Source organism: Rhodosalinus halophilus (assembly GCF_003298775.1).
GTDB lineage: Bacteria > Pseudomonadota > Alphaproteobacteria > Rhodobacterales > Rhodobacteraceae > Rhodosalinus > Rhodosalinus halophilus.
In genome coordinates, this window is the sequence record NZ_QNTQ01000021.1 from 1 (window position 1) to 54,639 (window position 54,639).

Annotated in this window: 51 protein-coding genes and 1 pseudogene; 27 read left to right on the forward strand and 25 right to left on the reverse strand. The window is 70.6% G+C overall.

The window, feature by feature from the left end; genetic code table 11:
• Window positions 1-544: pseudogene (locus DRV85_RS19260) on the forward strand (hypothetical protein); the annotation flags it as partial.
• Between the two features lie 24 nt (window positions 545-568).
• Here the strand turns inward: DRV85_RS19260 and DRV85_RS16830 are convergent.
• The gene (locus DRV85_RS16830) at window positions 569-1,579 is read right to left on the reverse strand and encodes a ribose-phosphate diphosphokinase (protein ID WP_113290643.1); all 1,011 of its coding nucleotides are present in this window, start codon (window positions 1,577-1,579) and stop codon (window positions 569-571) included.
• A 101-nt stretch (window positions 1,580-1,680) separates the two neighbouring features.
• On the opposite strand from DRV85_RS16830, the gene DRV85_RS16835 reads away from it, so the two are divergent.
• From DRV85_RS16835 to DRV85_RS16850, 4 genes are all read left to right on the forward strand, one after another.
• Window positions 1,681-2,106: a DUF2267 domain-containing protein gene (locus DRV85_RS16835; RefSeq protein ID WP_113290644.1), complete on the forward strand. Its 426-nt coding sequence runs from the start codon at window positions 1,681-1,683 to the stop codon at window positions 2,104-2,106.
• 4 nt (window positions 2,107-2,110) lie between these two features.
• Window positions 2,111-3,130, forward strand: a complete 1,020-nt coding sequence (locus DRV85_RS16840; RefSeq protein WP_147238877.1) for a hypothetical protein — start codon at window positions 2,111-2,113, stop codon at window positions 3,128-3,130.
• Between the two features lie 101 nt (window positions 3,131-3,231).
• Complete coding sequence (locus DRV85_RS16845; protein ID WP_113290646.1) at window positions 3,232-3,762, forward strand: Hsp20/alpha crystallin family protein; 531 nt, start codon at window positions 3,232-3,234, stop codon at window positions 3,760-3,762.
• A gap of 235 nt (window positions 3,763-3,997) precedes the next feature.
• Window positions 3,998-4,984: an alpha/beta hydrolase family protein gene (locus tag DRV85_RS16850; protein ID WP_158540189.1), complete on the forward strand. Its 987-nt coding sequence runs from the start codon at window positions 3,998-4,000 to the stop codon at window positions 4,982-4,984.
• A 27-nt stretch (window positions 4,985-5,011) separates the two neighbouring features.
• Here the strand turns inward: DRV85_RS16850 and DRV85_RS16855 are convergent, their stop codons facing one another.
• From DRV85_RS16855 to DRV85_RS16870, 4 genes are all read right to left on the reverse strand, one after another.
• Window positions 5,012-5,755 (reverse strand): maleate cis-trans isomerase family protein, encoded by a 744-nt coding sequence (locus DRV85_RS16855; protein ID WP_113290648.1) that lies wholly within the window; start codon window positions 5,753-5,755, stop codon window positions 5,012-5,014.
• Between the two features lie 403 nt (window positions 5,756-6,158).
• Window positions 6,159-6,953: a metal ABC transporter permease gene (locus tag DRV85_RS16860; protein ID WP_199526056.1), complete on the reverse strand. Its 795-nt coding sequence runs from the start codon at window positions 6,951-6,953 to the stop codon at window positions 6,159-6,161.
• Complete coding sequence (locus DRV85_RS16865) at window positions 6,953-7,693, reverse strand: metal ABC transporter ATP-binding protein (RefSeq protein WP_113290650.1); 741 nt, start codon at window positions 7,691-7,693, stop codon at window positions 6,953-6,955. The genes DRV85_RS16860 and DRV85_RS16865 overlap by 1 nt, the downstream gene beginning before the upstream one ends.
• A complete protein-coding gene (locus DRV85_RS16870; protein WP_113290651.1) occupies window positions 7,690-8,172 on the reverse strand; it encodes a transcriptional repressor in 483 nt (160 codons plus the stop codon). The genes DRV85_RS16865 and DRV85_RS16870 overlap by 4 nt, the downstream gene beginning before the upstream one ends.
• A gap of 92 nt (window positions 8,173-8,264) precedes the next feature.
• Between DRV85_RS16870 and DRV85_RS16875 the strand changes: the two genes are divergently transcribed.
• On the forward strand, window positions 8,265-9,317 hold the full coding sequence (locus tag DRV85_RS16875; RefSeq protein ID WP_113290652.1) for a zinc ABC transporter substrate-binding protein: 1,053 nt from the start codon (window positions 8,265-8,267) through the stop codon (window positions 9,315-9,317).
• Window positions 9,318-9,350: 33 nt separating this feature from the next.
• On the opposite strand, the gene pbpC is transcribed toward DRV85_RS16875, so the two are convergent.
• Both pbpC and DRV85_RS16885 read right to left on the reverse strand, forming a co-directional pair.
• Window positions 9,351-11,384 carry a penicillin-binding protein 1C gene (gene pbpC, locus DRV85_RS16880; RefSeq protein WP_113290653.1) on the reverse strand — a complete coding sequence of 678 codons (2,034 nt, stop codon included), beginning with the start codon at window positions 11,382-11,384 and terminating at the stop codon, window positions 9,351-9,353.
• Window positions 11,381-16,795 (reverse strand): alpha-2-macroglobulin family protein, encoded by a 5,415-nt coding sequence (locus DRV85_RS16885; RefSeq protein ID WP_113290654.1) that lies wholly within the window; start codon window positions 16,793-16,795, stop codon window positions 11,381-11,383. Before DRV85_RS16885 ends, pbpC begins: the two co-directional genes overlap by 4 nt.
• A 143-nt stretch (window positions 16,796-16,938) precedes the next feature.
• On the opposite strand from DRV85_RS16885, the gene DRV85_RS16890 reads away from it, so the two are divergent.
• Window positions 16,939-19,464, forward strand: a complete 2,526-nt coding sequence (locus DRV85_RS16890; RefSeq protein ID WP_113290655.1) for a hybrid sensor histidine kinase/response regulator — start codon at window positions 16,939-16,941, stop codon at window positions 19,462-19,464.
• Between the two features lie 6 nt (window positions 19,465-19,470).
• Here the strand turns inward: DRV85_RS16890 and yaaA are convergent, their stop codons facing one another.
• From yaaA to DRV85_RS16905, 3 genes are all read right to left on the reverse strand, one after another.
• Window positions 19,471-20,241 (reverse strand): peroxide stress protein YaaA, encoded by a 771-nt coding sequence (gene yaaA / locus DRV85_RS16895; RefSeq protein ID WP_113290656.1) that lies wholly within the window; start codon window positions 20,239-20,241, stop codon window positions 19,471-19,473.
• Window positions 20,242-20,271: 30 nt separating this feature from the next.
• Window positions 20,272-22,323: a DNA helicase RecQ gene (recQ, locus tag DRV85_RS16900; protein WP_113290657.1), complete on the reverse strand. Its 2,052-nt coding sequence runs from the start codon at window positions 22,321-22,323 to the stop codon at window positions 20,272-20,274.
• 146 nt (window positions 22,324-22,469) lie between these two features.
• On the reverse strand, window positions 22,470-22,757 hold the full coding sequence (locus DRV85_RS16905; RefSeq protein WP_113290658.1) for a YggT family protein: 288 nt from the start codon (window positions 22,755-22,757) through the stop codon (window positions 22,470-22,472).
• A 125-nt stretch (window positions 22,758-22,882) separates the two neighbouring features.
• Here DRV85_RS16905 and DRV85_RS16910 point away from each other — a divergent pair, with 125 nt between their 5' ends.
• The 6 genes from DRV85_RS16910 to arfB all read left to right on the forward strand — a co-directional run bounded on the left by DRV85_RS16910 (window position 22,883) and on the right by arfB (window position 27,962).
• Complete coding sequence (locus tag DRV85_RS16910; RefSeq protein WP_113290659.1) at window positions 22,883-23,464, forward strand: acyl-CoA thioesterase; 582 nt, start codon at window positions 22,883-22,885, stop codon at window positions 23,462-23,464.
• Between the two features lie 48 nt (window positions 23,465-23,512).
• Window positions 23,513-24,877, forward strand: coding sequence for an MFS transporter (locus tag DRV85_RS16915; RefSeq protein WP_113290660.1), 1,365 nt, complete (start codon window positions 23,513-23,515; stop codon window positions 24,875-24,877).
• Complete coding sequence (mepA, locus tag DRV85_RS16920; RefSeq protein WP_199526060.1) at window positions 24,847-25,752, forward strand: penicillin-insensitive murein endopeptidase; 906 nt, start codon at window positions 24,847-24,849, stop codon at window positions 25,750-25,752. The genes DRV85_RS16915 and mepA overlap by 31 nt, the downstream gene beginning before the upstream one ends.
• The gene (locus DRV85_RS16925) at window positions 25,725-26,567 is read left to right on the forward strand and encodes an esterase-like activity of phytase family protein (RefSeq protein WP_113290661.1); all 843 of its coding nucleotides are present in this window, start codon (window positions 25,725-25,727) and stop codon (window positions 26,565-26,567) included. Before mepA ends, DRV85_RS16925 begins: the two co-directional genes overlap by 28 nt.
• Window positions 26,568-26,660: 93 nt before the next feature.
• Window positions 26,661-27,284 carry a queuosine precursor transporter gene (locus DRV85_RS16930; protein WP_113290662.1) on the forward strand — a complete coding sequence of 208 codons (624 nt, stop codon included), beginning with the start codon at window positions 26,661-26,663 and terminating at the stop codon, window positions 27,282-27,284.
• Window positions 27,285-27,542: 258 nt separating this feature from the next.
• Window positions 27,543-27,962 carry an alternative ribosome rescue aminoacyl-tRNA hydrolase ArfB gene (gene arfB / locus DRV85_RS16935; protein ID WP_113290663.1) on the forward strand — a complete coding sequence of 140 codons (420 nt, stop codon included), beginning with the start codon at window positions 27,543-27,545 and terminating at the stop codon, window positions 27,960-27,962.
• Here the strand turns inward: arfB and DRV85_RS16940 are convergent, their stop codons facing one another.
• From DRV85_RS16940 to DRV85_RS16950, 3 genes are all read right to left on the reverse strand, one after another.
• Window positions 27,963-28,415, reverse strand: coding sequence for a phosphate-starvation-inducible PsiE family protein (locus DRV85_RS16940; RefSeq protein ID WP_113290664.1), 453 nt, complete (start codon window positions 28,413-28,415; stop codon window positions 27,963-27,965). It lies immediately after the preceding gene.
• Window positions 28,416-28,523: 108 nt separating this feature from the next.
• The gene (locus DRV85_RS16945) at window positions 28,524-28,919 is read right to left on the reverse strand and encodes a group I truncated hemoglobin (protein WP_113290665.1); all 396 of its coding nucleotides are present in this window, start codon (window positions 28,917-28,919) and stop codon (window positions 28,524-28,526) included.
• Between the two features lie 29 nt (window positions 28,920-28,948).
• Complete coding sequence (locus tag DRV85_RS16950; RefSeq protein WP_113290666.1) at window positions 28,949-29,407, reverse strand: cupin domain-containing protein; 459 nt, start codon at window positions 29,405-29,407, stop codon at window positions 28,949-28,951.
• Window positions 29,408-29,545: 138 nt separating this feature from the next.
• Here DRV85_RS16950 and DRV85_RS16955 point away from each other — a divergent pair, with 138 nt between their 5' ends.
• On the forward strand, window positions 29,546-30,256 hold the full coding sequence (locus DRV85_RS16955; RefSeq protein ID WP_113290667.1) for a winged helix-turn-helix transcriptional regulator: 711 nt from the start codon (window positions 29,546-29,548) through the stop codon (window positions 30,254-30,256).
• Between the two features lie 21 nt (window positions 30,257-30,277).
• Here DRV85_RS16955 and DRV85_RS16960 read toward each other — a convergent pair whose 3' ends face one another.
• From DRV85_RS16960 to kce, 5 genes are all read right to left on the reverse strand, one after another.
• A complete protein-coding gene (locus DRV85_RS16960) occupies window positions 30,278-30,991 on the reverse strand; it encodes an ABC transporter ATP-binding protein (RefSeq protein WP_113290668.1) in 714 nt (237 codons plus the stop codon).
• A complete protein-coding gene (locus tag DRV85_RS16965) occupies window positions 30,988-32,775 on the reverse strand; it encodes a branched-chain amino acid ABC transporter ATP-binding protein/permease (RefSeq protein WP_113290669.1) in 1,788 nt (595 codons plus the stop codon). Before DRV85_RS16965 ends, DRV85_RS16960 begins: the two co-directional genes overlap by 4 nt.
• A gap of 1 nt (window position 32,776) precedes the next feature.
• Window positions 32,777-33,634, reverse strand: a complete 858-nt coding sequence (locus DRV85_RS16970) for a branched-chain amino acid ABC transporter permease (RefSeq protein ID WP_113290670.1) — start codon at window positions 33,632-33,634, stop codon at window positions 32,777-32,779.
• 70 nt (window positions 33,635-33,704) lie between these two features.
• On the reverse strand, window positions 33,705-34,964 hold the full coding sequence (locus DRV85_RS16975) for an ABC transporter substrate-binding protein (RefSeq protein WP_113290671.1): 1,260 nt from the start codon (window positions 34,962-34,964) through the stop codon (window positions 33,705-33,707).
• 123 nt (window positions 34,965-35,087) lie between these two features.
• Window positions 35,088-36,017, reverse strand: a complete 930-nt coding sequence (gene kce, locus DRV85_RS16980) for a 3,5-dioxohexanoate:acetyl-CoA acetone transferase (RefSeq protein ID WP_113290672.1) — start codon at window positions 36,015-36,017, stop codon at window positions 35,088-35,090.
• A gap of 101 nt (window positions 36,018-36,118) precedes the next feature.
• On the opposite strand from kce, the gene DRV85_RS16985 reads away from it, so the two are divergent.
• On the forward strand, window positions 36,119-36,832 hold the full coding sequence (locus tag DRV85_RS16985) for a GntR family transcriptional regulator (protein WP_113290673.1): 714 nt from the start codon (window positions 36,119-36,121) through the stop codon (window positions 36,830-36,832).
• The gene (locus DRV85_RS16990; protein ID WP_158540190.1) at window positions 36,829-37,725 is read left to right on the forward strand and encodes a 3-hydroxyacyl-CoA dehydrogenase NAD-binding domain-containing protein; all 897 of its coding nucleotides are present in this window, start codon (window positions 36,829-36,831) and stop codon (window positions 37,723-37,725) included. The genes DRV85_RS16985 and DRV85_RS16990 overlap by 4 nt, the downstream gene beginning before the upstream one ends.
• Before the next feature lie 130 nt (window positions 37,726-37,855).
• Here DRV85_RS16990 and DRV85_RS16995 read toward each other — a convergent pair whose 3' ends face one another.
• Window positions 37,856-38,431: an NnrU family protein gene (locus DRV85_RS16995; protein WP_233495567.1), complete on the reverse strand. Its 576-nt coding sequence runs from the start codon at window positions 38,429-38,431 to the stop codon at window positions 37,856-37,858.
• A gap of 168 nt (window positions 38,432-38,599) precedes the next feature.
• Here DRV85_RS16995 and DRV85_RS17000 point away from each other — a divergent pair, with 168 nt between their 5' ends.
• Window positions 38,600-38,818 carry a DUF1858 domain-containing protein gene (locus tag DRV85_RS17000; protein ID WP_113290675.1) on the forward strand — a complete coding sequence of 73 codons (219 nt, stop codon included), beginning with the start codon at window positions 38,600-38,602 and terminating at the stop codon, window positions 38,816-38,818.
• Between the two features lie 16 nt (window positions 38,819-38,834).
• Here DRV85_RS17000 and DRV85_RS17005 read toward each other — a convergent pair whose 3' ends face one another.
• Entirely contained in the window at window positions 38,835-39,524 is a 690-nt protein-coding gene (locus DRV85_RS17005) for a Crp/Fnr family transcriptional regulator (protein WP_113290676.1), read from the reverse strand.
• A 143-nt stretch (window positions 39,525-39,667) separates the two neighbouring features.
• Between DRV85_RS17005 and DRV85_RS17010 the strand changes: the two genes are divergently transcribed.
• The 8 genes from DRV85_RS17010 to DRV85_RS17045 all read left to right on the forward strand — a co-directional run bounded on the left by DRV85_RS17010 (window position 39,668) and on the right by DRV85_RS17045 (window position 47,883).
• Window positions 39,668-40,834, forward strand: a complete 1,167-nt coding sequence (locus DRV85_RS17010; protein ID WP_113290677.1) for an NnrS family protein — start codon at window positions 39,668-39,670, stop codon at window positions 40,832-40,834.
• A gap of 99 nt (window positions 40,835-40,933) precedes the next feature.
• Window positions 40,934-41,947, forward strand: a complete 1,014-nt coding sequence (locus DRV85_RS17015) for a TRAP transporter substrate-binding protein (RefSeq protein ID WP_113290678.1) — start codon at window positions 40,934-40,936, stop codon at window positions 41,945-41,947.
• 59 nt (window positions 41,948-42,006) lie between these two features.
• Entirely contained in the window at window positions 42,007-42,543 is a 537-nt protein-coding gene (locus tag DRV85_RS17020) for a TRAP transporter small permease (protein ID WP_113290679.1), read from the forward strand.
• Complete coding sequence (locus DRV85_RS17025; protein WP_113290680.1) at window positions 42,540-43,832, forward strand: TRAP transporter large permease; 1,293 nt, start codon at window positions 42,540-42,542, stop codon at window positions 43,830-43,832. The genes DRV85_RS17020 and DRV85_RS17025 overlap by 4 nt, the downstream gene beginning before the upstream one ends.
• Before the next feature lie 4 nt (window positions 43,833-43,836).
• Window positions 43,837-44,328, forward strand: coding sequence for a MarR family winged helix-turn-helix transcriptional regulator (locus tag DRV85_RS17030; protein ID WP_113290681.1), 492 nt, complete (start codon window positions 43,837-43,839; stop codon window positions 44,326-44,328).
• Window positions 44,325-46,157 carry an AMP-binding protein gene (locus tag DRV85_RS17035; protein WP_113290682.1) on the forward strand — a complete coding sequence of 611 codons (1,833 nt, stop codon included), beginning with the start codon at window positions 44,325-44,327 and terminating at the stop codon, window positions 46,155-46,157. The genes DRV85_RS17030 and DRV85_RS17035 overlap by 4 nt, the downstream gene beginning before the upstream one ends.
• A complete protein-coding gene (locus tag DRV85_RS17040; RefSeq protein ID WP_113290683.1) occupies window positions 46,154-46,963 on the forward strand; it encodes an enoyl-CoA hydratase/isomerase family protein in 810 nt (269 codons plus the stop codon). Before DRV85_RS17035 ends, DRV85_RS17040 begins: the two co-directional genes overlap by 4 nt.
• Complete coding sequence (locus DRV85_RS17045) at window positions 46,963-47,883, forward strand: SDR family NAD(P)-dependent oxidoreductase (protein ID WP_199526058.1); 921 nt, start codon at window positions 46,963-46,965, stop codon at window positions 47,881-47,883. Before DRV85_RS17040 ends, DRV85_RS17045 begins: the two co-directional genes overlap by 1 nt.
• 67 nt (window positions 47,884-47,950) lie before the next feature.
• Here the strand turns inward: DRV85_RS17045 and DRV85_RS17050 are convergent, their stop codons facing one another.
• From DRV85_RS17050 to DRV85_RS17070, 5 genes are all read right to left on the reverse strand, one after another.
• A complete protein-coding gene (locus DRV85_RS17050) occupies window positions 47,951-48,133 on the reverse strand; it encodes a hypothetical protein (RefSeq protein ID WP_113290685.1) in 183 nt (60 codons plus the stop codon).
• Between the two features lie 122 nt (window positions 48,134-48,255).
• Complete coding sequence (locus DRV85_RS17055) at window positions 48,256-49,500, reverse strand: Tm-1-like ATP-binding domain-containing protein (protein ID WP_113290686.1); 1,245 nt, start codon at window positions 49,498-49,500, stop codon at window positions 48,256-48,258.
• Between the two features lie 14 nt (window positions 49,501-49,514).
• The gene (locus DRV85_RS17060) at window positions 49,515-51,002 is read right to left on the reverse strand and encodes an aldehyde dehydrogenase (protein WP_113290687.1); all 1,488 of its coding nucleotides are present in this window, start codon (window positions 51,000-51,002) and stop codon (window positions 49,515-49,517) included.
• Between the two features lie 5 nt (window positions 51,003-51,007).
• Complete coding sequence (locus DRV85_RS17065; protein ID WP_113290688.1) at window positions 51,008-52,525, reverse strand: tripartite tricarboxylate transporter permease; 1,518 nt, start codon at window positions 52,523-52,525, stop codon at window positions 51,008-51,010.
• Window positions 52,526-52,535: 10 nt separating this feature from the next.
• A complete protein-coding gene (locus tag DRV85_RS17070) occupies window positions 52,536-53,072 on the reverse strand; it encodes a tripartite tricarboxylate transporter TctB family protein (RefSeq protein WP_113290689.1) in 537 nt (178 codons plus the stop codon).
• A 247-nt stretch (window positions 53,073-53,319) separates the two neighbouring features.
• Here DRV85_RS17070 and DRV85_RS17075 point away from each other — a divergent pair, with 247 nt between their 5' ends.
• A complete protein-coding gene (locus DRV85_RS17075) occupies window positions 53,320-54,108 on the forward strand; it encodes an IclR family transcriptional regulator (protein WP_113290690.1) in 789 nt (262 codons plus the stop codon).
• A 22-nt stretch (window positions 54,109-54,130) separates the two neighbouring features.
• Window positions 54,131-54,639: aminotransferase class III-fold pyridoxal phosphate-dependent enzyme (locus tag DRV85_RS17080; RefSeq protein ID WP_113290691.1), on the forward strand; the 509-nt coding region annotated here is incomplete at its 3' end.

The following is a 54,639-nucleotide window of genomic DNA, read 5'->3' on the forward strand; positions in this document are numbered from 1 at the left end:
GGAGGTCACGCTGCAGGTGCCGAAGGACGTGCGCGCCGGCGATCCGCTGAAGCTGGCCTGGACCGGCGCGGTGAGCGGCAACGATTACGTGACCATCGTGCCGATGGGGACGGAAGAGGGCGTGCGCGAGACGCATGTGCGGGTCCGCGACCGCAGCGCGGACGAGCTGCGCGCGCCCGAGGCGCCCGGGCTCTACGAGGTCCGCTACGTCCTCGACGAGGGCGACCGCACGCTCGCGCGCGCCCCGGTCGAGGTGCTGGCGGAGGACGCGCCGCTCGAGCGCGGCGCCCGGCTCACCGCCCCCGATACCGCAGAGGCCGGCAGCCGGATCGAGGTCGGCTGGCAGGCCGAGGGCGAGAGCGCCGACCGCAGGGTGACGCTCGCGCGGGAGGGCCAGGCGCTTTTCACGTGGATCGTCGCGGTCCCGGCCGAAGAGCCGACCGTCGCCATCGATCTGCCGGACGAGCCCGGCGCCTACGAGTTGCGTTTCATCGACGTGGAGGCGGGCGAGGTGCTGGCCCGGCGGTCACTCGTTCTGCGCTGAAGCGGCGGGCACACCCTGCGCCGGTCAGGGTGCGTCGCCCGAGAACGGGACGAGCCGCGGCGCGCCCTTCGGCAGGTCGCTCAAGGCCGTTCCGTAATGCATGGCCCGGATCGCCCCGGCGATGAGCGGCGCGCATTCGAGCACGCGGAGGCGGTCGACGAGCGGCCCCGGATCAGCCGTGAACGGCACCGCGCTGTCGGTGACGGTAACGCTGTCGAGCAGCCCCTCGGCCCCCAGCGTCGCGGCCGTCTTGTCCGAGAAGAGCCCATGCGTCGCCACGGCATGCACCTCGGCCGCGCCGTGGGCGCGCGCCGCCTCGGCGGCGCGGCGGATCGTGCCGCCGCCGACGATCATGTCGTCCACGATATGCACCACGCGCCCGTCCACGTCGCCGGCGAAGAGCGATCCCGAGACCACGCCGGAGCTGCGGCGCTTTTCCATGAAGCCGAACCCGACCTCGTCGCCGACGGTCTCGGCCAGGGTCTCGCGCAGCAGTTCGGCACGCTTGACGCCGCCTGCGTCCGGCGAAACCACGGCGAGCGGCCGGCCTTCGGCCCGGGCGGCGATGTCCGCGGCGAACAAGCCGCGCGCTTCCAGGTGCAGCGTGCGGCAGCGAAAGGCGTTCTGGAAGGCCGGGAGGTTGTGCACGTCGAGCGTGATCACCGCGTCGGCGCCCGCCGCCTCGAAAAGCTGGGCGACATAGCGCGTCGTCACCGGGTCGCGCGCCTTCGTCTGCCGGTCCTTGCGCGAATAGGCGAGATAGGGAGCGATCGCGGTGACACGGGCGGCCCCGTTTTCGCGGCAGGCGGCGAGGAAGAACAGCAGCCGGATCAGCCTGTCGTTGGCCGAAGCGCCCGGCGTCCCCTGCAGGCCGTGCAGGACGAAGACGTCCTTGCCGCGCACGCTGACGAGCGGCCGCGCCTTGTGCTCGCCGCCGGCGAACTCGCGTTCCTCGTGCAGCGCCAGTCCGAAACCCCCGGCTGCCGCGACTCGGCGTCCGAGGAGGTCCGATCCCTGGAGGGCGAAGAAAAGCATGATGCGATGGTGGCAGAATTCGCGCGGCCGGCATTGACGCACGTCAATGCGCCGCCGCCCCGGGCGGTCCAGTCTTCGGGCGCGACAAAGCGAGCGAGGCCATGGCACACACGGGCATTTCAAGCGTGGACCACTCGCCACAGGTGGTGGCCGAATGGCTCAACCGGCTCTGCGAGGATCTGGAGTGGGACGAGAAGGGCCGCGCCTACCTTCTTCTGACCGAGACGCTGCACGCGATCCGTGATTTCCTGTCGGTGGACGAAGCGGCCGATCTCGCGGCCCAGCTGCCCCTCATCATCCGCGGTATCTTCTACACCGGGTGGGATCCCTCGGCGACGCCGGTCAAGCCGCGCAGCAAGGCGGCCTTCCTCGCGCGGGTCTCCGAGCGGTTCCAGAAGGTGCCGCTCGAGGATACCGAGCGCGCGGTGGCCGCGGTCTTCGACCTGCTGCGGCGGCAGGTGTCGGAGGGCGAATTCGATCAGGTCCGCCACGCGATGCGCAAACCCCTGCAGGAGCTCTGGTCCTGATCCGGTGGCTGTGGACGCATCGCCGAAGGATCAGGCCGGCATCCTAGACTTCCTCTCCTCGGGGCGCGCCTTCGGCGATAGCGCGCCGCCCGAGCGGATAGAGACCAACGGCGCCTTCGTCTTCCTGACCGCGGACCGGGCTTGGAAACTGAAGAAGGCCAAGCAGCTGCCCTGGCTCGATCTGCGCAGGCGCGAGGCGCGCGAACGCTGGTGCCGCGAGGAATTGCGCCTCAACCGTGAACTGGCCGGCACCGAGGTCTATCTGGGCGTGACCCCCGTCACGCAGGACCGTGACGGGGAATTCGCGGTGGGCGGCGAAGGGCGCATCGTGGACTGGCTGATCGAGATGCGGCGGCTGCCGGCGGCGCAGATGCTCGAGAACCGGCTCGACGATGGCCCGCACGTTCGGCCCGAAGAGATCGACGCGCTGTGCGACCGCATGATCGCCTTCTACCGCGCGCATCCCGCGCCCGAGGGCACGGGCGACGTCTATGCGGCCCGGCTGCGCCATGAAAGCCGGCTGAACGCCAGTAATCTGCGCGAGATGCGCGAGTGGCTGGGTGCGCCGCTGCCCGAGCCGCTGCTCGACGAAGCGCTCGCGGAGATCGAGGCGCGGCGGCCCGAGATACTCGAGCGCGCGGCGCGCGGCCTTCTGGTGGACGGTCACGGCGATCTCAGGCCCGAGCATGTCTGTCTGCTCGCTTCGCCGGTGGTCTTCGACCGGGTCGAGTTCGATCCCGATCTGCGCCGCCTCGATCCCTATGACGAGATGGGCGCGCTCGGCCTGGAATGCGCGCGCGGGGGCGCCGGCTGGATCCGCGAACAGCTTCTCGACCGGCTGGAAGCGGCGGGCATCGCGCCGCCCGGGTCCGCGCTCCAGCGCGCGTATGCGCTCTATCGGTGCCTGACGCGCGCGCGGCTGGCGCTGGATCACCTGCGCGTGCCGAAGCCGCGCACGCCGGCGAAGTGGCCAGCCGTCGCACGGGCCTGCCTCGCGCAGGCAGAGCGTCTCGGGCGAGGCTGAACGCGCGGGGCGCGATGTGCGCCGTCAATGCGCCGCGGCCCGGAGCGTTGCACAGGAACGGATGGTGAGCCGCGCACGACGCGGGAATCGTGGAGGATGTCATGGCAAGGAAGGACAAGTCCGTCGAAGTCCAGCAGAGCCCGGCGCCCCAGCCCGCCCCTACGGCGGGGGAGGAGGCGTGGTCGCCGCTGTCGGGCCTGCGCCAAGAGATCGAACGCCTGTTCGACGATTTCGACGTCACGCCCTGGAGCCGCGCGGGCCGCCGCTCGCCCCTGCGCGCGTTGCGCGGGAACTGGCCGCTCGCGCCGGCCGCCGAGATGGCGGAGGACGAAACGGGCTACACGCTCACGCTGGAGGTTCCCGGGTGCACCGCCAAGGACGTCGAGGTGAAGGTCTCGGACGGGATGATCGCCATTCGCGGCGAGAAAAACGTGGAACGGGAGGAGGACAAGAAGGACATCCACGTCAGCGAGCGGCGCTACGGCGCCTTCCACCGCAGCTTCTCGCTGCCGCGCGGGGTCGATCCGGAAAAGATCGCCGCGCGCTTGACCGACGGCGTGCTGGAAGTGACGCTGCCAAAATCCGCGGAGGCGAAGCGGAACGAGCGCAAGATCGAAGTGAAGCCGGGCTGACTGCCGGCAGCGGCCGCGAACGATTCAGCCTTCTCCGATCCGTCGGCGGCGCCGCGGTCTCGCGCTAGCCGGGTTCATGCGTAGTGGATCCGGAGAAAGAGAGTTCATGGCGACCCAGCGGCACAGCTGCGGAGGATCCGCAGGGAGGGCGGCCCACCGCCACGCCGGCGCGGACCAACCGGCCCGGCGCGGCATTGACATAGACGCCGTCCAGACCCCGCTCGGGCACCGACGGGTGATCACCGAGGACAAACCCGGCTCGCCTTTCCACGGGCTGGTGTCCTTCCGCCTCGCGGGGACCGGCCCGAGGCGAAGGGTTCTGCTCGTTCCGCCGCTTTCGGGCCATTTCCCCCTGCTCATGCGGGACGTCGTGCTGGGGCTCCTGCCCGATTTCGACGTCAGCCTCATGGACTGGACCAACGTGCGGCATGTCCCGCTCCGGTACGGCGGCTTCGGCTTCGACGACAATATCCGCGCGATCGAAGGCGCGATCCGCGACCTGGGGCCCGACCTCTCGGTGCTTGCGCTCTGCCAGGGGGGCGTGCCGGCGCTCGCCGCGACCGCGCGCCTCGCCGAGACGGACGCCCCCCGCGCGCCCGCCGCGCTGGCCCTCATGGCGGCCCCGATCGATCCCCTCGCCAATCCCACGGCCGTGGTCCGGCTGATCCGGCGCTTTCCGATGGCCTGGTTTCGCACCGTTCCGTTGCAGCGGGTGCCGCGCGGTTTCGCCGGTCAGGGGCGAAGCGTCTATCCGGCCCACGCCCAGCTCGCGGCGCTGCAGACCTACCTCGCGCGTCAGCGCGAGACAGGCGGCGAACTGGCGCGCAAGATGGCCCGCGACGACGGCGCAGAGCCTGCATGCGCCCCTTTCGACGATCTCTACACCTCCGTCATGGACATCGAGGGCCGGCATTACGTCGAGAACATCGAACGTGTGTTTCACGCGCGGGATCTCGCGCGCGGCCGGCTGGTCTGCGGCGGCGCGACCGTGCGGCCCGAGGCGATCGCCGCGACATCGCTGATGACGATAGAGGGCGCCCGCGACGACATCGCCGCCCCCGGGCAGACCGCCGCGGCGCTGGATCTCTGCCCCGCCATACCCGAGACGCGCCTTGCACGGCTCGTGGTTCCCGACTGCGGCCATTTCGGGTTGTTCCACGGGGAACCCTGGCGGTCGCGCGTGCTGCCGGAGGTGCGGGCCTTTCTGACGCGCCGGGAGTGAGCGCCACCGGCCATTGCCCGGCGAGGCTCAGTGCTCCGCCAGCAGCGAGCCCCAGCCTTGGATGCGGTCCTCGATCCCGTTGGTGCGCAGCGCGTGCCACCAGGTCGCGGTGTTGATCGCGATAACCGGCTTGTCGAGCCAGAACTCGGCGATGCCGGCCAGCCGCGCCATGGCGAGGTTGGTGCCCACCTGCACCAGCGCCTCGACCGAAGGATCATCGAGTTCGATCAGTGCGTCGCGCAGGGTGCGTTCGCTTTCATGCGCGATCAGGTGGGGGCTTGCGCATTTCAGCCCCTTCACCGCGACCACCTTGAAGCCGCAGTCGGTGAAGAACCGCTCCACCTGTGCGTCACCCACCGGCATGTAGGGCGTCACCACCGCGATGCGCGTCACCCCGTATTTCCGAAGCGCGGCCTGGCAGGCGTCCGACCCCATCGCCACCGAGACGCCTGCGCGCTCCTCGACCCGCTTCTGCAACCGGGCGGAGCCATCGCGCCCGTCCCAGAAGGTCTCGGCCGACATGCCCATGATCAGCGACTTCGGATGACAGGTCATCACCGCGTCCACCGCCTCCATCATCGTGCGGCGGATGTTGTCCATGAGCCGGTTGAAGTCCGCGTCGCTCTGCACCGGGTCGTCGGGGATCACGATGCGCGAGAAGTGGGCCGTCACGCCGGGCGGGCGCATCGCGTCGTATTCGGGCTGCACGGAGGTGTTGGTCGAGGGCGCGATAACGCCGAAGGTGTGGCGGTAGCCGAGGCTGTCGGGCATGGGACGGCTCCCTGTCGGATGAGCGACGGCGGCGATCACCGGTCGGTGCAGGATGAGGCTGCGGAGGAGGAAGGGCAACCCGCCCGGATCACCTGCTCGAAGCCGGCGTTGGGATGCGGCCCCCCAGCACAGTGGGGACCAGCCAGTACCGCGGGATGAGCCCGTACGCGGACCAGCGGAACGAAGATCGGCACCGCGATCAGCATGACCGAGGCCTTGTCCAGGAAAGGTGCCGCAAAAAGCCGGATCACTCATATGCGCACGAGCGGCACCCGGGGTCCAGGCTGGGATGACACGATCATCGCGGCGTCGCGGCCCGGCAACAAGGCCCCGGCCGGCAGCGCAGATGCAGGCGCATCTGATGTCGGTCCGCATGAGCTGAGCCTGCGCCGCCACGGCGCCGTCAACTCGCCCGCAGCAGGCGACCTCCCAGCGTGGCGAGGGCGAAGAGCGAGGCGACGACCGCGACGATCGTCGGGCCGGTCGGCGTGTCGAGCCGATAGGAGACCAGAAGCCCGCCCCAGGCCGCGGCCATGCCGATACCGGCCGCGATCACCGCCATGGCTTCTGGCGTGCGGGCGAAAGGCCGCGCCGTCGCGGCCGGAATGATCAGCATCGCCGTGATCAGCAGCACGCCCACCACCTTGATCGCCACGGCCACCACCACCGCCAGCGCCAGCGTGAGAACGAGCTCTTCGCGCCGCGGGTCGATGCCGGCGGCGCGCGCGAGATCGGGGTTCAGCGTCGCGGTCAGCAGCGCCGACCAGCGCCAGGCCACCAACCCGACGACCAGCGCCGCGCCGGACCAGATCACGCCCAGATCGCCCCGCGACACCGACAGGATATCGCCGAACAGATAGGCCATCAGGTCGAGTTGAATGCCCTCGAGAAAGGACACCGCCACGAGGCCGAAGGCGAGCGCCGAATGCGCCATGACGCCCAGCAGGGTGTCCATCGCATAGCCCCGCCCGGACAGGAGCGTGACCGACGTCGCCATCACCAGGGCGATCACCAGCGCCCCCGCGAAGATCGGCATCGCGAGCGCCAGCGACAGCGCGACGCCGAGAATCGCGGCATGCGCCGTCGCGTCGCCGAAATACGCCATCCGGCGCCAGACGACGAAGCAGCCGAGAGGGGCGGCGGCGAGCGCCGTGCCGATGCCGCCCAGCGCGGCGCGGGTCATGAAATCGTCGAGCATCACGACGCCTCGTGCGCCGGCGCATGATCGTGGTCGTGATCGTGATGATGCCGGTAGAGCGCAAGCGCGCCCCGCGTGCCCTCCCCGAAGAGCGCGCGATAGTCGGGCGCCGCGGCGACCGCCTGCGGCGCACCCTCGCAGCAGACATGCCCGTTCAGACAGACGACCCGATCCGAGGCCGCCATCACCACGTGCAGGTCGTGGCTCACCATCAGCACCGCGCAGCCCGTGTCGCGGCGGACCTGCTCGATCCGGCGATAGAAGGCCGCCGCGCCGGGCTGATCCAGCCCCGCGGTCGCCTCGTCGAGGATCAGCAGGTCGGGTTCTTCGAGCAGCGCCCGCGCGAGCAGCACACGCTGGAACTGCCCGCCGGAAAGCGCGGCCATCTGCCGCCTCTCCAGGCCCGGCACGCCGGCCTGGTCGAGCGCGTCGCGCGCCGCGCGGGATGCGACGCGCCGTGGCAGCGAAAGAAACCGCGCGACCGTCATCGGCAAGGTCGGATCGAGGACCAGTTTCTGCGGCACGTAGCCGATGGTCAGGCCCTCGGCGCGTTCGATCCGGCCGGAGGCCGGCGCCAGTCCCCCGATCAGGGCGCGCAGAAGCGTGGATTTCCCCGACCCGTTCGGCCCGACGATCGTGACGATCTCGCCCCGGTCGATGTGGAAATCGACGTCGGACAGAACCGTGCTGTCGCCGTAGCGGACGGTGAGGCCCCGGGTGCTGACGAGCCTTCGGCTCATGCAGCCTCCGTCGCGAGGCAGGCCGGGCACAGTCCGATCGCCTCGCGCACCGTCTGCTCGATCCGGAAGCCTGCCGCCTTCGCGGCGCGGCCAAGCGCGCCAGAGGTGAGTTCGGCTTCGGCCTCGGTCACCCGGTTGCAGGCGCGGCAGATCAGGAAGACGGGCGCGTGCCCGTCCTTGCCGTGCGTGCAGGCGACGAAGGCGTTGAGGCCCTCGACCCGATGCGCGAAGCCGTGCGAGGTCAGGAAATCGAGCGCACGATAGGCGACGGGCGGCTGCGCGCGCCATCCTTCGGTCCGCAGCCGGTCGAGAATGTCGTATGCCCCGAGGGCGCGGTGCTCTTCCAGCAGGATCTCGAGCACCCGTCGGCGCGCCGGGGTCAGCCGCAGGCCCTGTTCGGCGCAGGTGCGCTCGGCTTCGACCAGGCTCTCGGCGATGCAGTGGCGGTGGTCATGGGTCTCGAACGCGGTTCGGGCCATCGTCGGCGGACCTTGTTCCTGAAGTGTATTGCAATGTTATACTGTTTCGGATACCCGATCCGTGCTGTGTTATATAATTACGTGAGCTCGAGATGTCCATGCGTGTCAAGAATCCCGCCCTGCTCGGCGTCGTCTCCGTCTTCGCCCTCACCTCTGCCGCCGCGGCCGAGACGCCGCGAGTCGCGGCAGACATCACCCCCGTGCATTCGCTGGTCGCCCGCGTGATGGAAGGCGTGGGCACCCCGGATCTGATCGTGCGCCCCGGCGCCTCGCCGCACGGATACGCGCTCCGCCCCTCTGAAGCCGGTGCGCTGCAGGACTCCGAGATCGTGTTCTGGATCGGCGCAGAGCTCACGCCCTCGCTCGGGCGGTCGCTCGCCGCGCTGGCCGAAGACGCCACGCACGTCGAGCTGCTCGATCTCGAGGAGACCCGGACGCTCTCCTTCCGGACGGGCGCGACCTTCGAGGCGCATGACCACGGCCATGACGACGATCATGATCATGAAGGTCACGACCATGCACATGACGATCATGGGCACGAAGACCATGCGCACGACGATCATGCGCATGAAGACCACGCGGAGCATGATGATCACGCGCATGACGATGGCCACGACGCGCATCATGCCCACGACGGCATCGATCCTCACGCCTGGCTGGACCCGGCCAATGCAAAGGCATGGATCGGCGTCATCGCCGCGGAACTTTCGCAGGCCGATCCGGCGAACGCCGAGACCTACGCCGCCAACGCAGAGGCCGCCCGGCGGGAGATCGACGCGGTCGTCGAGGAAATCGAGAACATGCTCGCGCCGTTCCGTGATCTGGACTTCATCGTCTTTCACGATGCCTACCAGTATTTCGAGCGCCGCTTCTCGCTGTCGGCGGCCGGCGCGATCTCGCTCAGCGACGCTACCGATCCGAGCCCGGCAAGGATCGAGGCCCTTCGCACGCAGGTCGAGGAGCGCGGGATCGACTGCGCCTTCGCCGAGCCGCAGTTCGACGCCGGGATCCTCGACGCCGTCTTTTCGGGCACCGATGTCAGCATTGCCGTCATCGATCCGATGGGCACGGAGATTCCGCCCGGCGCCGACTTCTATCCGGCGCTGCTGCGCGATCTCGCCCAGTCCTTCGCAAGCTGCGGCTGACCGGCCGGATCCGACCTCGGAGTCGCCGGGCCTTCAGTCCTGTCGCAGTTCGACCCGCGCACGGGCCGTGCGCCCCTCGGCGTCGATCACCGCGAGGTCCAAGAAGCCCGCGCCCGGGTCGGGCAGGGCGATCTCGCGCCGCCGCGCGCCGGTGGCGACCGGCCGGCCGTCCGCCAGCACCGCGAAGGGCGGCGTGCCCTCGCGCAGCTTCACCACGAGGGGACCGCCGGCCAGATCCAGCACCGCGCCCTCGGGCGGAAAGGCCAGTTGGGGCGCGTCCGGGGCGGGGCCGAAGACGGCCTCGCGCCCGCGAAAGCGCCGCAAGGGCTGCGGCAGCGCCGCCGTCGGGGCGACCAGCGCCTCGGGCGGCGGCGGCGCAAGCGGCTCGGTCCCGCCCAGCCGCTCGAAGACGCGGAAAAGCACCGGCGCGGCGAGCTCCGCGCCGAAGGCGCCGGGAACCGGCGTTCCGTCCGGCCGCCCGATCCAGACCCCGGCGACATGCCGCCCGTCCCATCCCAGGGCCCAGGCGTCGCGATGCCCGTAGGAGGTGCCCGTCTTCCACGCCAGTCGCATGCGCGGGGCGCCAGCGGGTGGCGCGAGTCCGGCGAGCACATGGCCCACCTGCCAGGCGGCGGCGCGGCTGACGAGCGCCCGGCCTTCCTCCGTCGCGCCGGGGCGGTGCGCCAGCCTAACGGCCCGCCCGCCGCGCGCGAGCCCGGCATAGAGCTGAACGAGTTCCTCGAGCGTCACGCCGACGCCGCCGAGCGCGACCGCAAGCCCCGCCCGCCCGCCGGGCAATCGCGGCGCGGCGCCCGCCCGCTCCAGCGCGGCGATCAGATGCGCCGGCCCCATCTCCTCGGTCAGCAGAACGACAGGAATGTTGAGCGAGGCGCGCAGGGCCTCTTCCACCGTCACCTCGCCACGGAAGCGGCCGTCGAAGTTCGTTGGCGCGTAGGCGCCGAAGGCCACCGGCCGGTCGTCGATCAGCGTTTGCGGATGCGCGAGACCCCGGTCTAACGCCAGCGCATAGACGAGGGGCTTCAGCGTCGAGCCGGGCGAGCGCGGTGCGATGGTCATGTCCACCCAGCCGTCGCGGGCCTCCGCCCCCCAGCGTGCCGCGCCGACAGTGGCCAGCACGCGCCCCGTGCGGTGGTCCGCCACCATCAGAGCAAGCGAAAGGCGCGGGTCCAGCCCCGCCAACGCCTGGCGCGCCAGCGCCTCGAGCGAGGCCTGCAGCGCGGGATCGAGCGTCACGGTATGCAGCCGCGCGGCGGGCCGCGCGCGCCGCAGCCGGTTGGCCAGATGCGGCGCTTGCGCGGGAAAGGCCCGCATTTCCTGCGGAACCGGGTCGCGGGCCGCGGCCGCGGCGTCTTCCGCCGTCAGCACGCCGGCCCCTGCCATCCGCATGAGAACCCGGTCTCGGGCCGTGCGCGCCGCGATCGGGTCACGGTCCGGCCTTCGGGCCTCGGGCGACTGCGGCAGGGCGACCAGCAGCGCGGCCTCGGCAGGCGTCAGGCGACGCGGCTCCTTGCCGAACCAGGCGCGCGTCGCGGCGCGGACCCCTTCGAGGTTACCGCCGTAAGGCGCGAGCGTCAGGTAGAGGCGCAGGATCTCGTCCTTGGTCAGCCGCCGTTCCAGCGCCAGCGCCACCCGCATCTGCCGGAGCTTTCCCGCCCAGCGGCCGGTGCCCGAGTCCTCCAGCAGCCGCGCGACCTGCATGGTCAGCGTGGAGCCGCCCGACACGATCCGCCCGTTCGCCGCCGCCTGCCCCGCCGCCCGGATCAGCGCCAGCGGGTCGACGCCCGCGTGGCTGCGAAACCGCTTGTCCTCGTAGGCCAGCAGCATGTCGATAAACCGCGCGTCCACCTCCCCCGGCGCCAGGCGCCAGCGTCCATCCGCGACGGTGAAGGCGCGCATCAGCGTGCCGTCCTCGGCCCGCATCTCGACGGAGGTCTCGGGCACGAGCGGGGGCAGAACGGTCGCCGCCACCCAGCGGTCCGCGACGTCCCGTCCGGCTGCCGCGAGGAAGAGCAGCGCGGCGAGCCAGAGGAGGGCGGTGCGCCTCATTCGGTCACTGTCAGCCGACCCGAGGCGGTGTTGGCGCGATACCGCGGGCGATACATGTCCTCCACCACGGCGGCCGGATGGTGATAGGTTCCGGGGCTGACCGCGCGCACGATGTAGGCGAGGCGGAACGGCTCTGCCTCGGTCCAGTCCACCTGCGCGAGGAAGCGGTCCGCGCGGAACTCGGCGTGCCGCGCCGCGGCCGTCTCCAGCCAGTCGAGCGCCGCGATATCGCCCGTGCGCAGGAGGTTGGGATTGTCGATCTCGAGTCCCGCGGGCAGGGGGTCGTCCACGATCAGCCGCCCGCCCGCGGCGTCGGCAGGTCTCACCTCCAGCACGGCGACGAGCCGCTCGCCGGATGACACGGGAAACTGCGCCGCCTCCCCGTCGAGCGTGTAGTAGCTGCGCCGCAGCGTGTAGCCGTAGCCCGAAGCCTCCACGGCCCCCTCCGGCACGCCGAAGGTGGTGATCGTCAGGTCGGTCGCGCGATCCATGCCGTTCGTGAGCGCGCGCGGCTCGCTCAGCTCAGAGGCCGACAGGCGCACCACCGGCAGGTCCAGCGGCTGCCCGTCCAGCGTGACGCCGGCAAGCGCGGGGTCGGTCAGCATCGCCTCGGCGGCGAGCAGCATCCAGGCCTGCTCCTGCGTCGAGTGCCGCCCCTCGGCCTGCGCGATCCGGGCGGCGAGCGCCGAACGGTCCACCGCCTCGGACCCGCTGGCGACGGCGAGCGTCAGAACGCCGGCTGCATCGCGCAGCGCGGTGCCATAGTCGGCGCGCCAGCCGGTCTGCGTCTCGCCCCGCTCGAGCGACCGGACCGCGCGGGCGAACATCGCGTCGGCGCGCCGCGTCTCGCCGTAGCTCGCCAGCGCGGCACCAAGCTGCGCCTGCGCCAGCGGCGTGGCGAAGGCGTCGGCCTTCACATCGGCGTAATAGCGCAGATCGCCCAGCGCCGCCGCGCCCTCGCGCGCGAGCACCATCAGCGCATAGGCCAGATCCTCGCCGCCCCGATCGAAATCGGGTGCCGTGTTCACCCGGTTACGAAGATTGCCCATCGCGGCGCGGAAGGCGGTGTCGGGCACCTCGTAGCCCGCCGCCCGCGCGCGCGAGAGGAAATCGCTCACATAGGCGTCCAGCCAGAAATCGCCCGAACCGGCGCTCCAGAGCCCGAAGGCGCCGTTCGCCGCCTGCCGCGTGAGGATCAGGCGAATCGCCTCGCGCAGCTTCGCGTCGATCGCCGCCTGTCGGCCCAGCCCGACGGCTTCGGCCAGCGGCGCGAGCGACATGAGCGGCAGGGCCTGGCTCGTGACCTGCTCGGTGCAGCCGTAGGGGTAACGGTCGAGCGACGCGAGAATGCCCGGCGCGTCGAATCGCGCGAGAGGACCGGCCGAGACGAGCGCGGTGCCGGTCCCCGGCCGGAACCCGGCGAAGATCTGGTCGTCGAGCGGAAGGGTATCGCCCGCCGCGAGTGCGAGGCGGCGGGTCCGCGCCACCGGTGGGTCGGTCACGCGGATGCCCAAGGGCACCTGCTTGACGAGTTGCCGGCCGTCGGGCGTGGTGAGCGCGACGCGCACCGAGGCTTCTCCCGGCCCGCCCGCCGTGATGGGCAGGCTCAGCCGCGCCGTCTGGCCTTCGGTCAGCGTCACGCCGGAGGGCGGCTCTGCCCCCAGCGTCACGCCATCGGCGGTGACGTCGACGCCCATGCGCCCTGCCGGCCCTTCGGCGTGCGTGAGTTCCAGCAGAAGGCGGCTTTCGTCGCCCGGCGACAGGAACCTGGGCAGCGATGCGTTGACGACCACCGGATCGCGCACCAGAACGTCCTGCGCCGCCTCGCCCACGCCCGCGCGCGACCACGCGACCGCCATCAGGCGCACGGTCCCGTCGAAGGCGGGCAGGTCGAAGGTGATCTCGGCCCGCCCGTCCGGGCCCACCGTCACCGGCCCCTCGAAGAAGGCGACAAGCTCTTCGGTGGGCGGCGGCGCCTCTGCGCGCAGGCGCGCCCCCGCGTCCCCGCCCGAACGGACCTCTCCCATCCTGCCGTTCAGCCCGTCGATCAGGCGGCCGTAGACATCGCGGAGTTCCACCCCCAGCCGTCGCTGGCCGAAATAGTGGCCGGAGGGATCGGGCGCCCCGAAGCCGGTGAGGTTGAGAATGCCGACATCGACCGCGGCGAGCGTGACATGCGCGGTCTCGCCTTCGGCAACCCCGCCCACCTCGACGCCGACGGTCAGGGGCGCGCGCGGCGCGGCCTCGGCCGGTGCGTCCAGCGTCACGTCGAGCGCCCGGTCGCCCGGGGCGATGCCGGCATGGGCGAGGCCCAGCGCCCGGGCCGGGTTGCGGTTCTGATCCGCGTCCATGGGCCGGATCACCTGCGCCGTGACATAGGCGCCGGTGCCCCAGTCCTCGGTCACCGGCAGCTCCACGGTGTTTTCGCCTTCGCTTACCTCGACGCTCTGCATGGCGATCAGCCGGTCGGAGACGACAGAGATCAGCGCGACGCCGGCGTGGCGCGGCACCATGCGCAGCGTGGCCGTCTCGCCGGGGCGATAGCGCTCGGCGTCGAGCGACACTTCCAGCATGTCGGGCGTGTCGGCGGCGCCCGCCGGCGCGTACCAGCCCGCGTCGAAGCTTATCGAACTCGCCGCGTAGGCACCGTCGAGCCGCTCCAACACGATCTCGTAGCGCCCCCAATCGACGGGCACCGCAATCTCGGCAGGCTCCGTGCCGGGAGAGACCTCGCCGCCCGCGACGCGGGTGCGGCTGGTCACCGGCTCCCAGTTCCAGCTGCCGTGAAGCTGATACCATTGATAGCGCGTCTCGACCCGGTTCACCGTCCAGCCGAGGCGCATGGGGCTCGCCGCGCCCTCTGCATCCAGGCCGATCAGCCGAAAGCGCGCCTCGCTCCCCTCCTCGACCACGCCGTCGAAGAGCGGACGAATCCCCACCAGCGGGCCGGTGGGCGCGACCGCCCGCGTCAGAACCTCCTCGACAGGGCGGCCGGAGCCCTCGGCGACCGTGACGACGAATTCCGCCTCCGCCGGGCGCGCGGGGCCGTCGAGCGGCGGCAACTCGGCCGCGAGCGTGGCGGCGCCATCGTCGCCGGTCGCCGTGCCCGAGGGCAGCCAGACGGTGCGCGGCTCCGCGCCCTCGTCGTGCAGGCCGAAGCGATAGCCCGGCCAGCCCTCGAGCCTGTCGGTGGGCGAAAGGCGGACGCGCCCCTCGACCGGCAGGCCCGCGGCCGGCGCACCGAAGAGATAGCGCGCCTCGACCGAAAGCCGCGTGGTCGCGCCCGCGTGCAGCGGCGCGTCGGGCAGCGAGAGACCCACCTCGATGCGCTCCGGCAGGAAGTCCTCGACCAGCAGCGGAGTCGCGGCGAGCGCCTCGCCCTCGGGATCGGCCTTCACCTCCAGCCGCCAGGTGCCGCGCGGGGCGCTGCCGGCGATGTCGAAGCCGAAGACGTGGCCGCCGGCCATGCCCGCGGCGGAGAGTCGCCGCGCGTATTCCACCCCGTCCGGCCGCGTCAGGATCGCGGTCAGCGGCAGGCCCTCGATCGCGCGCGCCTCGGCGTCGCGGGCGAGCGCCGTGGCGTGCACCGTCTCGCCCGCGCGATAGGCGCCGCGGTCGGTCGTCAGGAAAACGTCCACCGGCGGCGGCGCCTCGCGCCCCTCTACGCCGCGGTCGGAGAGATCGAAGGCCGGATCGGTCAGCGACAGGAACGCCATGTCCTCGCCCTGCCGAACCGTGACCATCGCGGGCGCCGCGCCGCCCGTGCCGCGCGCGAGGCCCGGCGCGAAGCGGGCGTAGCCTCGTGCGTCGGTCTGCGCCGTCCCGAGCACGCGGTTGGCCCGCGACAGGAGTTCGACCACCACGTCCTCGCGCGGCGCGGCGTCCGACAATCCGCGCACGAAGACATGCAATCCGTCGTTGCCCATCATCGTGGTCAGACCGAGATCGGAGAGCACGAACCACTGCGTCGCGCCCGCCTGCTCCCAGGGTTCGGCGCCCGGAATCGCGGCGGTCAGCGCGTAGATGCCGGGCGGCTGGCCCGCGATGACCTCGGTCATCGGGAGGCGCGTCACCATCTCGCGGTTGAGTTCGTTCTGCACCCGGGCGGTGCCGGTCCAGACCTCTTCGGCGACCTCGCCGCCGAATCGCTGCTCCTGCCAGGGGTCGAGCGGGCGGGCGAAGAAGCCCTCCTGCATGGCGCGCAGCAGGTTCCGGTCGCTCACCCGGCGCAAAGTCAGATCGACTGTGTCGAGGTTCACGGTCTCGACCGGGATCCCCGACGCCTCGGCCCGCGGCAGGATGTAGGCCCGGCCCGGGAAGCGCACGGTGGGCTGCCGGTCACGGACGTAGAGGGTGATCTCGGTATCGGACGCCAGCGTCTCGCCGCTCTGCGCCGGCAGACCCGCGCGAAAGGTGACGGTGTAGCGCTCGCCATGCGCCACGCCGTCGAGGCAGATGTCGCGGCCGTCGGCCTCGACCACCAGCCCGGACACCGGCAGGCGGACGTAGGTGGCATAGTCCACTCCGGCCGGCACCAGCGGCTCGGAGAAGCGCGCGCAGAGCCGCGGGCGGGCCTGATCGCTTTCGACCTCCGTCTCGAGGATGCGGAAGCCGTATTGCGCCACAGCGCGCTCGAGCAGCGCCGCCACCTCGTCGCGCGGCGCGATGGACTGCGCCAGGCGCAGCGCCGGGATCATGTCGCGGCCGCGCCCGAGTTCCTCGAAGCTGCGCGCCATGACGGTGAGCGCCGAGACCCGGAGCGGCGTCGGACCGGCCCGCAGCCAGGCGTTGACCGAGGCGGACAGCGCACGTTCGTGCCAGGCACGCGCCTCGCGCGGCGTGTCCTGCGCGATCCGGCGCGCGAGCAAGGCGTAGTCCAGCCAGTGGCCTGCCTCGTCGGTTCGCGCCGTGACCGCGCCGGTCCGGTCGAGCGCACCGCGCAGATCGCCCCGCGCGCGTGCCTCCGACGCGGCCTGTTCCAGCGCCTGCGTGTCCCGGGCGCCGCCCGGATGCCGCATGCCAAGCCCGCGCGCCTGGTCGCGGGCGGCGGCGATGTCCGCATCGCTCAGAAAGACCGAGGCGGCGGCCCGCTCGGCCGCGCGGGCCTGCACCTGTGGCGGGGTATCGAGCACCTCGGCCGAGACCGCCCCCGGATAGGGTACCCGGTCCGAGATCCCGCTCTTGGGGAAGCAGGCCGCCGAGCGGGTGTTGTAGGTGAAGGCGCGACACTCGGGATTGCCGAGACAGGCCCGCTGACAGGCCTCGAGCGAGACCTCGAAGAGGGGCTGCAGATCCGCGCCGTAGAAGTCCACGTCGCGCGAGACGTCGAGGCGTCGGTCCGGCAGCGGGCTCTGGCCTAGGGCTTGCAGGGGCGGCAGAACGAGGAGGAAACACAGAAGCAGGGCACGCATGGCGAAGGGCTCCGAAACCTTCGGTCATGCTCGCAGCAGCCGCGCGCGCGATCAACGATTCCCGTGCCGCGGTTAATCGCCCGTTCATCCGACAGGCGTCATGCTGCCGACCGGTCCATGGTTAACCTTGCGGAGGCCGGCGGATGAGTCTGTCCAGCAAGCTCGCGGAAGAGCGGCGCAAGCGGCTCGCCGCCGAGCGGCGGCTAGAACTCAAGCAGGCCGAGCTTTTCGCCGCGAACCGCAAGCTGGGTCAGCACGCCCGCTCGCTGTCGGAGCAGATCGTCGAGACGCAGGCTGAAGTGGCGAGCGTTCGGGACGAGAACGAGCGCGTCAAGTCGGATCTCACCCGCGCGAACGAAAAGATCGCGATCGTCGAGACGCAGCTCTGGCGCGCACTGGAATCGGTGCGCGACGGCTTCGCCATGTTCAACGCGGACGGCTGCCTCGAGCTGGCCAATCCCGCCTATCTCTCGGTCTTCGACGGGGTCGAGACGGTGCGGCCCGGGGCGAACTACGCGCATATCATCGACGTGATGGTGGAGGAGGGGATCGTCGATCTTCAGGGCGAGGCGCCGCTGTCCTGGCGCGAGCGGCTGCTGGACCGCTGGGACAGGGACGAGATCCCGCCCGAGGTCATCCGCCTTTGGAACGGGCAGTTCGTCAAGCTGATGGACCGGCGCACGCCGGATGGCGGCTTCGTGACGCTCGCCGTGAACATCACCGAGCTGATGCGCATGTGGTCGGCGGTGGAGGAGCTGCCCGACGGCTTCGTCGTCTACGACGCGGACGACCGGCTCGTGACCTGCAACGCGCGCTACCGCGAGCTCTACGCCGAGAGCGCAGAGGCAATGCGCCCGGGCGCCAGCTTCGAGGACATCCTGCGCCACGGTCTCGCCCGCGGCCAGTATGCCGAGGCCGCGGGCCGCGAGGAGGCCTGGCTGGAGGAACGGCTGGAGCAGCATCGCGCGGCCGAGACCGCGATCGAGCAGCAGCTGGGCGACGGCCGCTGGCTTCGCATCTTCGAGAAGGAGACGTCGGACGGCGGTCGCGTGGGGCTCAGGATCGACATCACCCATCTCAAGGAGCAGCAGAAGGCGCTCGAACAGGCGATGGAGCGGGCCGAGGCCGCCAACCGTGCGAAATCCGCCTTCCTCGCCAACATGACGCACGAGATCCGCACGCCGATGAACGGCGTCGTCGGGATGGCCGAACTTCTGGCCGACACCGAGCTCAGCGAGGAACAGTCCCTCTACGTGGAAACCATCCGCGCGTCAGGGGAGTCGCTTCTGGTCATCATCAACGACGTGCTCGACTATTCGAAGATCGAGGCGGACAAGCTCGCGCTCCATCCCGAGCCCTTCGACCTCGAGCGCTGCATCCACGAGACCGTCATGCTTCTGCAGCCCACGGCCCGCGACAGGGGGCTGGCGATGCTGGTGGATTACGACCTCTTCCTGCCCACCCGCTTCATCGGCGATCCCGGGCGCATTCGCCAGGTGCTGACCAATCTCATCGGCAACGCGGTGAAGTTCACCCGCGCGGGGCATGTGCTCGTGCGGGTGACGGGGCTTCCCGACGCCGCCGGCGACGCGGCGGAGGTGATCGTCACCATAGAGGACACCGGTATCGGGATCCCGCCCGACCGGATCGACCACATCTTCGGCGAGTTCAACCAGGTCGAGGACGACCGGAACCGCTCGTTCGAGGGGACGGGTCTGGGGCTCGCCATCACGCGGCGGCTGATCGGCCTGATGGGCGGCCAGATCTGGGTCGAGAGCGAAGAGGGCGCCGGCGCGTGTTTCGGGTTCCGCCTGCCGCTGCCGGCGGCCGAGGACATCGCGGACGTGCCGGACGGGCCACCCACGCTGCGCCGCGCGCTCGTCGTCGACGATCATCCGGCGAACCGCGAGATCCTGCAAAAGCAGCTCGCCGCACTCGGCATGGAGGTCTCTTGCGCCGAGGGGGCCGACGCGGCCGAGCCCATGCTGGACCCGCCACCGGACGTCGTGCTGACCGACCATCTGATGCCGGGAACCGATGGCGTCGCTTTCGCGCAGCGACTGCGCGCCGCGGGCCATGCCATGCCCGTCATGCTGCTCAGCTCCAACCCCGCTCTGGTCGAGCCTTATCTGGAGCCGGGGCTGATTCAGGCGATCCTGCAGAAGCCCGTCCCGCGGCAGGAGTTGTTGCGCCGCCTTCACGCCCTCGGCGGCGTCCGGCCCGAGCCGCCGCCGGAAGACGCGTCAATCGACACGGACCCGCGACCGATGCGGATCCTGCTGGCCGAGGACAACCGCACCAACCGGCTCGTTTTCGGCAAGATGGTTCAGGCACTCGACATCGAACTCGCCTATGCCGCCAACGGCGAGGAGGCCGTCGCGGCCTGGGAGGCGGGGCTGCCGGACCTCATCTTCATGGACATCTCGATGCCGCGCATGGACGGGCGCGCCGCCGCGCGAGAGATCCGGCGGCGCGAGGCCGGCAGCGGCCGGCGCGTGCCGATCGTGGCCGTCACGGCCCACGCAATGGAGGGCGACCGCGAGGCGATCCTGGACGACGGGATCGACCACTACCTGACCAAGCCCATACGCAAGGCCGCGCTGCTCGAGACGATCCGCGCCCACAGCCCTCCGGAAACGCGCGCACCGGACCCCGACGAGCCCGTTTAGGCCGTCTCAGCGCTCGCCGCGCACGAAAACCGGGCGCTCCGCCGCGGACAGTTCAGGGTCGAAGCGGTAACCGCCGGCGTCGAAGGCGCGCAGATCCTCCGGATCCTCGAGCCGCCGCTCGAGGATGAAGCGGGCCATCGCGCCGCGCGCCTGCTTGGCGTAGAAACTCACGACCCTGGGCGTGCCGGATTTCATCTCCATGAAGACGGGGGTAATCACCCGGAGCGTCAACGCGTCCCGCTCCACCGCGCCGAAATACTCCTGGCTGGCGCAGTTCACCAGAACCTGCGTGCCCGCCTCGGCCGCCGCCGTGTCGAGAGCCCGGGCGATCCGGTCGCCCCACCATTCGTATAGCGTCCTGCCCCGCGGCGTCGCGAGCCGGCTGCCCATCTCGAGCCGGTAGGGCTCGATCAGGTCGAGCGGCCGCAAGATCCCGTAGAGCCCCGAGAGGATACGCAGCCGCGCCTGCCCCCAGCGCAGCGCGTCGGCGTCGAGCGTCTCGGCCTCGAGCCCGCGGTAGGTATCGCCGGCGAAGGCGAGCGCGGCGGGCTTCTTCGGCTGCTCACCGAAGGCGGCAAAGCGCTCGGCATTCAGCCGCGCGAGCTTGTCGCTGATCCCCATAAGCGTCTTGAGATCGGCGTCCGAGAGCCCCTGGGCGATCTCCGCGAGCTGGGCCGCCTCCTCGGCGAACTGCGGTTCGCTCGGCTCCGGCGCGCCCTCGGGCAGCGGGGCGTCGTCCAGATCGAGCTTCTTCGCGGGCGAGATCACGACGAGCATCGGCATTCCTCCTGGGTCAGCGCGCCTGACTTAGTCCGCCGCGCTCAGAACGTCCAGAAAGGCGGGGCCGAAGCGCTCCGTCTTCTGCGCGCCCATGCCGGGAATACGCGCAAGCGCATCGAGGTCGCCCGGCCGGCGCTCGGCGATGTGGCGCAGCGTGCTGGGCGTGCAGGACATCGGCTTCTCGATGCCCGTCTCTCCCCGCGCGAGCCGCTGCTGCGCCTCCATCAGCCGATCGAAGATCGCGCCCGCGGGCCGCCCGGCGAGCCGACGGCGGCTCGGGTGCAGCTCCTGCGCCTCGCCGGCGATCACCGCGAGAAAGGCGTCGCCGTAGCTCTCGAGCTTCTTCGCGCCGACGCCCGGGATCGCTGCCATCTCGTCCAGCGTCCGGGGCCGCCGCTCGGCCATGGCGATGAGGGTGCGGTCGTTGAAGACGATGTAGGCGGGCACGCCCGCTGCCTCGGCGAGGGTGCGGCGCTTCGCCTTGAGCGCGGCGAGGAGCGGCGCGTCCTCCTCCGAGACGAGGGCCTTCGGCGCGGGGGCCTGCGTCTTCGTCACCGTGTCGCGGCGCAGCGCCACGCGCGCCTCGCCCTTGAGCACCGGATGCGCCGCCTCCGTCACGCGGAGCGCGCCGTGGCGCTCGGGATCGGGGCGCAGGAGGTCGCGGCCCATGAGCTGCCGGAAGAGGCCCTGCCACTGGGTGCGCCCGTGCTCGCGCCCGACGCCGAAGGTGGGCAGCCGGTCGTGCCCGCGCTGGCGGACCTTGTCGGTCTCGGTGCCGGTGAGCACGTCGATCAGGTGGCCGGCGCCGAAGCTCTCGCCGGTGCGCAGCGCCGCCGAGAGCGCCTTCTGCGCGGCCTCGGTGCCGTCGAAAGTCTCGGGCGGGCTCTCGCAGAGATCGCAGTTGCCGCAGGGCGCGGCCGCCTCGCCGAAATACTCCAGCAGCGTGCGCCGCCGGCAGTCGAGCGCCTCGGCCAGCCCGAGGAGCGCGTTGAGCCGCCCGTGGTCCGCCGCGCGCCGCTCGGGGGGCGCCGGGCTTTCGTCGATCTGGGCCCGGCGCAGGCGGATGTCGTCGGCGCCGTAGAGCGTCAGCGTCTCCGCCGGCAGCCCGTCGCGCCCGGCGCGGCCGATCTCCTGATAGTAGCCCTCGATCGACTTGGGCAGATCGGCGTGCGCGACCCAGCGGATGTCAGGCTTGTCCACGCCCATGCCGAAGGCGACCGTGGCCACCACGATCAGCCCCTCCTCGGCGGCGAAGCGCGCCTCGACCGTGCGCCGCGCCTCGGACTCCATGCCGCCGTGATAGGCCGCCGCCGCGTGCCCCTCCTCGCGCAGCGCCTGCGCGAGCGTCTCGGTCTTGGCGCGCGTGCCGCAGTAGACGATGCCGGACTGCCCGCGCCGCGCGCCGGCGAACGTCAGGATCTGCTGCCGCGGTTTGTCCTTGGGGCGGAAGGCGAGGCGGATGTTCGGCCGGTCGAAACCGCGCAGGAAGGTCGCGGGTTCCCGGCCCGCGAAAAGCCGCGCGACGATCTCCTCCCGCGTCTCGGCGTCCGCGGTGGCGGTGAAGGCGGCGAGCGGCACGCCCAGCGCCTGCCGGAGCTCGCCGATGCGCAGGTAATCGGGGCGGAAGTCGTGGCCCCACTGGCTGACGCAATGCGCCTCGTCCACGGCGATCAGCGAGACGCCGGCGCGGCGCAGCACGCCCGAGGTCGAGGCCGCGCCGAGCCGCTCCGGCGCCATGTAGAGAAGTTTCAGCCGCCCGGCCTCCAGCGCCTGCCACACCGCCTCGGTCTCGTCCTCGGAATTCGCGGACGTCAGCGCGCCGGCCTCGACGCCCGCGGCGCGCAAGCCGCGCACCTGATCGCGCATCAGCGCGATGAGCGGCGAGACGACGAGCGTCACGCCGTCGCGCATCAGCGCGGGGAGCTGATAGCAGAGCGACTTGCCTCCGCCCGTCGGCATGATCGCCAGCACGTCGCGGCCGGCCGCCACGGCCTCCACGATCTCGCCCTGTCCGGTGCGGAAGCCGTCGAATCCGAACACCTCGCGCAGAATCGCCTCTGCGCCGCCTGCCTCGCTCATCTGTCCCGTCTTCGTTTCGGTTCTGCCCGCGATCAGAGCCTAACGCGGTGAAGGCCGGGTGAACAAGTCCGGAACAGGCCGTGAGCCCGCCTTCCTTTCAATGGTCCCCAAATACCCATCGCCGCGCTCTGGCCGGGCGCGGCGCCTCAGTAGAAGGCCGCCGCGTTGTTCGCCAGGATGATGCGCACCGCGTAGACGCCGATCAGCGCCACCAGCGGCGCGAGGTCGATTCCGCCCATCGGCGGGATGACCCGGCGGATGGGCGCATAGATCGGCTCCATGATCCGGTTCAGCCCGTACCAGATCTGCGCCACGAACTGCTGCCGCGTGTTCAGGACCTGGAAGTTGATGAGCCAGCTCATGATGACGTGCGCGATGATGAAGAACCACAGCACGTCGAGGAGCAGCATCAGGATTTCGAACAGCGACTGCATGGGCACCTTCCCTTCCCGGATCGCCCGAGAGGTATGCGCACCGCGCCCGCACGGCAAGTCTGCCGCGAGGTCGCGGTTGACCTTCGCTGAACAGCGCGTCACGCGGCGCGCAAAGGAGGCTGCCGATGTATCCTTTCGTCCGCATGGCCAAGGAACTCTGGGCTGCGCGCGGGCTCGATCCGCTCCCGCTGACGGGCACGCATGTCTCGCATCACCGCTGCTGGCCCTGGGATCTCGACATCTGGATGGAGCTCAACAACGGCCGGGCGCTCACGCTCTACGATCTGGGGCGCATTCCGCTGGCGATGCGCACGGGGCTCGTGGGCGCGCTGCGGCGCAACCGCTGGGGGCTGACCATGGCGGGGGCGAGCGTGCGCTACCGCCGCCGCATCCGCGCCTTCCAGCGCATCGAGATGCGCTCGCGCGCGGTGACCTGGGACGCGCGCTTCATCTATCTCGAACAGTCGATGTGGCTCGCGGGCGGCGTCTGCGCAGGCCACGTGCTCTATCGTTCCGCCGTCACCGACCGGAACGGAATCGTTCCGCCCGAAACGGTCCTCACGGCAATGGGGCAGGATCCCGCGCCCCCGCCGGTGCCGGACTGGATCGCCGCCTGGATCGCGGCAGAGGACGCACGGCCCTGGCCGCCGATGCAGGCCCCGGACACCGAAGCCGACGCAAGTCTTGCCAGACGCGCCGCGCCGTAGTCTCCTGTAGCCGGGGCGCGCGACCGCCCCGCCCGTGGGGAGAGGGGCATGGCCGCGCCGTCGCTCGGAAAACGCATCTGGGGCTGGTTCTTCTTCGACTGGGCCAGCCAGCCCTACAACACGCTGCTCATCACCTTCATCTTCGCGCCCTACGTGCAGGAGATGGTGGGCGACGGCAGCGCGGCGCAGACCGCCTGGGGCTTCGGCATAGGTCTGGCCGGCATCGTGATCGCCGTGCTCGCGCCGGTGCTCGGCGCGATGGCGGATACCGCGGGCAACCGGCTTCGGTGGATCTGGGGGTTTTCGGGCATGTATGTCGCGGGCTCGGCGATGCTCTGGTTCGCGCAGCCCGACGACTTCGACCTGGTGATCACGCTCTTCTGGTTCGCCATCGGCATGATCGGCATGGAGTTCGCCACGATCTTCACCAACTCGATGCTCCCCGACCTTGGGCCAAGGGAGAAGATCGGGCGGATCTCGGGCAACGGCTGGGCCTTCGGCTACGCCGGCGGGCTGGTCGCGCTGGTGGTGATGCTGACGCTGTTCGCCGAGAGCGGGGACACGGGCCGCACGCTGATCGGGATCGCGCCGGTGCTGGGCCTCGACCCGGAGACGCGGGAGGGCACGCGCTTCGTCGGGCCGCTGACCGCGCTCTGGTATGCCGTCTTCATGATCCCCTTCTTCCTCTGGGTGCGCGACCCCAAGCCGGCGGGCGCGCCGCCAGGCGCGGTGCGGCTGGCCCTGCGCGAGGTGGCGCTGACCGTGCGCAACCTGCCGCGCACGCCCTCTCTCTTCGCCTATCTCGGCAGCTCCATGTTCTATCGTGACGCGCTCAACGGCATGTACACCTTCGGCGGTATCTACGCCGCCGGCGTGCTGGGCTGGTCGGTGGTCGACGTGGGTGTCTTCGGCATCCTCGCCATCATCGCGGGCGCGCTCTTCGCCGTTATCGGCGGGCGCGCGGACGAGGCCTTCGGCCCGAAGCCGGTGATCGCCGCCTGCATCCTGATCCTGACCGGGGTGGCGATCGCGATCCTCTTCATCTCGCCGACGCGTCTTTTCGGCGTCCCCGTGGCGAACGGCTCCGCCGCGCCAGACATCGCGTTCTACGTCATGGGAATCCTGATCGGCGCGGCGGGCGGCGTGATCCAGGCCGCAAGCCGGACCATGATGGTGCGGCAGGCCGACCCGGCGCGGATGACCGAGGCCTTCGGGCTCTATGCGCTGGCCGGCAAGGCGACCTCGTTCCTCGCGCCGCTCGCCATCGGCTTCGCCACATGGGCCACAGGCAGCCAGCAACTCGGCGTGACGCCGCTCATCGCGCTTTTCCTGCTGGGCCTGCTGCTGCTAGCCTTCGTGAAACCACAGGGAGACCGCACGCCTTGGCACGCCGCACCGCCGCTCTCGGCCTGATCCTCGGGCTCGCCCTCGCCGCCTGCGGCCCCGCGGAGCGCGCGCAAACCCCGCCGCTCGATCCGGTGCTCAGCTCGAAGGAGGCCAAGCAGCTCTTCGGCTACGTCGGCGGCCCGTCGCGTCAATCGGCGGCGGTGATCGGCGGCTATGCGAAAGGCTGCCTCGCCGGCGGCGTCGAGCTGCCCGAAAGCGGGCCGACCTGGCAGGCGATGCGACTGTCGCGCAACCGAAACTGGGCGCACCCCGAGACCATCGCCTTCCTGCAGGATCTCAGCCGCAAGGCCGCGCAGCAGCCCGGCTGGCAGGGCCTCTACATCGGCGATCTCAGTCAGCCGCGGGGCGGCCCGATGCTGACCGGGCACCGCAGCCACCAGTCGGGCCTCGACGCCGATATCTGGATGCGGCCGGCCGACCGGCTGGACCTGACCCGCAGCGAGCGGGAGTCCCTCTCGTCCATCTCGATGCGCCGGTCCAACGGCGCCTTCACCAACGGCAACTGGACCGCTCAGCATCACGCGATCCTGAAGGCCGCGGCGCGCGATCCGCGCGTCGCCCGCATCTTCGTCTTTCCCGGGGCCAAGGTGCGCATGTGCGCAGACGAGACGGGCGACCGCGCCTGGCTGCGCAAGATCCGGCCGTGGTGGGGGCATCACTACCATTTCCACGTCCGTCTGAACTGTCCGCGCGGCGATCGCGCCTGCGAGGCGCAGAGCCCGCCGCCGCCCGGCGACGGCTGCGCCGAGGCGCAGGACTGGGTGGACCGCATCCTGAACCCGCCACCGCCCGATCCGGATGCGCCGCCGCCGAAGCCGCGCCCGGAACTGACGATGGCCGATCTGCCGCGCCAATGCGCCGCCGTCTTGCAGTCGCCCTGAGCGCCGTCAACCTCGCCCTCGCCGCCTGCGTCGTTCCGGAGACGGCCGTCTATCTCGGCAGCGCGTCGATCGCCCTGGACGACCCGCGCGCCGGCGGTTTTTCCGGTCTCGAGATCGGCCAGGAGGGCATGCGGCTTCTGGCGATCAGCGACCGAGGGGTGCTCCTCGAGGCACGTATCCAACGTGAGGCCGGGCGTGTCGTGGGCCTGACAGGCGCGCGATTCACCGATCTGCCCATGCGCGCCCCCGACGCGCCGGAGCGCAGCGACTCGGAGGCGCTCGCACTCGGCGGCGACCTCTGGATCGCCTTCGAGGGAGAAAGTCGCGTGGCGCCCTACCCCGGCACCGCACCGTTGCCCCGACACCCGGCGTTCGTGCATCTGAAAGGCAACCGCGGGCTCGAGGCGCTGGCGATCGACGCCGCGGGCCGACTCCATACCTTGCCGGAAGCGGCGCGCGGCGAGGGCTTTCCGATCTACCGGTTCGACGGCAGCGCCTGGGTAGAGGTCGGCACGCTTCCCAAGACCGATGGATTCGTGCCCGTCGGCGCAGACTTCGGCCCCGACGGGAGGCTCTACGTGCTCGAGCGGACCTTCGCCGGCCTTGGCTTCCGCAGCCGCGTGCGCAGGGTGGCCCTGGGGACCGGTCGAGCTTCGGTCGAGACGCTTCTGACCACGCCGGTCGGCCTGCATGGCAACCTCGAGGGGCTGGCCGTATGGCAGGATTCGGGGGGCCGCACGCGCCTCACGATGATCGCGGACGACAATTTCCTCGCGCTCCAGCGCAGCGAGATCGTGGAGTATGCGCTGCCCTGAGCCTTGCGCGGCCGGGCGGAACCGCTTATGCGCGGCGCGTCCGTCATGACGGCGGGCCAAGTCCCCGACCACCTTGTCAAAACGGGAAAGCTCATGACACGCGCGCATCTGCCCGGCATCCTCGCCATGGCGGCCATCGTGGTCGCCTCCAACATCCTCGTTCAGTTCCTCTTCGGCCAGTGGCTGACCTGGGGCGCCTTCACCTATCCGCTGGCCTTTCTCGTCACCGATGTGATGAACCGGGTCTACGGCGTCGGGCCGGCCCGCAAGGTCGTGATCGCGGGCTTCGCCGTCGGCGTCGCCTGTTCGCTGATCGGCGCGCAGATCCAGGGGGAGTTCGGCCCGCTGGTGACGCTGCGCATCGCGATGGGCTCCGGCCTCGCCTTCCTGACGGCGCAGCTTCTCGACGTGGCGGTGTTCGACCGGCTGCGCGCGGGGCGCTGGTGGCGCGCGCCGCTGGTGTCCACGCTGGTCGGCTCCACCGTGGACACGGCGATCTTCTTCACCGTCGCGTTTTCGTCGTGGCTCGTCTTTCTCGAACCGGGCAACGACGTGAGCTGGGCGAACGAGGCGCTGCCGCTTCTGGGCTGGGGGCCGGTGGTCCCGCTCTGGGTCTCGCTCGCCGCCGCCGACTGGATGGTGAAACTCTCGCTCGCGCTGCTCGCTCTGATGCCCTTCCGCCTCATCGTGAAACGGCTCACTGCACAAGCTGTATGATTTTTCTTTGCACCGGCCACAATCCGTGCCACTCTGTCATCAACGGCAACAGCAGAGAAAGGAGGTGGTCCAGTGTCTAGAGAAACATTGGAGCGAGGTGTCGGGACAGTCCGGGAGGCGCGCCTCTGAGGCAGCCCTGAGGGGCGAGGCCCCCGGATTGGCGCGTGCCTGAACCGGCGCCGCCTCCGAGTTCTCGGAAAGGGCCGTCCGCAAGGGCGGCCCTTTTTAGTCGTACCCGATGTCCCCACATTGCGCCTCATGCTTCGGATCACCGACGATATCGCCATCGAGGACTGGGAGCTGACCGAGCAGTTCACCCGCGCGGGCGGCCCCGGCGGGCAGAACGTGAACAAGGTGAGTTCCGCCGTGGAGCTGCGGTTCGAGGCGGAGCGCTCGCCCAACCTGCCCGATCCGGTCAAACGGAGGCTGCGCCGGCTGGCGGGCCACCGCTGGACCAGGGAGGGCGCGGTGGTGATCCGGGTCGAGGACACGCGGCATCAGTCCCGCAACCGCGAGATCGCGCGCGACCGGATGGCGGATCTGATCCGCCGCGCGACGGAGAAGCCCAAGCGGCGCATCCCCACGCGCCCCACGCTGGCCTCCAAGAAGCGCCGGCTCGAGGCGAAGAAGAAGCGCGGGGCGGTCAAGGCCCTGCGCGGCCCGGTGGAGGGAGACTGATCACTCCTCGGCGCCGGGCGAGGGCACGCGGTCCGTCTCGCGGCGGCCCTGCACCCAGGACAGGATCGCCAGCGCCGCGGCGAGCGCCACGATTGCTGCCGAGAGCCCGATCAGCAGCATCGGCTCTGCCGAGTCGATGTCGATGAGCACCAGCTTCCGCACGACCGCCAGCACACCGATGGCGAGAACGGCCCGGAGCTGTGTCGGCCCGCGCCGGCCCGTGACCATGAGCTGCACCGAGTGCGCGAGTTCCAGCGCGATGATCGCGGCGAGCAGCCGGTCGAAAAGCGTCTGGAACACGGGATAATCGAGCGTACCGGTGGGATCCGCCGCCGTCAGGACCGCGGCGCGCAGGAAGCTCCAAAGCGCCAGCAGGATGACGACCACCATCCCGGCCATGAGCAGACCGGCCACGATGCGTTCGAAGTGGCGGTAGAGGTCGTCGAGATGCATGGAGCCGTTCAACGCCACTGCGCAGGGCGCGGTTCCCCGGCCCCCCGCGGCAGCCTGCTGCTGCGCAAGGCAACGGGCGAGGGCCGCGGGCGCGGCCCTCGCGCTGCATCAGGCGTGGATGATCTCTTCCTTGAGCGACCATATGATCGCCAGAACTTCCTGCCGGGCGGCCTCGTCGTGTCCGTGGCGCGCCATGGTTGTCAGGATGTCGTCGGTGGCGGCCATGTATTCGGCCTCGCTCACGTTCATGCCGCGATGCGCGTCCGGCATGGTCCGGCCGGCATAGCGATCGGGACCGCCACTGCCGGCCGCGAAGAAATCGCAAAGGTGCCGCTTCGCCGTCTCCAGCCGCTCGGGATCCTCGCGGTAGGGAAGGAAGCGGGCGCTGATCGTCGGGTTCTGCATGTGCGCCTCGATGATGTCGTCGATCAGGCTGCGCACCCCGGCGCTGCCCCCGAGGCGTTCGTAGAGCGTGACGTTGGTGAGATCGCGGGGAATATCCATCCTTGGGTCTCCTCCTCCTTGGATAGTCTTCAGTGGCGCGGCACCGCCTCTGCGTCGATCGGCTCGACGAAGGCGATGAAGAGCGTGCAGGGCTCCGACGACAGGCAGGCCGCGCTGTGCGGCTTCTCGGCCGGTCCCCGGGCATAGGTGCCGGGCCGGAGCCTCACCGGATCCTCGCGGTGATAGGTCGCGCGCATCTCGCCCGACACCAGCACCATGCGTTCGGGCGAGGTGCGGCGATGGCGCGGTACCTCGGCGCCGCCCGGGACAGGGTAGAAGACGTCGGCGTTCGGCGCGGCCGGATCGCCGTGCGGCACCGCGATCCGGCAGCCCTCGGACATGAAGCCCGGACAGCCGCCCCACTTGAGCGCGCCGGCCTCCGGCGGGTCGGCGACGGCTTGCGGTTCGGCCGCCGCCGGCAGGGCGCACAGCGCTGCCAGAACGGCCCCCAGTCCGGGCGCGGCTCTCGTCGGCGGGCGTCGTGTCATGGGTTTCCTCCTCCCTGTGGCGATGGACCGCACTGCGGCCATGCCCCCATCCTCGCGCCCGAAGGCCGCCGGCCTCCAGTCAACGGACTGTATCGGGGTGGATTTGGAACCGGAGCTCGCCTGCGTTACGCTACGGAAATGGCACCGAGTCGGTACCGTCAGTTCTGCCCGGTCGCGATGGCGGCGGAGATCCTCGACAGGCGGTGGACCCTCGTGCTGCTGCGCGAGCTTCTCGGCGGATCGACGCGCTTCAACGACCTTCGGCGCGGCGTGCCGCGCATGTCGCCCACGCTGCTGTCCCGCCGCCTGCGCGAGCTCGAGGACGCGGGCATCGTCGAGCGGGCGAAACTCACGAACGAAGGCGTGCATGAATACCGGCTGACGCGCGCCGGCCGCGATCTGAAGCCGGTGGTCGAGGCCGTGGGCATGTGGGGCCAGAAATGGGTCGAGGCCGAGCCCAGCCTGCGCAACCTCGATCCGGGCCTGTTGATGTGGGACATGCGGCGCAATCTCGACCCGAGACCGCTTCCGCCCCATCGGACGGTGGTCGCTTTCGTCTACTCCGACCAGCCGGAGGGGCGGCGGCGCTGGTGGCTGGTCATAGACCCCGAGGACGAGGTCGACCTCTGCTCCATCGACCCCGGCTTCGACGTCGATCTCTACGTCGAGACGGATCTGCGCTGCATGACGGCGATCTGGATGGGCCTGACCACTGTGGCGCGCGAGCGCGGGCGCGAGCGGCTGGTGATGACGGGCGATCGCAGGGTCGCGGATCAGATGCCTGGGTGGCTCGGCCTCAGCCCCTTCGCCAGGCAGAAGAAGCTCGCGGAGGACAAGACCCCGCTCTGACCGCGTGCAGCCCCGGCCTGCTCAGCCGCCCAGATAGAGCTGCCCGATCTCGGCGTTCTCGCGCAGCGCGTGGGCAGTGTCCGAGAGCCGCACCTGTCCGCCCTCGAGCACATAGCCGCGATCGACATGCGCGAGCGCCTGCCGCGCGTTCTGCTCGATCATGAGCACCGAGACCCCCGTCCGCCGCAGTCCCGAGACGAGCTCGAAGATCTGCGCCACGAGCTTCGGCGCCACGCCGGCCGAGGGCTCGTCGAGCAGCAGCACCGAAGGCTCGGGGATGAGCGCCCGCGCCAGCGCCAGCATCTGCCGTTCCCCGCCCGAGAGCGTGCCCGCCGCCTGCCGCCGCCGCTCGCCCAGAACCGGGAAGAGTTCGATCATCTCGGCGATCCGGGCCTCGCGCCGGGCGCGGGAAAGACGCGCGCCGCCGATCTCGAGGTTCTCCGTCACCGTCATGCTGGCGAAGACGTTAGAGACCTGCGGCACATAGGCCATGCCGCGCGCCACCATGCCCTCTGGCGCCCGACCGGTCACCTCTTGCCCGTCGAGGGTGACGCGCCCCGCCGTCGGGGCGACGAGACCGAAGAGCGCCTTGATCAGCGTGGATTTCCCCGCCCCGTTCGGCCCGAAGACGAGGACGTGCTCGCCCGGACCGACTTCCATGTCGATGCCGAAGAGGATTTGCAGCGGGCCGTAGCCGGCCTCGAGTCCCTCGGCCTTCAGCGCCGCGCCGCTCATGCCACCGCTCCGCCCAGGTAGGCCTCGATCACGGCCGGGTCGGCGCGGATCTCGTCCGGGGCGCCCTCGGCCAGAACGCGGCCCTGATGCATGACGATCACATGGTCGCAGTAGCGCATCACGAGCTGCATCTCGTGCTCCACGATGAGAAAGGTGGTGCCCTGCCGGTTGAGCTCGGCGATCCGGTCGAAGAGCGCTGTCGCCAGCCGGCGGTTCACCCCGGCCGCCGGTTCGTCGAGCAACATCACCGGCGGGCGGCGCATCATGAGCCGCCCCAGCGAGAGAAGCTTGCGCTGCCCGCCCGAGAGAGTCTCGGCCCGCTCGTCGCGCATCGACTGCATCTCGAGTTCGCCGAGCACCGCCTCCGCGCGGGCGGCGATCTCCGCCTCGGCCTGCCGGCGCGCCGCCGCGCGCAGGAAGCCCGCGCGGAGCGTCTCGTGGCGCTGCGGCATCCCGGCGACCATCAGGTTCTCCCAGACGGTCATGGTGGGATAGAGCCGCGGCGTCTGGAAGGTGCGGCCGAGTCCCCTGTCCGCGATCGCTTCGGGCGGCAGGCCCGTGATCTCCTGCCCGGCCACCCGGACGGCGCCGGCATCGGGCGTCTGCACGCCGCTGACCAGATCCATCACGGTGGACTTGCCCGCGCCGTTGGGGCCGATCAGCCCGGTGATGGAACCGGGCCGGACGGCGAAGCTCGCCCCGTCCACGGCAGCGAGGCCGCCGAAGCTCTTACGCAGGTCCGTGATCTCGAGCGCAGGCGCGCCGGCCGGCGCGATCCGCTCGGGCGCCGGCAGGGCGGCCTTCGCCCCGGATGCCGCGGGCGCGCGCCGCCGCCGCTCGGGAACGAGGCCGCCGGGGAAGAAGCGGACAACGGCGATGAGCAGCAGGCCGATCAGGACGAAGCGCAGCGAGGGCAGGAACGACGGGTTCGCGGCGGCGATCTGATCGAGGCCGGGGATCTCGCCGACGAAGCGCGTGCCTTCGCGGATCGCGATCAGCGCGAAGGCGCCGGCGAGCGCCCCCCAGTGGTTGCCCGTGCCGCCCAGCAGCATGGCGAGCCAGACCTGGAAGGTCACGATCGGCACGAACTGGCCCACGTGGATCACGCCCAGCGAATGGGTCCAGAGCGCCCCCGCGATCCCGGCCACGGCCCCGCCGATGGCGAGCGCGCGCAGTTTCGCCCGCGCCGTCCGCTTGCCCAGCGTGCGCGCCGAGGTCTCGTCGTCCTTGATCGCGCGCAGAAGCCGCCCGAACGGCGCCTCGCCAAGATGGCGGAGCGCGGCGAAGAGCACGCCCACGACCACCGCGATCAGCGCGAGATAGAACAGCGCGTAGCTCTCGGGCGTGAAGAGGTCGCCCAGCGGCTGCGGCACGTTGGAAATTCCGAACTCGCCCCGGGTGAGCCATGTCTCGTTGCCGAGGACCGAGCGGACCACCTCGGCCATCGCGAAGGTCGCGACGGCGAGGTAATGCGTGGCCAGCCGCGCGCTCACCGCCCCGATGAAGAGCGCGAGCAATCCCCCCGCCAGCCCGGCGGCCAGGAACCCCGACCAGACCGGCCAGCCCAGCGCGATCTCGTAGCGGGCCGAGGCCGCGAGATAGGCCTCCGAGCCCGGCGGCGGCAGCGTGACCAGCGCCGAGGCGAAGGCGCCCACCGCGAAGAAGGCGACGTAGCCGAAATTGATGACGCCGGCGAAGCCGAATTGCAGGTTCAGCCCCACGGCCAGCAGCCCGTAGATCAGCGCGAGCGAGATCAGGCCCGTGGCGAAGGCGATCAGATCCATCTCAGCCCCTCCCGCCCATGAGACCCCGCGGGCGCAGGATCAGCACCGCGATGAGCACGACGAAGGCGAAGGCGTAGGAGTAGTTCGCCGCGACATAGGTGGCCCCGAGCTCCATCGCGAGGCCGATGAGCAGCCCGCCGATCATCGCGCCATAGGGGCTGCCGATGCCGCCCAGCAGCACCGCGGCGAAGACCACCAGCAGGAAGTGCCAGCCCATCTGCGGCGCGAGCGTGATCTGCGTGATTGCCAGAAGGATGCCCCCCAGCCCGCCGATCAGCGCCGAGACGAACCATGTCGCGTCGAGCACCCGGCGCGACGAGATGCCCGAAACGCGCGCGAGCGCCGGGTCGTCGGCCACCGCGCGCATCTTCTTGCCCAGCATCGTGAAACTGAGCAGCAAATGCACCGCGAGCATCGCGGCCAGCGCCACGCCCAGAATGACGAGTTGCTCGCGCGGCACGAAGACGCCGCCGATCTCGATCGGGCGCATCAGCGGGACGGGAAAGCGGATCGGGTTGGAGCCCGCGATCATCCGCACGAGGTTCTGCACCACGAAGGCCACGCCGACGCTCGTCACCAGGAGCGGCAGGAGCCCCCGATTCATCAGGGGCGTGTAGAAGGCGCGTGCGACGCCGACGCCGATGACGCCCACGGCCGCCACCGCAAGCAGCCCCGCCACCGGCAGCCCGAGGCCGATCTGCGCGAACAGCAGGCACAAAAAGGCGCCCAGGGTGAGGAACTCGCCGAAGGCGAAATTGATGAAGCGCGTCACGCCATAGGCCAGGGTCAGCCCGACCGCGCTCACCGCGATCACGCCGCCCAGCGCCAGGCCGTAGACCAGCGTCTGCACGAGGATCATGCCTGCCTGCCCCTTCGGCTTTCGTTGTCGGGTCCCGGGCGCCGCCGTCGCGCCCGGGGCCGCAGCCCGTTCAGTTCAGCGCCGAGGCCGGGATCACCGACACGGTCGTCCAGGCGCCGTCCTGCACCTGCCGGATCCCGAAGGGCGCCGCGATGTTGCCCCAGTCGTCGAAGTCGATCGGCCCCACGAGCCCGCGGTAGTCGATCGACTCGCCGGCCTCCAGCGCCTCCTTGCCCTCGGTGTAGCTGGTCACCTGGGTCTTGCCCTCGCCCGGATCGGTGACGGCGCGGATATGCTCGGCCAGCGTGGCGCGCGTGATTTCGCCGTCGTCCATGTGGTCGCTCAGCATGGCCAGCGCGATGACGTTCATCGAGTCGTAGGTGTTGGTGCCGAAGATCTTCACCTCTTCGCCCGAGTAGTCCTGATAGCGCTCCTCGAAGGCGCGGTTGAGCTCCTGCCCTTCTTCCGAGGCGACTTCCTCGAGCCCGTAGATACCGTCCACCAGTTGCGCGCCGGCAAGCTCGATATACTCGGCGTTGGTCTGGTCCTGCGTGACGAACCAGCCGCCCTCGTAGCCCGACTGGAAGGCGTTGGTCATCACCCGCGCCGATTCTTCCGGCGCGGCGACCAGAACGATTCCGTCCGGATCGGCGGCCAGCGCTTCCTGCACCTCGGCGCGGTAGGAGGGCTTGCCGGGCGTGAACTCGATCACCTCGGCGATCTCGACGCCGTAGTCGGCGAAGCTGCGCTCGATCGGCTCCAGGAAGGACACCATCGCCGGCGACTGGGCGACCATCAGCACCGGGTTCTCCCATGCGCGCGCGCCCTCGCCCAGATACTGCGCATCGGTCGCCGCGCGGGCGATCGCCTTGCCGCCAAGCGAGTCGGACGGCACGGTACGGAAGCACACGTCCTGACACGCGCGATCCAGCTCGGTCGTGCCGGCCGTGGGCGTGACCATGGGCACGCTGTTGTCGATGATGAGGTTCTTGGACCCCGAGAAGGAGAGCGAGGTCGGACCGACGAGCGCCATCACGTTGTCCACGTTGATGAGCTTCTGCGCCGCGGTGGTGCCGGCATCGACGACGCCTTCGGTGTCGCCCTGAACGAAGGTGATCTCGCGGCCGCCGATGCCGCCGGAGCCGTTCACCTCCTCGGCGATCATCTGCGCCACCGGCTGCACGTTCTCGCCGACCCAGGCGTATTGCCCGGTGAACGGCAGCAGCAGCCCGATCCGGAGCGGGTCCTCCTGAGCCGTGGCGATGCCGCCGGTCAGCAGACCGGCTGCGGTCATCGCGGCGCCCGCGGCGCCCCTGGCGAATGCGGTCATGTCTTCTCCTCCACTGTGTTTCGGGCTGCGCGCCCCGTGTCCCCCCGTGCGCGGCTCCCGCGCCCGGACGCTAAGCCGGCGCGGCGAAAACCTCAACCGAGAGGCGGGGCATTTCGCTCGGGATCAGAAGGCGACGCGGTCGCCGCCCTTGAGGCCCAGCATCTCGCGCGCCTCGGCCGGGGTCGCCACGCTGCGGCCGGCCTCCTCCACGATGCGCCGGATCTTGCGCACCTGCGCGGCGTTGCTCGTCGCGAGCTCGCCCCGCCGGATGTAGAGGCTGTCTTCCAGCCCCACGCGGACGTTCGCGCCCATCAGCATGCCGTGGGTGCAGAACTCCATCTGATGCCGGCCCGCCGCGAAGACCGACCAGGCATAGCCGTCGCCGAAGAGCTTGTCGGCGGTGCGGCGCATGTGGACGAGGTGATCCACATCCGCGCCGATGCCGCCGAGAATGCCGAAGATCGTCTGCACGAAGAGCGGCGGCCGCACGAGACCGCGATCGAGGAAGTGGGCGAGGTTGTAGAGATGGCCCACGTCGTAGCACTCGAACTCGAAGCGCGTGCCGAAGCCGTCGCCCAGCGTGCGGATGATCTGTTCGATGTCGTCGAAGGTGTTGCGGAAGATCGCGTTCGACGAGGCACGCAGATAGTCCCGCTCCCATTCGTGCGTCCAGTCGGCATAGCGATCCGCGACGGGCGCGAAATTGAAATTCATCGAGCCCATGTTGAGCGAAGTCATCTCCGGCTCGGCCCGCACCGCGGCGGCCAGCCGTTCCTCGAGGCTCATGACGTGGCTGCCGCCCGTCGAGATGTTGATCACGGCGTCGCAGCCCTGCTTGATCCGCGGCAGGAACTGCATGAACACCTCCGGCGAGGGTGTCGGCCTGCCTGTCTCGGGGTCGCGGGCGTGCAGGTGGACGATGGCCGCGCCGGCCTCGGCGGCGGCCAGCGCCTCCTCGGCGATCTGATCCGGGGTCACCGGCAGATGAGGCGACATCGTCGGCGTGTGGATCGAGCCGGTGACGGCGCAGGTGATGATGACCTTGTCCGACATGCCGCGTTGGACCTCCCCGTGACCCGATCCGCCCTGTGCTACGGTGCGACTTGCACGCCGCGCAACAGGTCTTTACCGATTCCAGGCGACCGGAGGCGGCAATGACCGAAACACCCGAAGCGCCCGAGCGCGACCCGGCGGAGCGCGCGACGCTTCAGGAACACGTCTACCGCAAGCTGCGCGAGGCGCTGATTTCGGGCTGCTACGAACCGGGCCACGTGCTTCAGGTGCGGGCGCTCGCGGAGCAGTTCGGCGTCTCCACCATGCCCGTGCGCGAGGCGCAGATGCGGCTCGTCGCCGAACGCGCGCTGCAGGTGCTGCCCAACCGCGCGATCCGCGTTCCGATCCTCGACGATGCAGAGACGGAAGAGCTTTACGCACTGCGGATGCTGCTCGAGACGCGCGCAGGCCGCCAGGCCGCCGAGCGCTTCGATCCCGCCGCGCTCGCGGCGCTCGAGGCGCTGCAGTCGGAGATGGATGCGGCAATGGAACGGCCCGGCATCGACGAGGCCCTGCACCTAAACGCCCACTTCCATTTCGCGATCTACCGCGCCGGCACCACCTCGGTCAGCCTCTCGGTGATCGAGAGCCTGTGGATGATGAGCGGCCCGATCATCCGCGCGCCTCTGCGGCGCGGAGCCGCGCGGCTGCCGGGCAGCATGGACAAGTCGGCGCGCACCAACCACCGCTTGATGATCGACGGCCTGCGGCGCGGGGACGGCGACGCGGTCGCTCAGGCGATCGAGGCCGATCTCGCCGTCGCGCTGGCGGCCTTTCGCGGCTGCGGATGGCCGGCAGAGAGCGACGCCTCATGACGGACACTGTCGCACTCATCGGGCTGGGCACCATCGGCGAGGGGTGGGGCCTCGCCTTCGCCTCGGCCGGCCATCCCCTGCGCCTGCACGACGCCGACACCACACGCGCTATGCAGGCAGCGGAACGGATCGGCCGCGAGGTCGCGGGGGCGCGGGTGGAGGTCCGCGCGGATCTCGCAGAGGCAGTCGCCGGCGTGGCCCATGTCCAGGAGAGCATCGCCGAGACGATCGACGCCAAGACGGCCCTCTTCGCAGAACTCGGCCGCCTCGCCCCGCCGTCCGCGGTGCTGGCGAGCTCCAGCTCGGCGCTGCTGCCCTCGGCAATCTTCGCGGGTCTCGACGGGGCGGAGCGCGCGCTCGTCGCGCACCCCTTCAATCCGCCCCATGTCATGCGCGCGGTCGAGATCGTGCCCTCGCCGCGCACCTCGGAGGCGACCATCGCGCGTGCGGCGGATCTCCTCTCCGGGATCGGCCAGGTGCCGCTCGTCGTGCGCAAGGAAGTCCCCGGCTACGTCATGAACCGCCTGCAGGCGGCGGTCGTGGGCGAGGCGATGCATCTCGTCGCAGAGGGCGTCGTGTCGCCGGAGGAGCTCGACCGCGCGTTTCCCGCCGCGCTGGGCTGGCGCTGGGGCGTGATGGGCCCTTTCGAGACAATGGACCTCAACGCCGAGCAGGGCTTCGAGGCCTATGTGGACCGTTTCGGCGCCTCCTACCAGCAACTCACGCGAACCCTGTGCGTCGATGCGCCCTGGACGCCCGAAGCGGTGGCCGCTGTAGCCGAGGCACGGCGCCGCGCCGTCCCGCGCGCGGCGCTGCAAGAGCGGCGGCGCTGGCGCGACCGCATGGTGCGCGCCGTCGCCGCGCTGACCGCGGGCCGCGGGGCGCGCGGCTGACAGACTGCGCGCCGTCCGATCAGGGCGCCGGCGAGACCCCGATCACCGGCGCATGCGCATGAAAGGCCGCGAGGTAGAGCAGGAGACCGAGGCCCGCGCGCAGGGCGAGCACCCCGCCGTTGGCCCACAGCTACGACGGATCGGCCAGCGGCCGGAGCGACAGCCACGCGGTCGCCTCCGCGATCGCCGGCCAGCGGTCGGGCTCCGCCGCCGCCGCGCGCCGGTCGAAGAGCTGCATCGCGCCGACCGACACGGCGGCGAAGCCCAGAAAAAGGATCAGATGCGCCAGATCGGGATTGGCGATGGCATGGGCCACGCCCCAGAGCGCGAGCGCGAGGAGTGCAGGGTGCCGCGTCAGCCGCGCGAGGCCGGGCGCGGCGGGGTCGAAGCGGGCGTTGCGCCGGCCGGCCAGCGTATGCGGATAGGGGAATCCGATGCCGAGCGCGAAGAGGGCGAAGACCGGCGGCATCGCGAGCATCGGGGCCCAGCGCGTCCAGGGCGCAGCGTCGAAGACCGGCACATGGGGCGCCCGTCCGGCCGCGATCACCAGCCAGACCAGCAGCACCGTCGAGACCATGCCGTAGAGTGCGAAATAGCGGCGCCGCCCGAGCGTGCGGATCAGCCCGTCGCGCACCGGGCGGTGCGAAGGAAGGAAATGGGTCGCCGCGAAAAGCGCGCCCGCGGCGGCGAACTCGATCCATCCCATGCGCTATCCTCCTGCCGCCTGCGGCGCATCGGCCGGCGCCATCGTCGCCTCGCTTCGCTGCGAACGGGAACGGGCTAGCGCCGTCCGAGGTCCGCGATGTTGCGGCGGCGCAAAGAACTCCGCGATCGCGGGCACTAGGACGGCTGGAACGCCGCCCGAGGTCCGCCGATGCGCTCTTGCCTGCCCGACATCCATGACCCGGATCTCCCGATCCAGCAGCTTCTGACCCTTTGGCCCGCGTGCATCCGTGTCTTTCTCCGGCACCGGATGCGCTGCGTCGGTTGTCCGATCGCGCCTTTTCACACCGTGATCGACGCTTGCCGCGAGCACGACGTGGACGAGGCGCGCTTTCGCGCCGATCTCGCCGCGGCGGCCGGCGCAGGCTGAGCCGCGCCCGCCGCGGTCAGCCCTCCGCGATCAGCAGCAGACGGTGCGGATCCGTCACGGTGACGTGCTTGCGGCGGGAGGCCACGATCCCGTCCCTTTCCCACCGGCTGAGCAGCCGAGAGACGGTATGCAGCGTCGAGCCGGTCATCTCGGAGATGTCCTGCCGGGTGATCGGAAAGCCGATCTCGACACCCCCCTCCACCTTGCGGCCCGTCTGATTGACGAGGCGGAGCAGCGCGCTCGCGATCCGTTGCTCGACCCGTTGCGTGGCAAGGTCCATGATCCGCTGGTTCATCTCGGCCACGCGGACGCCGACCGTCTTGTAACCCTCTTCGGCGAAACCGTCGTAGCGCGCCACGAAGACGTGCCAGAGCGACATGGGCCAGGAGAGCGTCAGGCACTCCGCCGCACAGACCGCCGTGGCGGGGTAGGTCTCGCGCCCGAGCGCCGCGGCGATCCCGAAGAGCTGCCCGGCGGGAATGTGGAGCGAGGTGACCTGCTCGCCCTCGGGCGACGTGCGCATCACGCGGATCGTGCCGTCGAGCAGCAGGTAGAAGCGCGTCGCCGGATGGCCTTCGCGGAACACGGCCGCGCCGGCGTCGAAGCGTTTCGGCAGCGCCTGGTCGAGAATCTCGCGGATCTCCGGCCCCTCGAGCCTGCGGAAGGGCGGGACGTCTCTGAGCAGGGTCTCGTCGAGCCTGGGCATCTTCGCTCCGGAGCTTGCGGCGGCGCAACGTCCGGTGACAGCGAATGGCACAGACCGGCGGGCGATGGAACGCCCGAGGTGGCACGCGCGCACTGTCCCGGCAGTTGACCGGGCGGCGGACCGGAACGGAAAGGAGAGACGAGATGGCCAGACAGACCTATGCCGGCCCGGCGATCCTGAGCTACGGGTTCCGGCCCTTCTTCCTCGTGGCAGGCGCCTTCGCCGTGCTCGTGGTGCCGCTTTGGCTCGCTGTCTGGGCCGGCCGCCTGCAGGTCGCGGGGCCGTTCGCGCCGGTGGACTGGCACGCGCACGAGATGATCTTCGGCTATGTCTCGGCGGTGCTCGCCGGCTTTCTGTTCACCGCCGTGCCCAACTGGACGGGGCGCATGCCGCGGCAGGGCGCGCCGCTCGCGGTTCTCGTCGCGCTCTGGATCGCGGGGCGGCTCGCCGTGGCGGGCGTGGGCGCGCTGCCCGCCTGGGCCGTGATGGCGATCGACGCGGCCTTCCCGCTCGCCGTGGCGGCAATGATCGCTGTCGAGATCGCGGCGGGCCGGAACTGGCGCAATCTCAAGGTGCTGATCCCCGTGAGCCTCTTCGGCGCCGCGAACATCGGCTTCCACCTCGAGGCGATGGCGCGAGGCTCGGCAGAGGTCTCGGCACGCGCCGGCCTCGCCGTGGTCGTCTTTCTCATCCTCCTGATCGGCGGGCGGATCGTGCCCTCCTTCACCCGCAACTGGCTGGCGAAGCGTGGCTCTGGGGCGCTGCCGGCCCCGTTCGGCAAATATGACGCAGCGGCGCTCGCCGGCGCGGCGCTGGCGCTCGGCGTCTGGACGGCGGCGCCCGACGGACTCGCCGCGCGGGCGCTTCTGGCGCTCGCGGCCATCCTGCACGCCGTGCGGCTCATGCGCTGGCAGGGCGCGCGCTGTCTCGCGTCGCCGCTGCTTTTGATGCTGCACGTGGCCTATGCCTTCGTGCCCGCGGGATTCGCGGCGCTGGCCGCGGGCGCGGCGACGGCGGGAACGCATCTTCTGGGCGTCGGCGCGATCGGCGGCATGACGCTCGCGGTGATGATGCGCGCCACGATGGGACATACGGGCCGGGCCCTCGTCGCGGGCGGCACGCTCGCGACCGCCTTCGGCGTGCTCGTTGCGGCCGCGCTGATCCGCAGCTTCGCACCCTACGCCGACCTGGCCGGCCTCTCCGGTCTGACGCTCGCGGCGGGGCTCTGGGCGATCGCCTTCGCGATCTTCGTGGGCCGCGTGGGCCCATGGCTGGCGGCGCCCGACGCCGCGCGCCGCACACCGAACTGAGCTGCCGGCAGGAAAGGCGATTGCGTCGGTGAATTTGTTTGTTACCTTACAATCAGCCCGCCGCGCGACACGCCGGACGGAGCGTAAGGGAGGAAGCAAATGAAACTCACGTCACTCGGCCTCGCCGCGGCGATGGCCGCCATCGCCCCTGCGGCCTTCGCACAGGAGGTCACGCTGCGGCTCTCGCACTGGGTGCCCGCGACCATCGCCCCCGCCGCCGCCGGGATCGAACCCTGGGCGCGCTCGGTGGAAGAGGCCTCGGACGGCCGGATCGAGATCCAGATCTTTCCCGCCCAGCAGATCGGCGCGGCGCCCGACCATTACGACATGGCGCGCGACGGCATCGCCGACATCACCTGGGTCAACCCGGGCTACACGGCCGGCCGCTTCCCGATCTTCAGCCTGGTCGAGGTGCCCTTCCACGTCACCGATTCCGTCCAGGGCGCGAAGGCCATCCACGAGTGGTATGCGCAATACGTCGAGGACGAGATGAGCGAGGTGAAGTTCTGCGTCATGCATCCGCATGCGCCGGGCGCGCTCCACTCGAAGGAGCCGATGCGCGTGCCCTCGGACATCGAGGGCAAGAACATCCGCCCCGCCCACGCCACCATGGCGCGCTTCGTCAGCCAGCTCGGCGGCGCGCCGGTGCAGGTGCCGGCCCCCGAGGTGCGCGAGGCGATCTCGCGCGGGACGGCCGACGCGGTCACCTTCCCCTGGGGCGCGATGTACGACTTCAACCTGACGAACGAGACGGACCATCACCTCGACATGCCGTTCTACCTGTCGATGCAGGTCATGGTGTTGAACCCCGACAGCTACGCGGGGCTCTCCGACGAGAACAAGGCGGTGCTCGACGAACACTGTTCGCCCGAGTGGTCCGCCGAGATCGCGAAGGGCTGGGCGGAGGACGACATGTCCGCCCGCGAGCGCCTGATGGAGGACGACAGCCAGACCTTCTACCAGCCCACCGAGGAGGAGGTCGCGCTCTGGCAGGACTCCGCGCAGGGCGTGCTGGATGCCTGGAAGGAGGAAGTCGCCGATCGCGGGCATGACGCCGACGCGATCTACGACTCCTACATCGAGCATCTCGAGCGCTACGGCATCCGCTACTGACATGCGCGGGGCGCGCGCGGCCACGCCGGTGCGCCCCGCCAGCCGTCCGGGGGCATCCCATGCAGAGCCACTCCCTCGCGGATCGCGTGATCCGCTGGGTCGAGCGCATCGCCGGCGCGACGCTCGGCCTCGTCACCGTGCTGATCGTGATCTCGTCGCTCGGGCGCTACGGCTTTGCAAAGCCGGTGCCTGACGCCTTCGACCTCTCGCGCCTGATCCTGGGCGTCGCGATCATGTGGGGTTTCGCGAGTCTGGGTTACCGCGGCTCGCACATCAAGGTGGACATCCTCGCCCAGGCCGTGCCGCGGGGCGTGCTGCGGGTGATGAACTCGATCGCCTGGAGCGTGCTGCTCATCTTCACCGCGCTGCTGGTCTGGAAGATCTTCGGGCGGGTGGTGAACGCGCAGGCGGGGGGCGACGCGACGATGGACCTGCGCCTGCCGCACTGGCCCTTCTTCGCGGCGATCTGGGCCGGGCTCGTGGCCGCGCTCTTCACCACCGCCTGGCGGCTCTGGCTGATCGCCGTGCGTGGCCGCGATCTCGACGACTTCGAATCGATCGACGATCTCATCCGGGAAGGCGAGGCGCGGGAATGAGCAACGAGGTCGTCGCCTTCGCGGGCTTCGCCGCGCTTTTCGCGCTGATGATCCTGCGCGTGCCGATCGGCATCGCGATGGGGCTGGTGGGCATCGGCGGCTTCGGCGCCATCGTCGGCATGAAGCCCGCGCTGAACCTGCTGGCGCAATCGCCGATCCGCACCGTCACGGACTTCAATCTCACGCTCATCCCGTTCTTCATCCTGATGGGCGTGCTCGCCACCAACTCTGGCATGTCGCGCGAGCTGTTCCGCACGGGCCGCGCCTGGCTCGGCAGCTTCAAGGGCGGGCTCGGCCTCGCCTCCGTGGGGGCCTGCGCGGGCTTCGCGGCGATCTGCGGCTCCTCCGTCGCCACCGCGGCGACGATGACCAAGATCGCCTATCCCGAGATGAAGCGCGCAGGCTACCCCGACGACGCGGCGACCGGAATCGTCGCGGCGGGCGGGACGCTGGGCATCCTTATCCCGCCTTCGGTGGTGCTGGCCGTCTATGGCTTCATCACCGAGCAGGACGTGGGCGTGCTCTTCGTCGCGGGCGTGGTGCCGGGCTTGCTGGCCGTGCTGATGTACATGGCCACGGTCCGCATCGCCTATGGCGCCACGCTGCCGGCGGGCGAGCCCTTCACGCTGCGCGAGGCGCTCGCCTCGCTCAGGGGCGTCTGGGCGGTGATCCTGCTCTTCGCGGCGGTCGTGCTGTCGATCTATCTCGGCATCGTCACCGCGACCGAGGCGGCGGCGGCCGGCGCCTTTCTCACGGCGGTGATCGGCTTCCTGCGCGGGCGGCTCACGCTTTCGACCCTGATGTCGTCGCTCGTCGAGGCGCTGCGCACCTCCGTCGCGATCTACACCATCCTGATCGGCGCGATCCTCTTCGGCTACTTCCTCGCCATCACGCGGGTGCCGCAGGAGCTGACGACCTTCCTCACCGAGCTGGGGCTCGGCCGCTACGGCACGCTGCTGCTGATCCTGCTGGTCTTCATGATCCTGGGCATGTTCCTCGACGCGATGGCGATGATCATCCTGATGGTGCCCATCGTCTTTCCGGTGATCCTGGAGCTCGGCTTCGACCCGATCTGGTTCGGGGTGATCATCGTCATGACGGTGGAACTGGGGCTGATCACGCCGCCCGTCGGCATGAACGTCTATGTCATCAACTCCATCGCCAGCCGGGTGAGCCTGCCGACGATCTTCAAGGGTGTGCTGCCCTTCGTGCTGGCCGACGTGCTGCGTCTGATCCTGCTGATCGCCTTCCCGGCGCTGGTGCTTTTCCTGCCCGGCAGCATGGAGTGACGGAATGAAGCCGCCTTCCGATATCGTCGAACCCGAGATCCTCCGCGATCTCGTCTCCTACCGCATCCGGCTCGTGCAGATCGCGGCCTTCAAGCAGTTCGAGGCGGTGCTCGCAGGCTTCGGCACCGCGCCGCGCTATTTCGGCATGCTGGCGATCATCGAGGCCAATCCGGGCATCCCTCAGAGCCGGCTGGCCGAGGCGATCTTCCTCGAACGCGCGAGCCTCGTGCCGATCCTGGACGCGATGGAACGCGAGGGAATCGTCCGGCGCGAGGGCTCGCCCGACGACCGGCGCCTGCGCTGCGTCTCGCTCACCGACGACGGCAAGGCGCTGCTCGAGGCGCTGAAGCCGCATGTCGCAAGGCACGAGGCGCGGATGGTCGCGGGGCTGAGCGCGCGCGAACGCGGCGCGCTGATCCGCCTGCTCCGGCGGGTGGAGGACAACCTCGCCGCCGCGGCGACGCCCCCACGCAAGGAGAAGGAGGCGCGCCGATGAAGATCGCGACTCTGGCCGACCTCGAGGCGCTCGAGGCGCAGGGCTTCGAGGCAGTCTTTCCGCAGCGCACGCCCTACGAGGTGATCCGCGCCTCGGCCGCCCGGGCGCCCGACGCGGTGGCGCTGCGCGAACTGCGGCCCGAGGGCGAGACGGTGCTGAGCTACGCCGCCTTCGTCGAACGCATCCGCGCCGCCGCGAATCTCTTTCGCACGATGGGCGTGACCGGCGAGCGGGCGGTGGCGCTGCTCACGCCGCACACGGCGGCAGCGCAGACCGCGCTCTGGGGGGCACAGCTGGCCGGACGGGCCTGCCCGATCAACCCGATGCTCCGGCCCGAGCACATCGCCGAACTTCTGGCGGAGGCCGATGCCGCGCTGGTGATCGTGATGGGCGTGAACGCCGAGCAGGACATCTGGAGCGCGCTTGTCCCCGGCCTGCGCGCCGCCGGGGTGCGGCTGCCGATCCTGGACTGCGACGCGGACGCGCCCTGCCCCGGCTCGGACGGTCGATTCGAGGATCTGCTGGAGGCGCACGCCGGGCCGCTCGGCTTCGACATCCCGGGCGACGAACATGCGACCGCAGCCTTCTATCACACCGGCGGCACCACCGGCGCGCCGAAACTGGTGCGGCACACGCGGCTCAACGAGGCGCATGTGGCGCGCTCCTGCGCCATCCTGCACGACCTGCGCGCCGACGACGTGGTGGTGAACGGCTTCCCGCTCTTCCACGTCGCGGGGGCCTTCGTCTATGGGCTTTCGACCCTGTCGGCCGGGGGCGAGATCCTGATCCCCGGCCGTCTCGGGATGCGCGACCCGGCCTTCACCGGCGCGATCTGGCAACAGGTGGAGCGCCGCGGCGTCACGATACTGGCCGCCGTGCCCACGCTGCTCGCCGCCTTCAACGGGGTGGACGTGGACGCCGACATCTCCGGTCTGCGGGCGCTGCTCACGGGGGGCTCCCCCCTGCCCACGGAGCTGGCCGAGGCGACGGAGCGCAAGACCGGCAAGCCCGTGCGCAATATCCTCGGCATGACCGAATGCGCAGGCGCCATCGCGGTCGAGCCGCTGCACGGCCCGCGCACGCCGGGCTCCTGCGGCCTGCGGATGCCGTTCAGCGAGGTGGTGGCCCTGGCGGACTACGGCGACGCCGACCCCGACACGTCGCAACAGAGGGCGCAGGGCGAGACCGGCATCATCGCGCTGCGCGGCCCCAACGTCTCGCCTGGATACACCGACCCGGCGCGGGGGCGCGACACCTTTCCGGGCGGCGGCTGGCTCGTTTCGGGCGACCTCGGCCACATCGACACCGAGGGCCGGGTCTTCGTCACCGGGCGGAAGAAGGATGTCATCATCCGGGGCGGGCACAACATCGACCCGCAGGGGATCGAGGACGCGCTGCTCGCCCACGAAGCGGTGCAGGACGCCGCCGCGGTGGGGATGCCCGACGCCTATGCCGGCGAACTGCCCGTGGCCTTCGTGACCCTTCGTAAGGGGGCCGATCTGGACGAGGCGGCGCTGATCGCCTTTCTGCGCGCGCGCATCGACGAGCCCGCGGCGCTGCCCAAGCGGATCGCCGCCATCGAGGCGATGCCGCTCACCCCCATCGGCAAGGTCTTCAAGCCCGCGTTGCGCCGCATCGCGACCGGCTGGGCCCTGCGTGCGGCGGCGGAGCAGTGCGGGCTCTCCGCCGAGGCGGTCGGGATCGAGGTGGACGACAAGTTGCGCGCCTCGCTCACCGTCCCGGAAGGCGCCGAGGACCGGCTGCGCGCGGCGCTGGCCGGCATGCCGATCGAGGTGTCGGTCTCCACGCGAACGGAGGCCGCGCCATGACCGCGCCGTTGCGCTTCGAACGCCACGGCGCGGTCGCGCTCGTCACGCTCGACCGGCCAGAGCGGCACAACGCGCTGAGCCCCGAACTGATCTGTCGTCTCGACGACGCCTTTGCCGAGATCCGCGACGACCCCGAGTTGCGCGTGAGCGTCGTCACCGGCGCGGGCGAAGCGACCTTCTGCAGCGGCGGCGATCTGGAGCTCACCTTGCCGCTGCTCACCGGCGCCCGCGCGCCGCAGGACGACTGGGACCGGCGCCTTCTCGACGACCCGGACATCCTGCACCGGACGACGCTCAAGGGCGTGACCTTCGACAAGCCGGTGATCGCGGCGGTGAACGGCGCCTGCCTCGCGGGCGGGTTCGAACTGATGCTGGGCACCGACATACGGTTCGCTGCCGATCATGCCGTCTTCGGCCTGCCCGAGGCGAAACACGGCCTGATCCCCTTCGCGGGTGCCCTGGTCCGGCTGCCCCGGCAGGTGCCGCAGGCGGTGGCGATGGAACTGCTGATGACCGGCGCGCCCATCGGGGCCGGGGCCGCGCGGGCGGCGGGGCTCGTGAACCGCGTGCTGCCGCCCGCCGAAGTGCTGCCCGCGGCGCTCGAGACAGCGGAGCGCATCGCGCGGAACGGGCCGCTCGCCTTGGCCGAGATCAAGCGCGTGGTGACCGGGACGAGCGGCCTGCCGCTCGACCAAGCCTATGCGCTGGAGACGGAGGCGATGGGGCGCGTCATGCGCTCTGCCGACGCGCGCGAGGGGCCCGCCGCCTTCATGGAAAAACGCAATCCCGCGTTCAGGGGGGCATGATGACGGACGAGACACTGCGGCTCGACGGCAAGGTGGCCGTCGTTACCGGCGCGGGCCGCGGCATCGGACGCGCGGCGGCGCTGGCCCTGGCGCGGGCCGGCGCGTCCGTGGTGGTCAACGACCTCGACGAAACGGCCGTCGGCGAGACGGTCGAGGCGATCGGCGCCGCAGGTGGCCGGGCCGCGGGCGCGGTGGCGGCCATCGGCACGACCCAGGCCGCCGAGACCTGCGTCGCCACCGCCGTCGAGCGCTTCGGCGACCTGCACGTCTTTTGCGCCAACGCGGGTATTCTGCGCGACAGCGTGCTGTGGAAGACCTCGGACGAAGATTTCGACGCGGTGATCGGCACGCATCTGCGGGGCAGCTTCACCTGCGCCCGCGCCGCAGCACGGCACTTTCGCAGTCGCGCGGGCGGCGGGCGGCTGATTCTCGTCTCCTCGATCGCCGGGCAGCGCGGAAACTTCGGCCAGACAGCCTATGCCGCGGCCAAGGCCGGCATCGCCGCGATGGCGCGCACCTGGTCCATGGAGCTCGCGCGGACGGAGGTCACGGTCAACGCGATCGTGCCCAACGCGATGACGGCCATGACGGCGACGGTCCCCGCGCTCGCCGAGGTCGCGGAGCGCCACGCGCGGGGGGAGCCGATCCCCGCGCCCCATCGCCAGCACCTGGGCCTCGGAAGCGCGGAAGACGTCGCGCCGCTTTTCGTCTTCCTCGCGTCCGACTTGGCCGCCGGGATCACCGGGCAGTGCATCGGCATCGGCGGCGACAAGCTCTCGCTCTGGTCGCATCCCCGGGAAGTCGCCTGCGCTCTGCGCGATGGTGGCTGGACCGCCGCCGCGATCGCCGAAGCTTGGCCGGACTCGCTCGCCCGGTACAGCCAGGATGTCGGCATCGACTTCGACGTGCCGGACGCCTGATCGGTCCGGACAGAAGGCGCCGGGACCGCGCGGCGCGCGGTCCCCTGTCCCCAACGCCCTGCCGCGGCTACCAGCGGTACTTGCGCACGCGCAGCGGCGCGCGCGGCCGATCCTCGGGTTGCCGCGGCCGTTCCAGCGCAGTCTCGCCGTCTCCGCGCGCGACGATCTGACGCGCGGCGATCCGGTCCAGCCGGTCCACGAGCTCCGGATCCAGCGCCACGTGCTCGAAGAAGTCGACGATCTTCCCCATGGTTTCGCTCCTGCAGGCGACGGCCGGTGCGGCGCGCCGCTTGCCCCCACGAGTCGAAACCTAGGGACTCAAGCGCGAGTCCGCCATTGTGGGATTCCCGTATCGCGTGTGCGCGCGACGATTCAGCGCGCCGGGCGCGCGGGCAGCTTTCCCTCCGCCACCCAGGCGTCGAAGATGCCGAGCGCGGTGTCGCAGAAGCCGGGATCGTTGATGTGATCGGGGATCGCGTGCAGCGCGACGTTGGGCGGGCAGGCCTCCTTCATCTCCTGCATGAAGGCCGCGAGGCCGGCCGAGTCGTGCAGATCCTCGCCGGGCCGATCCCATTCGCCGCAGCCGCCCTCAGGCAGTATGAGCGCTGTCGGCCCGGTGGCCTGCGCCAGTTGCTGGGCATGGGCGCGGGCGACTTCGCGTCGCTCCTCGTCGTTGAGGACGACGGAGGTGATCAGGCGATTGTGCGCGTGGCTGGGATGCTCCGACCATTTCGGGTCGAGCGGCTGCCAGCCGATCAGGTCCACAAGGTCGTAACAGCCTGGCGCGACGATCTGCGGCACGCCGTGACGCCCGGCGTTGGTCAGCCGGTCGGGGCCGGCCGAGACGGTGGAGCCATGCCAGTGGTTGCCCAGCTCCTGGGTGCAGAAATCGAAGACGCAGGCGAAGGCCCCCTCGGCCGCGAGGTTCTCGAAGGCGCGCCCGCCCATGCCGGTGGCGTGGAAGACGGCGACCTCGTAGCCCCGCGCCTCCAGCGCCGGCTTGAGCGTCACCATGTATTTCAGCGCCGTCTTGCCGAGGCTCGTCATGCCGATGAGCGGCCGGTCCGTCCGCGGCGGCTCAACGGCCCGCGCCGCGCCGAGCACCGCGCCCGCGGCCTGGCTCAGCGAGGACTTGCAGACCGAGTTGAGACCATAGAGCCCGCCCGCCCAGAGGATCATCTGCACGTCCGCCGGCAGCCGCTCCGGCGGCAGGAGCGGCGAGAAGGCGATGGTCGAGACGATGTATTTCGGAAAACCCAGCGGAAGCGCACGGCAGGCGTCGAGCGCGAGGTCGGTGCCCATCGACCCACCGAGCACGATCATCCCGTCGATCCGGCCCTCGGCGTGCAGCCGCGCGGCCTGGGCCGCCGCGCCCCGGGCCATGATCTGCATCGCGGAGTTCTCGTCGCCCGAGGCGATCACCTGCTCGATGGTGCTGTCGGCGGCGCCGGCCACGTCGTGCTTCGAGATGTCGGTGGGCTCGGGCGGGTCGCCCAGAACGCTCACGTCCATCGTGACGACGCCCCCGCCCTGCGCGCGGATGCGCCCGGTCAGATAGGTCAGCTCGTCGGTCTTGGTGTCGTAGGTCCCCACGACGAGGATCGTCTTGTCGGCCACGGCTCCCCCCTTTTTCAGAGCTTGATCCAGGCGGTCTTGAGGTCGAGATACTTGTCGAGCGCGTGCAGCGACTTGTCGTGCCCGTTGCCCGACTGCTTCACGCCGCCCAGGGGCACGGTGATGTCCGCGCCGCCGTAGGTGTTCACATGCACCACGCCTGCGCGCACCGCCCGGACCATGCGGTGCGCGCGGCCCAGATCGCCTGTCCAGACGGCGGCGGCCAGACCGTAATCGGTGGAATTGGCGATGCGCACCGCCTCTTCCTCCGTCTCGAAGGGCGTCACGGCCAGCACGGGGCCGAAGACCTCCTGCTGCGCGACGGTGTGCTGCGGCTGCACCCCGGTGAGGATCGTGGGCTCCATGTAGTAGCCGCCGGTCTCTTCCAGGATGCGCCGGCCGCCGCGGTAGAGCTCCCCGCCCTCCTCCTGCGCCACCTCGACGAAGCGCAGGTTCTGCTCGAGCTGATCGGGGTTGTTCACCGCGCCGATCTGGTTGCCGAGATCGAGCGGATCGCCCACCCGCAGCTTCTCCGCCGCCTCCGCGACCATCGCCACGAAGTCGTCGTGCACGCCCCTCTGCACCAGCAGGCGCGAGCCCGCGACGCAGACCTGCCCCGAGTTGCGAAAGATCCCCATCGCCGAGACCTGCGCGGCTTCCGCGAGATTCGGCGCGTCGTCGAAGACGATGTTGGGCGACTTGCCGCCGAGTTCCAGATAGACGCGCTTCAGGTTCGACCGACCTGCGTTCTCCAGCAACCTGCGGCCCACCTTCCCCGACCCGGTGAAGACCAGGACGTCCACGTCCATCGAGGTGGCCAGCGCCTCGCCCACGACCGACCCCTTGCCGGTCACGACGTTCAGCGCGCCGGGCGGCAAGCCGGCCTCCTGCGCCAGTTCGGCGATCCGCAGCAGCGTGAGCGAAGCGCTCTCGGCCGGCTTCAGGACAACCGAGCACCCGGCCGCCAGCGCCGGCCCGAGCTTCCAGGCGCCGATCATCAGCGGGAAGTTCCACGGCACGATGGCCGCGACGACGCCCGCCGGCTCCTTGTGGACGAGGCCCAGCGCGTCGTCCCCCGTGGGCGCGATCTCGCCGTAGATCTTGTCGAGCGCCTCGGCGTAGTAACGAATGGTGCCGACGGCGCTGCCGACCTCGGCCTTGATCGCCATGCCGATCTCGGTGCCGTTGTCGCGCACGCCCAGCACGGTCAGCTCCAGCGCCTCGGCCTCGATCAGGTCGGCCCATTTCAGCAGCACCTTCTTGCGGGCGGCCGGCGCCATGCCGGCCCACCGCCGATCTTCGAAGGCGCGTCGCGCGGCGGCCACGGCACGGTCGGCGTCCTCCTGCGTGCCGGCGGGCATGGTCGTCAGCCGCGCGCCGTCAATGGGCGAGCGCACCTCCAGCACCTCGCCAGAGGCGGAGGCCACCTTTCGTCCGTCGATGATGTGGCTCTGCGGCGGCACGTCCCGCTGCCGCAGGTCGTCGATGGCGGACTGGTCAAGCATGACGCTCACCTCTGCTGCGTGTCGTGAAGCTCGTGATCCTGCGGGGGATGCTCGGCCCGCCGCTCGCGGATCAGCGTGCGGATGTGGAGCGCGATCACCAGCAGGATCAGGCCGAAGATGATCGCGGCGATCGGGCGATTGACGAAGTCGAGCGGCGTCTCGACCCGCGCCATCGCCGCGCGCAGCCGCACCTCCATGATGCCGCCCAGCACCATCCCGAGGATGATCGGCACCACGGGCAGGTTCAGCCGCTTGAGCACCACGCCGAAGACGCCGAAGCCCGCGGCGATCAGGCAGTCCGTCACCGAGTTGCGGAGCGAATAGACCCCCACGAAGCTCAGCGTCAGAATCAGGATGCCCAGAAACCGCGTGGGGATCTGGATCACCTTGATGAGCAGGTTTGTCGAGACCAGCAGAAAGCCCAGCACGATCACGTTGAGCACGAGCAGCGCCAGGTAGAGCGCCATGACGAAATCCATGCTGCCCTGAAAGAGCTGCGGCCCCGGGATCACGTTGTGCACGTAGAAGACCGACAGCATCATCGCGGTCAGCGCCTCGCCCGGAATGCCCAGCGCGAGAAGCGGGATCATCGCCGCGCCGGGCACTGCGTTGTTGGCCGACTCGGAGGCGACCAGCCCTTCGGGCGAGCCCTTGCCGAAGTCGTCGGGCGCCTTCGAGCTCTTCTGCGCGTAGGTGTAGGACATGAACTGCGCGGTGAACTCGCCCACGCCGGGGATCATCCCCATGGTCACGCCGAAGCCCGAGCCTGCGCCGGCCACGCGCCTGTGCGCCCAGAGCTCGCGGAGCCCCTGGAACATGGAGCCGGTCACGGGCTGCGGATGCGGGCTGTCGTCGCGATCCACCAGCAGCAGGAAGGCCTGGCTGATCGCGAAAAGGCCCAGCACCACCACGATCAGATCCACCCCGGAGGTCAGCCAGTCCTGCCCGAAGGTGTAGCGCATGGTGTACTGCACCGGCTCCAGCCCGATGGTGTTGAGGAAGATGCCGAAGCAGGCGAGCATCCCTGCCGCCATCACCTGCCCGCGATGGGCGAGGACCACCAGGATGATGCCCAGCAGCGCGGCGAGAAAGATCTCGCGGCTGCCGAAATGCGGCGCGATCAGCGCCAGCAGGGGTGCCAGCGCGATCAGGCAGAGGATCGAGATCAGCCCGCCGGTGAAGCTCGCCGAATAGGCCAGCGTCAGCGCACGCCGCGCCTCGCCGCGCTGGGTCATCGGATAGCCGTCGTAGGTGGTCAGCGCGTTGACCGCGGTGCCGGGGGTGTTGATGAGGATCGCGGGCAAGGCGCCACCGTACATCGAACTGCCGTAGATTCCGAGCAGCATGGTCAGCCCGACGAGCGGCGGCAGCGCGAAGGTCGCGGGCAGCAGGATCGCGATGGCGACGGCCGGGCCGACGCCCGGGATCGCGCCGATCACGACGCCGCCGATAGAGCCGATCAGCAGGGCCGCCAGCACCTGCCAGTCGAGCAGCATCAGGAGACCGGAGAGAAGAACCTCCATCGCGCGGCCCTCACAGATAGGTCAGCATGAAGGACCGCAGCGCGGCCGGCAGATATTCGTAGACCTCGCCGCCCGGCACGCGCACCTGCAGGAAGGCCTTGAAGATCACGACCACGGCCACGCCGGAGAGCGCCGCCCAACCGATCATCTTCGGCGGATAGGCCGCGCGCAGCGCCAGAGCCGCGCAGAAGATGACCGTGGAGGGCAGATAGCCCAGCCAGGGGACGAGCAGCACATAGGCCATGAACCAGGCGGCGTATTCGACAGAGCGCAGCCAGAACCAGACCTCCTGCCAGCGGCCGTGGATCCGCTCGGAGCAAAGCGACCCCAGGAAGTGCAGCGCCGCGAAGAGGACCATGCCGAGGATCGAAACCAGCGGCCAGAAGGCCGGCTGCGCCACGAGCTTGCCGCCCGAAGTCCAGGCGACCTGCGTTCCGAGATTGGCCGCAAGGAAGAGTGCGAAGGCGAGGAAGGCGGCGGCGAAGACCAGGTCGCCGGGTCGCCGGTAGCGCTTGAAGAGATCCTGAAGGGTTCTGAGGCGGGCCAACGCGCTCGCTCCTGTGCCGGTGTCGCTGTCCGAGCGTCAGGCCGCAGCGATCCCGGGGCAAGCCCCGAATCCGAGCGTGCGGCCGGTGCCGCGCGCGGCGGGCAGGCATCTTTCGCGCATGTCGGTCTCCCTGTCGGTCATTTTGGTATTTGAAACACCGTTGCAAAATAGCATTGTCCACGCAACGACCTTCTGTCAACATCCGAATGACGCAGGGGCATCGCCCCGCAGCGCAGGAGGCGTCCGCATGGGCACGATCGGCAAGGCATTGGCGCTTCTCGAGCTGTTCTCGGTCGCACGGCCCGAGATCGGCCTCGCCGAGTTCCGCCGCCTGACCAGGCGCGACAAGGCCACGCTGCACCGCCACCTTGCCGAGCTGGCCGCGGCGGGTTTCGTCGAGCAGGACCGCGACTCGCGGCTCTATCGGCTTGGCCCGGCGGTCGTGCGGCTGGCCGCGGTGCGAGAGCGCTGTTTTCCCGCGCGCGCCGCAGTCGCGCCCCATGTCGATGCGCTGAGCCGCGAGCTGGGCGAACTGGTGCATGTCGCGCTACTGCAGGGACACGCACTCTCGCCCCTCTACCACGCCGATGCGACGATCCACGCCACGCGCGTCTTCTACGACGAGGCGGAATTGCTGCCGCTGCACGCGACGTCCTCGGGGCTTGCGATGCTGGCCTTCGGGCCGGCGGAGCTTCTCGAGACCCTGTGCGGCGCGAAGCTCGCCCGCTACACTCCGCACACGCCGGCCGACCCCGAGGCGCTGCGCGCAGAGGTCGCGACGACCCGCGCGCGCGGCTGGGCCTCCTCCGACGAGGGCTTCGAGGAAGAGGTGGTGAGCCAGGCGGTGCCGCTCTTCGGCCCGGGCGGCGGCGCCGCCGTCGGCACGCTGGCCGTCGCCCTGCCCAAGGGCCGCGCCACCTCCGAGACGCGGGCGCGAATCACCGCCGTCCTGCTGCGGGCCGCGGCGCCCGTCAGCGCGGCACTGGGCGGCACGATCCCGGAAACACTGCAACGGCTCTGGGCGCAGGCCGCCTGAGCGAGTCCCGAGGAGAGACAGGATGAAGGACGACAACTTCCTCAAGGAGCACAACGCCCGGCACATGTGGCACCCGATGGCCCATCCGGGCGAGAGTCTGGCCAAGCCGCCCGTCATCGTGACGGAGGCGGAAGGCGTGCGGATCAGGGACGTGGACGGGAAAGAGGTGATCGACGCCGTCGGCGGCCTCTGGAACGTCAATCTCGGCTTCTCCTGTCAGCCGGTGAAGGACGCCATCGCGGCCCAGCTCCAGCGGCTGCCCTATTACTCGACATTCCGCGGCACCTCGAACGACGCGGCGATCGAGCTCAGCTGGATGCTGCGCGAATTCTTCGCGCCAGACGGGCTCAGCCGCGCCTTCTTCACCTCGGGCGGCTCCGATTCGGTCGAGGTCGCGCTGCGGCTGGCGCGGCAGTATCACAAGCTCCGGGGCAATGCCGGCCGGGTGAAGTATCTCTCGCTCAAGAAGGGCTATCACGGCGTTCACTTCGGCGGCGCCAGCGTGAACGGCAACGCCAATTTCCGCACCGC

Bases quoted from the DNA above. Each gene is read 5' to 3' on its own strand.
- DRV85_RS17030 (WP_113290681.1), top strand. From the start codon at position 43,837: ATGAAGCCGCCTTCCGATATCGTCGAACCCGAGATCCTCCGCGATCTC.
- DRV85_RS16995 (WP_233495567.1), bottom strand. From the start codon at position 38,431: ATGGGATGGATCGAGTTCGCCGCCGCGGGCGCGCTTTTCGCGGCGACC.
- pbpC (WP_113290653.1), bottom strand. From the start codon at position 11,384: ATGAGGCGCACCGCCCTCCTCTGGCTCGCCGCGCTGCTCTTCCTCGCG.
- DRV85_RS17035 (WP_113290682.1), top strand. From the start codon at position 44,325: ATGAAGATCGCGACTCTGGCCGACCTCGAGGCGCTCGAGGCGCAGGGC.
- DRV85_RS16910 (WP_113290659.1), top strand. From the start codon at position 22,883: ATGTATCCTTTCGTCCGCATGGCCAAGGAACTCTGGGCTGCGCGCGGG.
- DRV85_RS16930 (WP_113290662.1), top strand. From the start codon at position 26,661: ATGACACGCGCGCATCTGCCCGGCATCCTCGCCATGGCGGCCATCGTG.
- DRV85_RS16890 (WP_113290655.1), top strand. From the start codon at position 16,939: ATGAGTCTGTCCAGCAAGCTCGCGGAAGAGCGGCGCAAGCGGCTCGCC.
- DRV85_RS17065 (WP_113290688.1), bottom strand. From the start codon at position 52,525: ATGGAGGTTCTTCTCTCCGGTCTCCTGATGCTGCTCGACTGGCAGGTG.
- DRV85_RS16965 (WP_113290669.1), bottom strand. From the start codon at position 32,775: ATGGATCTGATCGCCTTCGCCACGGGCCTGATCTCGCTCGCGCTGATC.
- DRV85_RS17000 (WP_113290675.1), top strand. From the start codon at position 38,600: ATGCGCTCTTGCCTGCCCGACATCCATGACCCGGATCTCCCGATCCAG.
- DRV85_RS16940 (WP_113290664.1), bottom strand. From the start codon at position 28,415: ATGCATCTCGACGACCTCTACCGCCACTTCGAACGCATCGTGGCCGGT.
- DRV85_RS17045 (WP_199526058.1), top strand. From the start codon at position 46,963: ATGACGGACGAGACACTGCGGCTCGACGGCAAGGTGGCCGTCGTTACC.
- DRV85_RS16865 (WP_113290650.1), bottom strand. From the start codon at position 7,693: ATGAGCCGAAGGCTCGTCAGCACCCGGGGCCTCACCGTCCGCTACGGC.
- DRV85_RS16955 (WP_113290667.1), top strand. From the start codon at position 29,546: ATGGCACCGAGTCGGTACCGTCAGTTCTGCCCGGTCGCGATGGCGGCG.
- DRV85_RS16945 (WP_113290665.1), bottom strand. From the start codon at position 28,919: ATGGATATTCCCCGCGATCTCACCAACGTCACGCTCTACGAACGCCTC.
- DRV85_RS16830 (WP_113290643.1), bottom strand. From the start codon at position 1,579: ATGCTTTTCTTCGCCCTCCAGGGATCGGACCTCCTCGGACGCCGAGTC.
- DRV85_RS17040 (WP_113290683.1), top strand. From the start codon at position 46,154: ATGACCGCGCCGTTGCGCTTCGAACGCCACGGCGCGGTCGCGCTCGTC.
- DRV85_RS16990 (WP_158540190.1), top strand. From the start codon at position 36,829: ATGACGGACACTGTCGCACTCATCGGGCTGGGCACCATCGGCGAGGGG.
- DRV85_RS16835 (WP_113290644.1), top strand. From the start codon at position 1,681: ATGGCACACACGGGCATTTCAAGCGTGGACCACTCGCCACAGGTGGTG.
- yaaA (WP_113290656.1), bottom strand. From the start codon at position 20,241: ATGCTCGTCGTGATCTCGCCCGCGAAGAAGCTCGATCTGGACGACGCC.
- DRV85_RS16870 (WP_113290651.1), bottom strand. From the start codon at position 8,172: ATGGCCCGAACCGCGTTCGAGACCCATGACCACCGCCACTGCATCGCC.
- DRV85_RS17010 (WP_113290677.1), top strand. From the start codon at position 39,668: ATGGCCAGACAGACCTATGCCGGCCCGGCGATCCTGAGCTACGGGTTC.
- DRV85_RS17005 (WP_113290676.1), bottom strand. From the start codon at position 39,524: ATGCCCAGGCTCGACGAGACCCTGCTCAGAGACGTCCCGCCCTTCCGC.
- DRV85_RS16905 (WP_113290658.1), bottom strand. From the start codon at position 22,757: ATGCAGTCGCTGTTCGAAATCCTGATGCTGCTCCTCGACGTGCTGTGG.
- DRV85_RS16985 (WP_113290673.1), top strand. From the start codon at position 36,119: ATGACCGAAACACCCGAAGCGCCCGAGCGCGACCCGGCGGAGCGCGCG.
- DRV85_RS16860 (WP_199526056.1), bottom strand. From the start codon at position 6,953: ATGCTCGACGATTTCATGACCCGCGCCGCGCTGGGCGGCATCGGCACG.
- arfB (WP_113290663.1), top strand. From the start codon at position 27,543: ATGCTTCGGATCACCGACGATATCGCCATCGAGGACTGGGAGCTGACC.
- DRV85_RS17015 (WP_113290678.1), top strand. From the start codon at position 40,934: ATGAAACTCACGTCACTCGGCCTCGCCGCGGCGATGGCCGCCATCGCC.
- DRV85_RS17020 (WP_113290679.1), top strand. From the start codon at position 42,007: ATGCAGAGCCACTCCCTCGCGGATCGCGTGATCCGCTGGGTCGAGCGC.
- DRV85_RS16855 (WP_113290648.1), bottom strand. From the start codon at position 5,755: ATGCCCGACAGCCTCGGCTACCGCCACACCTTCGGCGTTATCGCGCCC.
- DRV85_RS16845 (WP_113290646.1), top strand. From the start codon at position 3,232: ATGGCAAGGAAGGACAAGTCCGTCGAAGTCCAGCAGAGCCCGGCGCCC.
- DRV85_RS16875 (WP_113290652.1), top strand. From the start codon at position 8,265: ATGTCCATGCGTGTCAAGAATCCCGCCCTGCTCGGCGTCGTCTCCGTC.
- DRV85_RS17025 (WP_113290680.1), top strand. From the start codon at position 42,540: ATGAGCAACGAGGTCGTCGCCTTCGCGGGCTTCGCCGCGCTTTTCGCG.
- DRV85_RS16960 (WP_113290668.1), bottom strand. From the start codon at position 30,991: ATGAGCGGCGCGGCGCTGAAGGCCGAGGGACTCGAGGCCGGCTACGGC.
- DRV85_RS16970 (WP_113290670.1), bottom strand. From the start codon at position 33,634: ATGATCCTCGTGCAGACGCTGGTCTACGGCCTGGCGCTGGGCGGCGTG.
- DRV85_RS16950 (WP_113290666.1), bottom strand. From the start codon at position 29,407: ATGACACGACGCCCGCCGACGAGAGCCGCGCCCGGACTGGGGGCCGTT.
- DRV85_RS16915 (WP_113290660.1), top strand. From the start codon at position 23,513: ATGGCCGCGCCGTCGCTCGGAAAACGCATCTGGGGCTGGTTCTTCTTC.
- DRV85_RS16925 (WP_113290661.1), top strand. From the start codon at position 25,725: ATGCGCCGCCGTCTTGCAGTCGCCCTGAGCGCCGTCAACCTCGCCCTC.
- DRV85_RS17050 (WP_113290685.1), bottom strand. From the start codon at position 48,133: ATGGGGAAGATCGTCGACTTCTTCGAGCACGTGGCGCTGGATCCGGAG.
- DRV85_RS16885 (WP_113290654.1), bottom strand. From the start codon at position 16,795: ATGCGTGCCCTGCTTCTGTGTTTCCTCCTCGTTCTGCCGCCCCTGCAA.
- DRV85_RS17075 (WP_113290690.1), top strand. From the start codon at position 53,320: ATGGGCACGATCGGCAAGGCATTGGCGCTTCTCGAGCTGTTCTCGGTC.
- kce (WP_113290672.1), bottom strand. From the start codon at position 36,017: ATGTCGGACAAGGTCATCATCACCTGCGCCGTCACCGGCTCGATCCAC.
- DRV85_RS17060 (WP_113290687.1), bottom strand. From the start codon at position 51,002: ATGCTTGACCAGTCCGCCATCGACGACCTGCGGCAGCGGGACGTGCCG.
- DRV85_RS16975 (WP_113290671.1), bottom strand. From the start codon at position 34,964: ATGACCGCATTCGCCAGGGGCGCCGCGGGCGCCGCGATGACCGCAGCC.
- recQ (WP_113290657.1), bottom strand. From the start codon at position 22,323: ATGAGCGAGGCAGGCGGCGCAGAGGCGATTCTGCGCGAGGTGTTCGGA.